Source organism: Rhodobacter capsulatus (genome assembly GCF_052363175.1).
Lineage (GTDB): Bacteria > Pseudomonadota > Alphaproteobacteria > Rhodobacterales > Rhodobacteraceae > Rhodobacter > Rhodobacter capsulatus_D.
This window is the reverse complement of sequence record NZ_CP198945.1, coordinates 57,672-111,482: the sequence shown is the minus strand read 5'-3', so window position 1 is coordinate 111,482 and position 53,811 is coordinate 57,672. Positions and strand designations below refer to the sequence as shown.

Annotated in this window: 62 protein-coding genes and 9 pseudogenes; 33 read left to right on the top strand and 38 right to left on the bottom strand. The window is 61.6% G+C overall.

The features are described 5' to 3' along the window. Positions 1–75: 75 nt before the first annotated feature. A pseudogene (locus ACTTAI_RS00665) lies at positions 76–3,076 on the top strand (TrlF family AAA-like ATPase). Between the two features lie 13 nt (positions 3,077–3,089). Further along, positions 3,090–3,320 carry a hypothetical protein gene (locus ACTTAI_RS00660; protein ID WP_444451283.1) on the top strand — a complete coding sequence of 77 codons (231 nt, stop codon included), beginning with the start codon at positions 3,090–3,092 and terminating at the stop codon, positions 3,318–3,320. 44 nt (positions 3,321–3,364) lie between these two features. Here the strand turns inward: ACTTAI_RS00660 and ACTTAI_RS00655 are convergent. Beyond that, positions 3,365–4,499 (bottom strand): annotated as a pseudogene (locus ACTTAI_RS00655) (IS3 family transposase). Between the two features lie 436 nt (positions 4,500–4,935). Here ACTTAI_RS00655 and ACTTAI_RS00650 point away from each other — a divergent pair. From ACTTAI_RS00650 to qatD, 6 genes and pseudogenes are all read left to right on the top strand, one after another. Beyond that, positions 4,936–5,205: a KAP family P-loop NTPase fold protein gene (locus tag ACTTAI_RS00650; RefSeq protein WP_444451281.1), complete on the top strand. Its 270-nt coding sequence runs from the start codon at positions 4,936–4,938 to the stop codon at positions 5,203–5,205. Next, positions 5,202–5,468, top strand: a pseudogene (locus ACTTAI_RS00645) (hypothetical protein); the annotation flags it as partial. The gene ACTTAI_RS00650 and the pseudogene ACTTAI_RS00645, both read left to right, overlap by 4 nt. A gap of 116 nt (positions 5,469–5,584) precedes the next feature. Continuing rightward, positions 5,585–6,307 (top strand): hypothetical protein, encoded by a 723-nt coding sequence (locus ACTTAI_RS00640; RefSeq protein ID WP_444451429.1) that lies wholly within the window; start codon positions 5,585–5,587, stop codon positions 6,305–6,307. A gap of 59 nt (positions 6,308–6,366) precedes the next feature. Continuing rightward, positions 6,367–7,143 carry a Qat anti-phage system associated protein QatB gene (gene qatB, locus ACTTAI_RS00635; protein ID WP_444451279.1) on the top strand — a complete coding sequence of 259 codons (777 nt, stop codon included), beginning with the start codon at positions 6,367–6,369 and terminating at the stop codon, positions 7,141–7,143. A 129-nt stretch (positions 7,144–7,272) separates the two neighbouring features. Next, on the top strand, positions 7,273–8,496 hold the full coding sequence (gene qatC / locus ACTTAI_RS00630) for a Qat anti-phage system QueC-like protein QatC (protein ID WP_444451277.1): 1,224 nt from the start codon (positions 7,273–7,275) through the stop codon (positions 8,494–8,496). Next, positions 8,493–9,248 carry a Qat anti-phage system TatD family nuclease QatD gene (gene qatD / locus ACTTAI_RS00625; RefSeq protein ID WP_444451275.1) on the top strand — a complete coding sequence of 252 codons (756 nt, stop codon included), beginning with the start codon at positions 8,493–8,495 and terminating at the stop codon, positions 9,246–9,248. Before qatC ends, qatD begins: the two co-directional genes overlap by 4 nt. Before the next feature lie 128 nt (positions 9,249–9,376). Here the strand turns inward: qatD and ACTTAI_RS00620 are convergent, their stop codons facing one another. The 25 genes and pseudogenes from ACTTAI_RS00620 to ACTTAI_RS00500 form a co-directional block, all read right to left on the bottom strand. Then, complete coding sequence (locus ACTTAI_RS00620) at positions 9,377–9,934, bottom strand: hypothetical protein (RefSeq protein WP_444451273.1); 558 nt, start codon at positions 9,932–9,934, stop codon at positions 9,377–9,379. Positions 9,935–10,587: 653 nt separating this feature from the next. Further along, positions 10,588–11,718 (bottom strand): Fic family protein, encoded by a 1,131-nt coding sequence (locus tag ACTTAI_RS00615; RefSeq protein WP_444451271.1) that lies wholly within the window; start codon positions 11,716–11,718, stop codon positions 10,588–10,590. A gap of 315 nt (positions 11,719–12,033) precedes the next feature. Next, positions 12,034–13,651, bottom strand: a pseudogene (locus tag ACTTAI_RS00610) (type IV secretory system conjugative DNA transfer family protein). Between the two features lie 701 nt (positions 13,652–14,352). Continuing rightward, entirely contained in the window at positions 14,353–15,009 is a 657-nt protein-coding gene (locus ACTTAI_RS00605) for a hypothetical protein (protein WP_444451269.1), read from the bottom strand. A gap of 52 nt (positions 15,010–15,061) precedes the next feature. Further along, the gene (locus tag ACTTAI_RS00600) at positions 15,062–15,865 is read right to left on the bottom strand and encodes a hypothetical protein (RefSeq protein ID WP_444451267.1); all 804 of its coding nucleotides are present in this window, start codon (positions 15,863–15,865) and stop codon (positions 15,062–15,064) included. A 49-nt stretch (positions 15,866–15,914) separates the two neighbouring features. After that, a complete protein-coding gene (locus tag ACTTAI_RS00595) occupies positions 15,915–16,568 on the bottom strand; it encodes an ATPase, T2SS/T4P/T4SS family (protein WP_444451265.1) in 654 nt (217 codons plus the stop codon). Further along, positions 16,480–16,899 (bottom strand): hypothetical protein, encoded by a 420-nt coding sequence (locus ACTTAI_RS00590; RefSeq protein WP_444451264.1) that lies wholly within the window; start codon positions 16,897–16,899, stop codon positions 16,480–16,482. The genes ACTTAI_RS00595 and ACTTAI_RS00590 overlap by 89 nt, the downstream gene beginning before the upstream one ends. 34 nt (positions 16,900–16,933) lie before the next feature. Next, complete coding sequence (locus ACTTAI_RS00585) at positions 16,934–17,185, bottom strand: hypothetical protein (RefSeq protein WP_444451262.1); 252 nt, start codon at positions 17,183–17,185, stop codon at positions 16,934–16,936. 54 nt (positions 17,186–17,239) lie between these two features. Beyond that, on the bottom strand, positions 17,240–17,965 hold the full coding sequence (locus ACTTAI_RS00580) for a TrbI/VirB10 family protein (RefSeq protein WP_444451260.1): 726 nt from the start codon (positions 17,963–17,965) through the stop codon (positions 17,240–17,242). Between the two features lie 12 nt (positions 17,966–17,977). After that, positions 17,978–18,181: a hypothetical protein gene (locus tag ACTTAI_RS00575; protein ID WP_444451258.1), complete on the bottom strand. Its 204-nt coding sequence runs from the start codon at positions 18,179–18,181 to the stop codon at positions 17,978–17,980. Further along, positions 18,178–18,731, bottom strand: a pseudogene (locus ACTTAI_RS00570) (TrbG/VirB9 family P-type conjugative transfer protein). Before ACTTAI_RS00570 ends, ACTTAI_RS00575 begins: the two are co-directional and overlap by 4 nt. Positions 18,732–18,890: 159 nt before the next feature. Beyond that, complete coding sequence (locus ACTTAI_RS00565) at positions 18,891–19,229, bottom strand: VirB8/TrbF family protein (protein ID WP_444451257.1); 339 nt, start codon at positions 19,227–19,229, stop codon at positions 18,891–18,893. Further along, a pseudogene (locus ACTTAI_RS00560) lies at positions 19,121–19,483 on the bottom strand (VirB8/TrbF family protein); the annotation flags it as partial. The pseudogene ACTTAI_RS00560 and the gene ACTTAI_RS00565, both read right to left, overlap by 109 nt. Before the next feature lie 202 nt (positions 19,484–19,685). Then, on the bottom strand, positions 19,686–20,609 hold the full coding sequence (locus tag ACTTAI_RS00555) for a type IV secretion system protein (protein ID WP_444451255.1): 924 nt from the start codon (positions 20,607–20,609) through the stop codon (positions 19,686–19,688). A 129-nt stretch (positions 20,610–20,738) separates the two neighbouring features. Further along, positions 20,739–21,098 (bottom strand): hypothetical protein, encoded by a 360-nt coding sequence (locus ACTTAI_RS00550; RefSeq protein WP_444451253.1) that lies wholly within the window; start codon positions 21,096–21,098, stop codon positions 20,739–20,741. Between the two features lie 2 nt (positions 21,099–21,100). Then, positions 21,101–21,814: a type IV secretion system protein gene (locus ACTTAI_RS00545; RefSeq protein ID WP_444451252.1), complete on the bottom strand. Its 714-nt coding sequence runs from the start codon at positions 21,812–21,814 to the stop codon at positions 21,101–21,103. A gap of 59 nt (positions 21,815–21,873) precedes the next feature. Further along, complete coding sequence (locus tag ACTTAI_RS00540) at positions 21,874–22,716, bottom strand: lytic transglycosylase domain-containing protein (RefSeq protein WP_444451250.1); 843 nt, start codon at positions 22,714–22,716, stop codon at positions 21,874–21,876. After that, positions 22,650–23,036, bottom strand: coding sequence for a hypothetical protein (locus ACTTAI_RS00535; RefSeq protein ID WP_444451248.1), 387 nt, complete (start codon positions 23,034–23,036; stop codon positions 22,650–22,652). The genes ACTTAI_RS00540 and ACTTAI_RS00535 overlap by 67 nt, the downstream gene beginning before the upstream one ends. Before the next feature lie 170 nt (positions 23,037–23,206). Further along, a complete protein-coding gene (locus tag ACTTAI_RS00530) occupies positions 23,207–25,090 on the bottom strand; it encodes a VirB4 family type IV secretion system protein (RefSeq protein ID WP_444451246.1) in 1,884 nt (627 codons plus the stop codon). Then, positions 25,041–25,553, bottom strand: a complete 513-nt coding sequence (locus ACTTAI_RS00525) for a hypothetical protein (RefSeq protein ID WP_444451244.1) — start codon at positions 25,551–25,553, stop codon at positions 25,041–25,043. The genes ACTTAI_RS00530 and ACTTAI_RS00525 overlap by 50 nt, the downstream gene beginning before the upstream one ends. After that, positions 25,543–25,809, bottom strand: a complete 267-nt coding sequence (locus tag ACTTAI_RS00520) for a VirB3 family type IV secretion system protein (protein WP_071167408.1) — start codon at positions 25,807–25,809, stop codon at positions 25,543–25,545. The genes ACTTAI_RS00525 and ACTTAI_RS00520 overlap by 11 nt, the downstream gene beginning before the upstream one ends. 11 nt (positions 25,810–25,820) lie before the next feature. Continuing rightward, complete coding sequence (locus tag ACTTAI_RS00515) at positions 25,821–26,120, bottom strand: TrbC/VirB2 family protein (RefSeq protein ID WP_444451242.1); 300 nt, start codon at positions 26,118–26,120, stop codon at positions 25,821–25,823. A gap of 14 nt (positions 26,121–26,134) precedes the next feature. Next, the gene (locus ACTTAI_RS00510) at positions 26,135–26,446 is read right to left on the bottom strand and encodes a lytic transglycosylase domain-containing protein (RefSeq protein WP_444451240.1); all 312 of its coding nucleotides are present in this window, start codon (positions 26,444–26,446) and stop codon (positions 26,135–26,137) included. Beyond that, on the bottom strand, positions 26,443–26,757 hold the full coding sequence (locus ACTTAI_RS00505) for a hypothetical protein (protein ID WP_444451238.1): 315 nt from the start codon (positions 26,755–26,757) through the stop codon (positions 26,443–26,445). The genes ACTTAI_RS00510 and ACTTAI_RS00505 overlap by 4 nt, the downstream gene beginning before the upstream one ends. After that, complete coding sequence (locus tag ACTTAI_RS00500; protein ID WP_141516555.1) at positions 26,741–27,073, bottom strand: hypothetical protein; 333 nt, start codon at positions 27,071–27,073, stop codon at positions 26,741–26,743. The genes ACTTAI_RS00505 and ACTTAI_RS00500 overlap by 17 nt, the downstream gene beginning before the upstream one ends. A gap of 379 nt (positions 27,074–27,452) precedes the next feature. Between ACTTAI_RS00500 and ACTTAI_RS00495 the strand changes: the two genes are divergently transcribed. Then, positions 27,453–27,629: a hypothetical protein gene (locus ACTTAI_RS00495; RefSeq protein ID WP_444451236.1), complete on the top strand. Its 177-nt coding sequence runs from the start codon at positions 27,453–27,455 to the stop codon at positions 27,627–27,629. Between the two features lie 75 nt (positions 27,630–27,704). Continuing rightward, positions 27,705–28,348 (top strand): annotated as a pseudogene (locus ACTTAI_RS00490) (hypothetical protein). Between the two features lie 85 nt (positions 28,349–28,433). On the opposite strand, the gene ACTTAI_RS00485 reads toward ACTTAI_RS00490, so the two are convergent. Continuing rightward, a complete protein-coding gene (locus tag ACTTAI_RS00485) occupies positions 28,434–28,667 on the bottom strand; it encodes a hypothetical protein (protein WP_444451235.1) in 234 nt (77 codons plus the stop codon). 88 nt (positions 28,668–28,755) lie between these two features. Between ACTTAI_RS00485 and ACTTAI_RS00480 the strand changes: the two genes are divergently transcribed. The 4 genes and pseudogenes from ACTTAI_RS00480 (at position 28,756) to ACTTAI_RS00465 (ending at position 30,852) form a co-directional block, all read left to right on the top strand. Then, entirely contained in the window at positions 28,756–29,619 is an 864-nt protein-coding gene (locus ACTTAI_RS00480) for a LysR substrate-binding domain-containing protein (RefSeq protein ID WP_444451233.1), read from the top strand. Between the two features lie 83 nt (positions 29,620–29,702). Further along, positions 29,703–30,051, top strand: a pseudogene (locus ACTTAI_RS00475) (thiol-disulfide oxidoreductase DCC family protein). 61 nt (positions 30,052–30,112) lie between these two features. Next, positions 30,113–30,391 carry an SH3 domain-containing protein gene (locus ACTTAI_RS00470; protein ID WP_444451232.1) on the top strand — a complete coding sequence of 93 codons (279 nt, stop codon included), beginning with the start codon at positions 30,113–30,115 and terminating at the stop codon, positions 30,389–30,391. Positions 30,392–30,588: 197 nt separating this feature from the next. Further along, positions 30,589–30,852, top strand: coding sequence for a hypothetical protein (locus ACTTAI_RS00465; protein WP_444451230.1), 264 nt, complete (start codon positions 30,589–30,591; stop codon positions 30,850–30,852). A 4-nt stretch (positions 30,853–30,856) separates the two neighbouring features. On the opposite strand, the gene ACTTAI_RS00460 is transcribed toward ACTTAI_RS00465, so the two are convergent. From ACTTAI_RS00460 to ACTTAI_RS00440, 5 genes are read right to left on the bottom strand one after another with little or no spacing between them, the layout of a single operon-like run. After that, positions 30,857–31,696, bottom strand: a complete 840-nt coding sequence (locus ACTTAI_RS00460) for a hypothetical protein (RefSeq protein ID WP_444451228.1) — start codon at positions 31,694–31,696, stop codon at positions 30,857–30,859. Between the two features lie 47 nt (positions 31,697–31,743). Next, entirely contained in the window at positions 31,744–32,112 is a 369-nt protein-coding gene (locus tag ACTTAI_RS00455) for a DUF6527 family protein (protein WP_444451423.1), read from the bottom strand. Positions 32,113–32,140: 28 nt separating this feature from the next. Continuing rightward, entirely contained in the window at positions 32,141–33,331 is a 1,191-nt protein-coding gene (locus ACTTAI_RS00450) for a ThiF family adenylyltransferase (protein WP_444451226.1), read from the bottom strand. Next, complete coding sequence (locus ACTTAI_RS00445) at positions 33,306–33,566, bottom strand: multiubiquitin domain-containing protein (protein ID WP_444451224.1); 261 nt, start codon at positions 33,564–33,566, stop codon at positions 33,306–33,308. Before ACTTAI_RS00445 ends, ACTTAI_RS00450 begins: the two co-directional genes overlap by 26 nt. Before the next feature lie 9 nt (positions 33,567–33,575). After that, a complete protein-coding gene (locus ACTTAI_RS00440; protein ID WP_009803658.1) occupies positions 33,576–33,797 on the bottom strand; it encodes a DUF2188 domain-containing protein in 222 nt (73 codons plus the stop codon). 161 nt (positions 33,798–33,958) lie between these two features. Between ACTTAI_RS00440 and ACTTAI_RS00435 the strand changes: the two genes are divergently transcribed. Both ACTTAI_RS00435 and ACTTAI_RS00430 read left to right on the top strand, forming a co-directional pair. Further along, on the top strand, positions 33,959–34,276 hold the full coding sequence (locus tag ACTTAI_RS00435; RefSeq protein ID WP_444451222.1) for a helix-turn-helix domain-containing protein: 318 nt from the start codon (positions 33,959–33,961) through the stop codon (positions 34,274–34,276). 102 nt (positions 34,277–34,378) lie between these two features. After that, entirely contained in the window at positions 34,379–34,846 is a 468-nt protein-coding gene (locus ACTTAI_RS00430; protein ID WP_444451220.1) for an ImmA/IrrE family metallo-endopeptidase, read from the top strand. 406 nt (positions 34,847–35,252) lie between these two features. On the opposite strand, the gene ACTTAI_RS00425 is transcribed toward ACTTAI_RS00430, so the two are convergent. Further along, positions 35,253–35,882 carry an SOS response-associated peptidase gene (locus ACTTAI_RS00425; protein WP_444451218.1) on the bottom strand — a complete coding sequence of 210 codons (630 nt, stop codon included), beginning with the start codon at positions 35,880–35,882 and terminating at the stop codon, positions 35,253–35,255. A 403-nt stretch (positions 35,883–36,285) separates the two neighbouring features. On the opposite strand from ACTTAI_RS00425, the gene repA reads away from it, so the two are divergent. The 5 genes and pseudogenes from repA to ACTTAI_RS00400 all read left to right on the top strand — a co-directional run bounded on the left by repA (position 36,286) and on the right by ACTTAI_RS00400 (position 42,625). Next, a complete protein-coding gene (gene repA, locus ACTTAI_RS00420; protein WP_444451216.1) occupies positions 36,286–37,488 on the top strand; it encodes a plasmid partitioning protein RepA in 1,203 nt (400 codons plus the stop codon). Then, a complete protein-coding gene (repB, locus tag ACTTAI_RS00415; RefSeq protein WP_444451214.1) occupies positions 37,488–38,462 on the top strand; it encodes a plasmid partitioning protein RepB in 975 nt (324 codons plus the stop codon). Before repA ends, repB begins: the two co-directional genes overlap by 1 nt. A 222-nt stretch (positions 38,463–38,684) precedes the next feature. Next, positions 38,685–39,776, top strand: a complete 1,092-nt coding sequence (gene repC / locus ACTTAI_RS00410; RefSeq protein ID WP_444451213.1) for a plasmid replication protein RepC — start codon at positions 38,685–38,687, stop codon at positions 39,774–39,776. A 115-nt stretch (positions 39,777–39,891) separates the two neighbouring features. After that, positions 39,892–42,053, top strand: a pseudogene (locus ACTTAI_RS00405) (ParB/RepB/Spo0J family partition protein). Positions 42,054–42,151: 98 nt separating this feature from the next. Further along, positions 42,152–42,625 carry a hypothetical protein gene (locus tag ACTTAI_RS00400; protein WP_444451211.1) on the top strand — a complete coding sequence of 158 codons (474 nt, stop codon included), beginning with the start codon at positions 42,152–42,154 and terminating at the stop codon, positions 42,623–42,625. A gap of 314 nt (positions 42,626–42,939) precedes the next feature. On the opposite strand, the gene ACTTAI_RS00395 is transcribed toward ACTTAI_RS00400, so the two are convergent. The 4 genes from ACTTAI_RS00395 to ACTTAI_RS00380 all read right to left on the bottom strand — a co-directional run bounded on the left by ACTTAI_RS00395 (position 42,940) and on the right by ACTTAI_RS00380 (position 46,203). Then, on the bottom strand, positions 42,940–43,455 hold the full coding sequence (locus ACTTAI_RS00395) for a hypothetical protein (RefSeq protein WP_444451427.1): 516 nt from the start codon (positions 43,453–43,455) through the stop codon (positions 42,940–42,942). A 288-nt stretch (positions 43,456–43,743) separates the two neighbouring features. Next, a complete protein-coding gene (locus ACTTAI_RS00390; RefSeq protein ID WP_444451209.1) occupies positions 43,744–44,832 on the bottom strand; it encodes a hypothetical protein in 1,089 nt (362 codons plus the stop codon). A gap of 291 nt (positions 44,833–45,123) precedes the next feature. Next, positions 45,124–45,600, bottom strand: a complete 477-nt coding sequence (locus ACTTAI_RS00385; RefSeq protein WP_444451207.1) for a thermonuclease family protein — start codon at positions 45,598–45,600, stop codon at positions 45,124–45,126. Between the two features lie 282 nt (positions 45,601–45,882). Further along, positions 45,883–46,203 (bottom strand): H-NS histone family protein, encoded by a 321-nt coding sequence (locus tag ACTTAI_RS00380; protein WP_444451411.1) that lies wholly within the window; start codon positions 46,201–46,203, stop codon positions 45,883–45,885. A gap of 424 nt (positions 46,204–46,627) precedes the next feature. Here ACTTAI_RS00380 and ACTTAI_RS00375 point away from each other — a divergent pair, with 424 nt between their 5' ends. The 12 genes from ACTTAI_RS00375 to ACTTAI_RS00320 all read left to right on the top strand — a co-directional run bounded on the left by ACTTAI_RS00375 (position 46,628) and on the right by ACTTAI_RS00320 (position 53,185). Further along, on the top strand, positions 46,628–47,032 hold the full coding sequence (locus tag ACTTAI_RS00375) for a single-stranded DNA-binding protein (RefSeq protein WP_444451409.1): 405 nt from the start codon (positions 46,628–46,630) through the stop codon (positions 47,030–47,032). A 143-nt stretch (positions 47,033–47,175) separates the two neighbouring features. Next, entirely contained in the window at positions 47,176–47,430 is a 255-nt protein-coding gene (locus ACTTAI_RS00370; protein ID WP_444451407.1) for a type II toxin-antitoxin system ParD family antitoxin, read from the top strand. Beyond that, positions 47,408–47,719: a type II toxin-antitoxin system RelE/ParE family toxin gene (locus ACTTAI_RS00365; protein ID WP_444451405.1), complete on the top strand. Its 312-nt coding sequence runs from the start codon at positions 47,408–47,410 to the stop codon at positions 47,717–47,719. The genes ACTTAI_RS00370 and ACTTAI_RS00365 overlap by 23 nt, the downstream gene beginning before the upstream one ends. Positions 47,720–47,779: 60 nt before the next feature. Continuing rightward, complete coding sequence (locus tag ACTTAI_RS00360; protein ID WP_444451404.1) at positions 47,780–48,166, top strand: hypothetical protein; 387 nt, start codon at positions 47,780–47,782, stop codon at positions 48,164–48,166. 163 nt (positions 48,167–48,329) lie between these two features. Further along, complete coding sequence (locus ACTTAI_RS00355) at positions 48,330–49,529, top strand: DUF932 domain-containing protein (protein ID WP_444451402.1); 1,200 nt, start codon at positions 48,330–48,332, stop codon at positions 49,527–49,529. 126 nt (positions 49,530–49,655) lie between these two features. Beyond that, complete coding sequence (locus ACTTAI_RS00350; RefSeq protein ID WP_444451400.1) at positions 49,656–50,099, top strand: JAB domain-containing protein; 444 nt, start codon at positions 49,656–49,658, stop codon at positions 50,097–50,099. Positions 50,100–50,209: 110 nt separating this feature from the next. Next, on the top strand, positions 50,210–50,725 hold the full coding sequence (locus ACTTAI_RS00345) for a DNA repair protein RadC (protein WP_444451398.1): 516 nt from the start codon (positions 50,210–50,212) through the stop codon (positions 50,723–50,725). A 100-nt stretch (positions 50,726–50,825) separates the two neighbouring features. Continuing rightward, positions 50,826–51,107, top strand: a complete 282-nt coding sequence (locus ACTTAI_RS00340; RefSeq protein WP_444451396.1) for a hypothetical protein — start codon at positions 50,826–50,828, stop codon at positions 51,105–51,107. Between the two features lie 75 nt (positions 51,108–51,182). Beyond that, positions 51,183–51,602 (top strand): hypothetical protein, encoded by a 420-nt coding sequence (locus ACTTAI_RS00335; RefSeq protein WP_444451394.1) that lies wholly within the window; start codon positions 51,183–51,185, stop codon positions 51,600–51,602. After that, a complete protein-coding gene (locus ACTTAI_RS00330; RefSeq protein WP_444451393.1) occupies positions 51,595–52,239 on the top strand; it encodes an antitoxin of toxin-antitoxin stability system in 645 nt (214 codons plus the stop codon). Before ACTTAI_RS00335 ends, ACTTAI_RS00330 begins: the two co-directional genes overlap by 8 nt. An 88-nt stretch (positions 52,240–52,327) precedes the next feature. After that, a complete protein-coding gene (locus tag ACTTAI_RS00325; RefSeq protein ID WP_444451391.1) occupies positions 52,328–52,636 on the top strand; it encodes a type II toxin-antitoxin system TacA family antitoxin in 309 nt (102 codons plus the stop codon). After that, on the top strand, positions 52,637–53,185 hold the full coding sequence (locus ACTTAI_RS00320) for a GNAT family N-acetyltransferase (RefSeq protein ID WP_444451389.1): 549 nt from the start codon (positions 52,637–52,639) through the stop codon (positions 53,183–53,185). A gap of 185 nt (positions 53,186–53,370) precedes the next feature. On the opposite strand, the gene ACTTAI_RS00315 is transcribed toward ACTTAI_RS00320, so the two are convergent. After that, complete coding sequence (locus tag ACTTAI_RS00315) at positions 53,371–53,667, bottom strand: hypothetical protein (protein ID WP_444451387.1); 297 nt, start codon at positions 53,665–53,667, stop codon at positions 53,371–53,373. Between the last annotated feature and the right edge of the window lie 144 nt (positions 53,668–53,811).

The following is a 53,811-nucleotide window of genomic DNA, read 5'->3' as shown; positions in this document are numbered from 1 at the left end:
CGACCGCCGCACACTTCAATGCGCACCTTCAAGGGCCTTGACGGCGTCGCCCAAAGCAACAGTCGGGGAAACGGCGTGACCGGAAGCAAATGGCCGCGGGTGCGGAGTGGCGTAAGTGGGACCTGCATGTCCACAGCCCGGCATCGCACGGGTTCACCGGCGACTATAACCAGTTCATCATCCAGCTCGGCAACGCCGATTGCGACGTGATCGGCATCAATGACTATTTCTCGGTCGCGGGCTACCGCGAAGTAGTCAACCGGTTGGCAGATCCGGCTCGTGACACGGAAGGTAACGCAGCCTACCGCGACGCCTGGAAAAGCTGCGCAGAAAGATTCTGCTGCCGGTCGTCGAGTGCCGCATGACGAATGCTGATGAATAAGCAGGGCAAGGGTGGCCAGCGTCTAAACTTCCACCTGATATTCGACCCGGCGCTCGATCCGGAAGATATCGAGACTTTCCTCAAGAATCAGCAGGCAGGCGGCAGCTCGATCGGCGGGCGCTACGCCAGCAGCGAGTTCCTGCTCAGCGTGCAGGTAGATTTCAACGAAATCCTGAAGAAGCTGCGCACGGACGGCAGTTTCCGCGGCCGGTATCTCGTCTGGCTGCCCTATGACGAATATGGCGGCATCGACAACATCGACCCAAATACCGATGTGATGCTCAAGCAGCACCTGATCCGCGACGCGACATCCTGGGGTCGGCCAACAAGGCGCAGGCCGACTTTTTCTATGGAAGAACCCAAATATAGCGAAGCTTCCTACCGCGAGTGGTTCGGGAACCGGAAGCCATGCGTTAAGGGCAGCGACCCACAACGTCAACGACGAGCTCGGCAAGCCAAGGACCAAGACCCGGCCGACCGACAAATATTGCTGGATCAGGCCGACCCGACCTTCGCCGGACTGCGACAGATCATCAACGAGCCGGAGGACCGTGTCTATATCGGCCGCATCCCGCCCAAGCTCGAAGAGGTGCGCGGCAACGCCACGCGGTTCATAGACCGGCTTCACATTCGAAAAAACGCCGACGCCGACACGGCGGAAACTTGGTTCGACAGCGAACTGCCGCTCAACTCCGACATGGTCGCTATCATCGGTAACAAGGGTAGCGGCAAAAGCGCGCTTGCTGACATCCTCGCGCTCGCTGCAGCAACACGCACTGCGATCCGATGCATTTCGTTCCTCGTCAAGGACCGATTCTGCGAGCGTAGCGGGAAGCTCGCCAAGCAGTTCACGGTCCGCCCGGTCTGGGCCGACGGCACAGAAACAGCGCTGCCGCTGAACGCGAAGCCCGACACCACCGGCGTCGAGCGCGTGCGCTACATTCCGCAAACCTATCTGGAGAAGGTCTGCACTGAGACGGAGCCCGGCCAGCAGAGCGAATTCCAGGCCGAGCTGCGCAAGGTCATCTTCTCCCATATCAGCGAAGCCGACCGGCTCGGCCAGCAGTCGCTCGACGAGTTGATCGAATACAAGACCGAGGAACTGAAGGGACAGATCGACAACGCGCGGCGCGAGATCGAGCGGGTGAACGGCGAGCTTGTGCGCCTCGAAGAAAAGGCGGCGCCCGCCTACGCCGCTCGGATCGAGGCGCTGCTGCGCCAGAAGCAGCAAGAACTGAAGGCGCACAAGGAGATCGAGCCGGCGAAGGTCGAGCAGCCGGGCGAAGTCAGCCCCGAACAAAAGGCCGCTTACGACGTCATTTCGGAAAACTCGTTTACGAGCGTACCACGCTCAACCGGATCGACGCGGAGACGGCAGAGAAAACGCAACGGCAGAAGACGCTGACGGAAAAGGTCGCTCTCGCCCGGAAGGTCGAGGGCAAGATCGACAATTTCGAAAGTGAGTATGCCCGTCTCAACCGCGAGACCGCCCCCGACCTCGAAAAGCTCGGATTGTCACTTTCTACCCTCGTCTCCCTTACGGTCGACAAGACGGTCCTTACGACCGCGCGTGACAAGCTCATTGCCGAAAAGACGCTCGTCGATACCGCGCTGGATGATGTCGGCGCCGGCAGCCTTCCTGCACAGAAGGCGGCGTGCCTGCAACGTATAGCCGGGCTTCAGGGGCAACTCGATGCGCCAAACAAGCGCTTTCAGGAGTACAACGAGGCGCTCCGGGCCTGGCAGGAGAAAGGACTTCTGATCGAGGCGCCGCTGACAAGCCTGACACGCTGAAGGGCTATGAAGCGCAGCTGTCCTACCTGAAGAACGGCCTTCCCGACGATATAGAGAAGCGCATGCAGCGCCGGGAGATCGCTCGCGGCATCCACAAATGCGTCGCCGCGATCCGCGACGCGTAGGAGCTGTTCTCCGCGGTGCAGGAGCTGATCGGCTCCAGCGTCGTCATCAAAGAAGGATCTAAGCTCACGTTCGAGAGCACCATCATCGAGCGCAACCTCGAAGGCGACCTCTTCGACAAATTCGTTTCAACGGGCGTCGCTTACCGTTCTACCGCAAGGAAAAGGGCACGGCGCTCGAAGAGATCCGCGCGGATTTTGACGTCAACGACGAAGACGATGCGCTTGCCTATGTCGAGAAGATCATCGCCCATCTCGAACGCGACATGCGTACGGCGCAGCAGACGCCCACAGGCATCGCTTACCAGCTACGCAAGAATGTCGAAGTGAAGGCGCTCTACGATTTCCTGTGGAGTCTCGGTTACCTTGAGCCGGAGTATTCGCTGAAGCTAGACGGCAAGGACCTCAGCCACCTCTCGCCCGGCGAACGCGGTACGCTCTTGCTGGTCTTCTACCTGCTGGTCGACAAAAGCAACAAGCCGATCATCGTCGATCAACCGGAAGAGAATCTCGACAGTCAGACAGTGTATCGGCTGCTGATTCCGGTCATCAAGGATGTGAAAAAGCGCCGCCAGATCATCATGGTGACGCACAGCCCTAATATTGCTGTGGTCTGTGATGCGGAGCAGATCATTCACGCCCATATCGACCGCGCGGCGGGCAATGCGGTCATCTACACGATGGGCGCTATCGAGTCGCCCGCCATCAACCGCCTTGTCGATGTCCTGAAGGCACACGGCCCGCTTTCGACAATCGCGACGCCAAGTATTTCGTGTGATAGGGTGACGGAAATGGCAAAGAGGAAAATTCCGGAGAGGCTCTACAAATACCGTACTTTCAGCAACCGCACACTCGATGCGCTGGTCGCGGATCAGGTATTCTTTGCTGACCCGAGCACATTCAACGATCCGCTCGACACGAAGCCCACTCTCGACACGGATATTGACGCCGACGCGCTGGCAGCAATTCTTTCCCGCCTTGTCGAACAGCGTGTCAGTGCCGAAAAGAGATGGCTCGGTTGAACTGAACAGGTTCCGGGCGTTTTCTAAGTGGTTTTCCGCCTTGGTTACGCCGCCGCCGCTGCGGGCATCGGCTGGTTGAAGTAGGCCTGATCGGGGGTTTTCCCGTCAAGCGATGAATGCGGGCGGCGCGTGTTGTAGAAGCTCAGGTATCGACCGATCCCGGCCCGGGCTTCGGACACGCTGGTATAGGCCCGCAGGTAGACTTCCTCGTATTTGATGGTCCGCCACAGGCGCTCGACGAAGACATTGTCGCGCCACGCGCCCTTGCCATCCATGCTGATCTTGATCTCGCGGGCGGCCAGCACCTTGATGAACTCGGTCGAGGTGAACTGGCTGCCCTGATCGGTGTTGAATATCTCGGGCGTGCCGTAACGTGCCAGCGCTTCTCCACAGCTTCTATGCAAAAATCAGCCTCGAGCGTGATCGACACCCGCCATGCCAGGACGCGCCGGGTGAACCAGTCCAGCACGGCCGCCAGATAGATGAACCCGCGCGCCATGGGGATGTAGGTGATGTCCATCGCCCAGACCTGATTGGGCCGGGTGATCGGCAGCTTTTCAGCAGATAGGGTAAATCTTGTGCCCTGGTGCCGGTTTCGAGGTGTTTGGCTTGCGATAAAGCGCTTCGATCCCCATGCGTTTCATCAGCGTTGCAACGTGCAATCGACCGACCTTGAACCTTTCCTGGACCAGCAGACCCTGCAGCATCCGGCTGCCCGCGAACGGGAACTCCATGTGCAATTTGTCGATCCGGTGCATCAGCTTCAGATCTGCGTCTGACACCGGGCGGGGCTTATAGTAGACGCTGCCCCGGCTGATCCCCAAGACGATGGCCTGGCGGCTGACGCGCAGCTTCGCGGTGGGATCGATCATCTTCTTGCGCTCGGCAGCAGACCCGCCTTGCCGAGCGCGCCGGACAAAAAATCGTTCTCCAGCGTCAGCTCTCCGATCTTCGCATGCAAGGTCTTCACATCGATGGTCGGTTCAGTCTCAGCCTTCGGGCTTCCCCGAACACCCCTGTCGCGCCCTCAAGCAACTGATCTCGCCACTGCTTGATTTGGTTCGGGTGAACGTCGAAATCCTGCGCCAGCTCGATCATGGTCTTCTCGCCCTTGATCGCCGCCACCGCCACTTTCGCCTTGAATGCCGGGCTGTGGTTCCGGCGTGGTCGTTTTGCCATGGTCTTCTCCTCGCTTGCAGCATCATGCCGCTGTTGCGCGGAAAATCCACTTATCCCGGCTGTTCAGATTATTGGAACCACCTCTCTGCGTCTGGTTCAATGGCTGGGCTTTCGAGGGCTTTGACGACGCGAAAACGGTGGTCATTGAAACCGTTGTGGAAGAACTCACCCGGGCGCGGCCGAAGATGGCAGGCGTCAAGGAAGCGCACTAAGCTGCGAAAACGCATCGACTGGCTGAAGCTCGCCCGCAAAACGGGCGGGCTTGCATTGACCGCCTTCTCCGGTCCCGAGGACCTTGCTCGGATGCGGTAGGCCTGATCAAGGGCCTTGTGGACAATCCCGGCGAGGCTATCTCGATCGAGAAGCTCTGACTGGGCGAGCACAGCAGCGAATTTGTAAAGGATGCTCCCGAAGAGGCGGACGGGGCCCCGCACATATGCATGCCTTCAGGGAAGAATTCGCAGCATTGCTCGATGCAGCTAAAATCAAACGGCTGGTCGTCATGGTGGATGACCTGGATCGCTGCCTGCCGAGCACCGCCATCTCCACCCTGGAGGCGATCAGGCTCTTCCTGTTCGTCGAGCGCACCGCCTTCATCATCGGTGCCGACGAGGCGATGATCGAGTATGCCGTGAGGGACCACTTCCCGGACCTCCCGCCATCCTCGGGTCCGGTGACCTACCCAGAAACTACCTCGAGAAGTTGATCCAGGTCCCGTTCCGCATTCCCGCACTGGGTGCGGCGGAGACGCGCATCTACGTGTCGCTGCTTCTAGCCGAGAACGCCCTCGGAAGCGACGATCCGACATTTGCCCGGCTGATCTCCGCGGCGCGGGACCAGTTGAAGAAGCCGTGGCTCATCCAGGGGCTCGACCGCTCGGCAATTGAAGAGAAGCTCGGCAAGTTACCGGCTCCCATTGATAATGCCCTGGCCATAAGCGCCCAAGTCAGTGCGGTGCTGAGCGAGGGCGCGCACGGGAACCCACGGCAGATCAAGCGCTTCCTCAATACGATGATGCTGCGCGAGGCGATCGCAGAAGAACGTGGATCGCTGACGACATCGAGCGGTCTACCCTCGCGAAAATCATGCTCGCAGAGCGTTTCGCGCCTTCGTTTTATGGGGAACTGGCGAAGCTCGCGGCCGGTGATATCAACGGATCTCCAAAAGCGATCAAGGCGCTTGAGGGTCATGCGAAAGTCAGTGGTTCGGCACAATCCGTGTCGGCCGCGGACGAAGAGCCAGTCGAGCCTCCATCCGAGGTCGGTGAATGGTTGACTAGCGAGTGGATCGTTCGCTGGGCGAAGACTGAGCCGAAGCTGGCAGGCAAGGACTTGCGGCCGTATGTCTTCGTTACCCGGGACAAACGCAGCGCATTGTCCGCCGTTGCCGCCCATCAGCACCTGGAGGCTATCATCGAAAAGTTGATGGCCGGTCGCATTGCGGTCGCCCAAAGCGCCGAAGACGTAAGCAAGCTGACGGGGATGGAGCCCGAGACGGTATTCAATGCGCTGCGTGACAACATCCTCGCCTCAGACAAACCCTCCAAGAAACCGGACGGCGTCGATGGGTTGGCACTGCTAGTGGAAATTCACCCCGCATTGCAGGGGCGCCTCGTAGAGCTTCTCGAGGCACTGCCGACCGGGCGCATCGGAACTTGGGCTGTATCCAGCTGGTCTAAGGCGCTGCAGTCGGAAAACTGGATTGATCGCTTTGACCTCGTGAAAGAACAGGCGAAGCAATCCGAGAACAAGACCCTGCAATCTGCCGCGAAAGCTTCAAAGTCGTTGCCACGCGTGAGGCGCGTCTGACATGGGGACCTCGACACGTTTCGGCGGACCCAGTGTTGGACTGGTGCCAAGCTGGGCGGATGACCTCTCACCGGCAACAGCTCCAGCACCGGGGCAGCCGCCGTCGGAGGCTCCCTCTGCTCCTGATGGATCGGCACAGCCGAGCGCGCCCCAGGTCGTGCCGGCAGATTCAGGCAACTTCCGAAGTGCGAGGAGAAGCTTCAACAAATTCGCCCAGACCGGAGATCGCGGCGACTTGGGCAAATCTTTGTCCAGCTATGTGCGTTCTGGGACGGGCGCACGCGGCGCCGCTCGGCGCATGGGCGCTTCGCGGTCGGCGGGCGCTCGCCTCTTGGGCTTCGTGCGAAATGTGGAGAGCTTCGAGCGGCTACCGCTCTTCAGCAATTCAACTCGGGTCTCTGGCATCCCGGCCGGCTTCGGAAGTCTTCACAGCGCTCCTGGATTTCATCTGTCCGCCCGGCGGAGCTTTGGATGAGGCCATCGCGCGGCAGGCGATGCTGGACGCGATCTCCGATTTTGCCGATGCAGGGATGAACGACTTCGGAGCCATGTCGGACGCCGAACGTCGGGAGTTCTTCTTGGATTTCATCATCCGTTCCATCGAAGGTCGGATCATCACCGACATGGCAACGCGCGGGATGGCACGCTCTGCCAGCGTCGAAGCTATGGAGGACATGCAGGAACAGCTCCACGATTTCGTCGCGGGTCACACCAGAGGGGCTTTGGCACCCCTTTTAGATGGGCCGGTCCACTCGGACGCGGAGATGATGAACACGATCGACAACATTTACGAAGCTGGGTTCGAGCTGATTAGCCTCATGGGAGAAGCTGAATGAAGGGCGCCAAGTTATCACCCTCAAGCTCGGCCCAGAAGACAAACCGTCTTCCACTTCGGCCGACGATACGTCCTATCCGTTCGATATGCTCGACGCAGATGCTCGACTTGATTTTGACTAGGCCAGGCGATGGACGACTTGGCCGATCTTGGCATCGTCCCATCGGAGACGGCGATAGATTTGTCACTCATCTCTGTAGCATTGACCGCTGCGGACACTCGGATTTCACGAGACGCCCATGCGCAGGATGGATGGAGCCGTGAACTAGGTCTTGATGTCCCGGTGTCCGATCCCGTTCTCTGGAGAAGAGTCGAGCCATTGCTGGCGAAAATGCTGAATTTTCTCACCGGTGATCGATGGACGCTGCAATTCCGCGCCAGACCGAGTGCTTACTCGAAGTTATCCGCCCCGACGTCGAAGCTCCGCCTAGGTTCCGCGCTGGAGGTTTGCTTGTTCTCCGGTGGACTGGACAGCTTTATCGGCGCCATAGATCTTTGTTCGGTTGGCAAAGCGCCGTTGCTAATCAGCCATTACTGGGACGGCGAAACGAGCAAATCGCAGACACATTGCAGGGAAGCCCTCGAGGGGCAGTACAGCACTCTCGGCATAAGGCATGTCCGCGCTCGAATTGGTTTCGGCCATGACGTTTTGGGCACTGGCAGCTCCGAAAACACGCTGCGGGGCAGATCCTTCCTCTTTTTCTCCCTCGCTGTCTTGGCGGCTGACGCATTGGGCGGCGACCAGATCGTGCATGTCCCGGAGAACGGTCTCATTTCTCTGAACGTGCCCTTGGATCCATTGCGTCTCGGTGCTCTCAGCACTCGGACGACACACCCCTACTATATGGCGCGTTTCAATGAGCTGCTGGTCGCGCTCGGTCTCAAAGTGAAGCTGGTTAATCCTTACGCATTCAAGACAAAGGGTGAGATGATCCGCGAATGTCGCGCCCAATCTTTCATCGCCAAGGAGGCGGCGAACACCATGTCCTGCTCTTCGCCTGCGAAGGCACGCTGGCAGGGCGAAGCGCCCAGGCATTGCGGATACTGTGTGCCGTGTCTCATTCGCCGGGCTTCCATGCTTGCGGGCCTCGGGAATGACTCAACCGACTACTCAATCCCGGATCTGAAGGCGCGCGACCTAGATAGCAGCAAGGCGGAAGGAATGCATATTCGATCCTTCCAGCGTGCCATTGCTCGACTCCGTAAGCGCCCCGCGAAGGCGAGGCTCGACATCTACCTCCCAGGCCCACTGATCGATCACCCCGATCGGTTGGCTGATTACGAGAAGGTCTATCGCACGGGCATTGCTGAAGTGGAGGCGCTGCTCTGCGGGGTTCGAGCGCGACCTCTATGACAAAGGAGACGGGGCCGCGTTGGGTCGATTTCCACTGCCATCTCGATCTCTACCCGGATCATGCTGCCCTCATTCAGCAGTGTGACCAAGCTGAAGTCGCGACATTGGCAGTGACGACCACTCCGAAGGCATGGCCACGGAACAAAGAGATGGCAGCGCAGTCTCGGCTGGTACGGGTTGCCCTTGGTCTTCATCCACAGCTCGTTGCGGAACGGGCTGACGAGGTAGCACTTTTCGAGCGATACTTGCCGGAGGCTCGTTACATCGGAGAGATCGGCCTCGACGCGGGGCCGCGGTTCTATCGGAATCTGAAAGAGCAAGAGCAGGTCCTTGACCGGATGCTGCGGGCCAGCGCCGAGCAGGGGCGCAAGGTGGCGTCACTTCACAGTGTCCGCAGCGTCGCCAAGGTGCTCACGGCGCTCGAGGCCACCAAGTTTATCGATACTTCGAAGGCAGTCTTGCACTGGTTTACAGGAACCAAGGCGGAGGCGCGGCGGGCCGTCGAAATGGGGTGCTATTTCTCGATTAATGCCGCGATGCTGCGAACCGAGCGGCATCGGATATTGGTCGCCTCATTGCCACGTGACAGATTGCTGACGGAAACGGACGGCCCTTTCGTGGAAACTCCGCGAGGAACGGTGCGTCCGCGCGATGTCGAAGAGACCGTCTTTCAACTTGCCGAGGTCTTCGGATTCACCGCAGAGAATATGCGATCGGTGCTGCTATCGAACCTGAGAGAACTGTTGAGCTAGTTTACATCGACTTCGCCGCGGGTGGGGGCGCTCCCATATGGACCGCCCATCCTTTAGCTTTACCACCCTGTCACGGGACTCGGATTGGGTGATCGCTGCGCCGCGCACGGATGACCGCTTTTCCAGGCTTATTGCGGTCGCCATGCCGCAACGTCGTGAGACCCTCCCGGCCCATTAGCTGACGTCCGCCCTATCACCATCCGCTGCGGTGCAGCTCGCCAAGACCGGCCAATCGCCCGCGGTTGCGAAGCCAAGACAAGGACGAGCTCACACTTTTCGGATGGAACAGTCATTCGCTGCTCTTGAGGTGTAGGCTTGAATGAGCCTCCGCAATTTGCCGAGGGAGGCGGTGCAGGAAAAAACCGGTGCCTCAAGTCTTCTAAAGCGGAATTTAATCGGATTCGAGCCCCATGGGCCTCACCCACCTTGTCGAGCATGTCCAGTAAATCTACTGCGCTTAATCCTTCTATTTCCATTTTCTTCCGAACGGCCTCAAGCATTGGGAATGCTTCCACGAAAGCCTGATACATCTTCGATTTCTCAGCAAGCATTTCCGTTTCAGGCAAATTTCTTAGTCTCTCCCGGCGAGCAGCATGCGCTTTGATGCGCTCTATGTTCGTGTCAACTTCCTCAACACCAATCGCCTCGTATGCCTGCTCTTCAAGGATATAGTCGAATGCCTTCATCTTGAGTGTAAGGTCTCCTGAAATTCTTCTGTAGAGAATGGTAGCGACACACAGCACAGCTTCAATCTGAACGTAGTTTATCTCAGGCAGGCAAGCTTCATGGTCCCGATCAGCGTGCTCAAAAAGTTTGCTGGATTTGCCAAAGAATTACGGAAGTCGGCAGGCAATTTCTGCGACATAAGCTCCAAGAAACCATCATCTTGGTGGTGTTTGTAAATGTCTGTCAGAACTTGGTGCGCGGCGAATGAGATAGAATAGATGGAGAGGAAATCTCCATTCGAGAAATACAATTCGATTGCCGTATCTATCTGTCGTCTCGCAGCCTCAATCTTCGAAACTTGCCCCATCATTCTGGCCGCAACTCCCCGTTTAAATTAAGAATGTATGATATTCCTCTAATAGCGAGGGGGCAAGTAGGTGTCGAGGGCTGTGACGTTGAAAAGGCCGCTCCGATGGATTGCGATCTGCGGATTGACCCCCATCATCTTGATTCAGGGCGACTGTCCGCAAAAGATTCGGTGCGCCTCGCGGCAGTGCAGCGGATTACCCCTATGCAAGGATCGGATGAATGTCAGTATGCTCTGAATTGCCAGGGACAGTGCGCACCAGCAGCGAACCACCGGTTTCCGCCCTCACCGTCGGTCGGCTCTGGATCAAACTTTCAAGAGATCTAGCAAAGGATCGAAGGCATAGAGCGCTGCCCGGCGTCCCGACGCGGGTTCGATGGTCCGCAGCAAGCCAGCCTCGACGAGGCGGCGAGAGAGGGCGCGGGCCGAGGAGGCGGGGATCCCGGATCGCTCGACGAACCGGTCGTTGCGGAAAATCGGACTGGCGAAGACGAAATCGAGCGCCTGATCATGGAACTGCGAATTCAGGACCTCCCGGAAACGTTCGCGCATGGCGCCGTGCAGCCCGAAGATCGCATCCGCCGTTCGGATGTTGACGTAGGCCTGCTCATGCATCGCCTGAAGAAAGAAGATGACCCAGCCCGTCCAATCGCGCTTGGCAGAGACGGCCCGCATCCGCTCGATGTATTCGTCCTTATGCGCCTCGAAGTAGCCGGACACGAAGAAGTTTGGCTGTCCCAGAATGCCAAGCTTCCAGAGCATCAGGGTAATCAGCATCCGACCGATCCGGCCATTGCCGTCTTCGAACGGGTGCAGCGCCTCGAATTCGACATGGGCCACGGCGATCCGGATCAGAGGCCGCAGCTTGCTTTCCGTCATGAAACGCACGAGTTCCGTCATCGCCGGTGCGAGGTGCTCGGGCGCGATCGGGACATAGTAGATTTTGCCGCGCCTTTCGTCGCCGATGTAGTTTTGTTCGGTCTTGTAACTGCCCGGGTGTTTCGGAGCCCCCCGACCGAAGGATAGAAGTTGCTGATGTGCGGTGCGGATGAGGTGCTCGCTGAGCGGTTCCCCCTCGGCAAGGGCCTGGCTCGCATTGCGGAGCGCGCGCGAGAGAAACGTCTCGACATCGTCGTTGCGCGCGTCTCGGTAGGGATCGGTGCTGCCCGCGTCCTCCTCTGCCTCGAGCCGGTAGAGTTCTTCGATGGTCGAGATCGTTCCCTCCATCCGCGAGGAGGTCACGGCGTCCTGGCGACGCAGGGGGGCGAGGAAGAGTTCGCTGTTGACCATGCCCGACATCTTGGCGTCGTATCGCGCGAGGGAAGCCGCGGTATCCTCGGCAGGCCCAAGCAAGGCTTCATAGTCGAGGGCGGTCGGGGGAAACTCGCCTGAGTGGTAGGTCACGGCATCGGAGAGATCATAGGTTTTGGCGATCATTTTTGCCCCGATTCTGTTGCCTAACTTGCTTGATGCTAGGGTAGACACGCCAAGATGCTTAGGCAACAGAATTTGGCGCGATCCTGACATCAAGCGCATTGGCCGATAGAGGGTTGTCAGCAATCCATTTTGACGACAGCTCACTGACGAATTCTGCTGCCAAATGGATGCGACCGATTTCGGCTTGGAAACCGAAGCTGCGGATTCCATCGTTGAACCTGCGGTGCACAGCCACGTACATCCTACGTGAGATAAGGTAGACTCGACACGGTGGGCCAATGCTTCTCGCACTCAAGCGCTGCCAGCCTCACCCGGTCATTTCGAGACCCGCTTCGAGAACTTCGCCATCCGCGCTAATGCGTTTTCCTGCGATGGGGTCAAAGCTTCGAGCCCGATCTCAGCAGCAGTTTCCTTGGTTGCGCCCGTTCCGCCGGAGGCAATCGTTTCTGCAACCTTCGGAACCGCGGCGGGCGGCGCAAGTTCGGGAGCCGTGGGGTAGTCGATCTTGCCGAGACCTGCGAGCCGACGTTCGAGCGCCTCCATGCGCTCGACAAGCCCGAGCACCTTGGCGCTGTCGCGCGAGGGATAGGGCAGAGGCCCGGTTTGCGCATTGAAGAGCGACAGAAACGTCGGATCCTCGAAATAGACGATACGGCTGACCAAAAGCGGGTTCTGCCGTTCGGGGATCAGGATCGCCTGATCGGGGCTGAGGCGGCGCACCTCGTCCGGGGTCAGAAGCGGCCGCTCCTCCATGCGGCGGCTGACCGACCGTCGCTGCACGAAATCCCGATCCCGCGACAGGCTGTCGGAAACCGCAAGCTTGGTGGTCTTGCCGAGCGCATCGGAAATCTCTCCGGCGGTCTTCTTGTCGTTGGCGGCGAGATAAAGCTTCATGCCAGCGGCGGCTTCAAGCGACAGGCGGACGTTCTCGCCGTAGATATTGTCGAGGCCGGGGATCGATTGGGTGATGATCGAGACCCGCGCCCCATGCCCCGCAAGTTGCTTGAGGGCCTGTTCGACGATCGGCATCGGGCCAAGCTGGTCGAATTCGTCCAGCAGCACCATCACGGGCCAGGGCTCGGTCTTGGGCGAAGGCATCGTGGCGCGCATCGTGGCGATGAGTTCGCCAAAGAAGAGCCGCACAAGCGGTGCCAGTGTGCGGATGTCATCGGCATTGACCACGACATAGATCGACATCGGCCGCTTGCGCAGATCGGCGAAAGAGAAGTCGTTGCCGCCCGTAGCGCGATCGACAGCCGGGTTGTTCCAGAGCGTCATGCCCGCGCCGCCGAGAACGGAGGCATGCGAGGAAAGCGTGCGGTCGGAGTAGCCCGCGAACTTGCGGAAGGTCTGCGCGGCATTCGGGTGTTTCACCTCAAGCGCGTGCTCGGCATAGACCTCGGAGGTTGCGCCTTGACCAAAGAGGATGCGGCTGATTTCGCCGATGGTTGGACGATTGCGCTCGATCGCCAGAAGCCCTGCCGCGACGAAAGCTCTCGGCCCTCGGTCAGGAAATCGCCCGCCGTACCCTTGTCGGAGACGGTCAGAAATAGTCCGAGATCTTTGAAAGCTCGGTATAGCGTTGTTCGGGTTTTCGATGCGGGCGACGCGCTCGAGCGGGTTGTAGCGATGCGTCGGGTGTTCGAAGTCGAAAGGCGAAGCGATAGACCTCGTCGCCCTGGGCCTTGCGGTGGCGCGAGGTCGCCTCGAAGATCTCGCCCTTGACGTCGAGGATCACGCAGGATCCGTTGAAAAGAAGCGTGTTCGGGATCACATACCCCACGCCCTTGCCCGCGCGGGTCGGCGCCACCACGAGACAATGCGGAAACTTCTCGAAGGTCGCGCTGACATAGGGGGCGGATTTCCGCGGCGCCCCCAGTTTGCCGAAAACGAGCCCGGTGCCAAGCGCCTGCAAAAGACCGTTCTTGCGCATCTCCCGGCGGTTCTGGAATTTCGCCTGCCCATATTCCGTGAGCTGCTGGCGCAGCGACATCGCTGCGGCAGCAAGACCGAAGACAACGGTGGCGCTCCCGACGATTTGCCATGGGACAAGCAAGGCGGGGTCAGCAGTCGCCCAAAGCCCGGAAATTCGTTCACAAGCACGAAGATGCCGGTCGCATTCGGGTCGCGGCCGAGGATCAAGTTCAGCACCACGCCCCCGGCGATGAGACCGACGATCAACCCCGCGAAAAGTCCGAGCGGCAGAAAAAGGAGAATACGCGGCACGATCAGAACTCCAGTTCGCGTTCGAGCTTGCGGATCGGGGCGGGTTGGGTGTGTTCCGCTCGGTCGGTTTCCAGACGGCGCTCGGCGCGTTCGGGCTCCTGCACAGTGACGCCGAGTGCGGATGTTCCTTCGCTGCGAAGAGGATCGCCTGGCAGCGGCCTCGCGCGCAGAGGGTTCCGCGAAATCCTTCGCCAAGGCGTCGGTCCGGCCCTGCGCAATATCCTCGAGCACCTTCTCGCTGTAGCGAGCGCGCAGATCGGCACCAAAGGCACCTGCCTGCTCTTCCGTCCGAAATGAAACCGGCTCCTGTTGGTTCTGAAACGCCGCCATTTTATGAAGGGTGGAAAGAAGCGGATCCGGCTCGGGACACCGCATCGAGCGGGCGGTCTCGATCCCCGAGCAGCCCGCTCAAATCTGGTCCGTAATGTCTGACGCGCGCTCGCGGCCCTCTTCTTCACCGAGGTCGCGTTTGTGGCGCGCTGCAATCTCGCGGACGTCGGATTGATCCGGTGCCGCCTTTTCCAAAACGGCGGACTCGCTCCGGTCGCGTTCTGCCCCGAAAGCGGCAGAGGCTTCGGCGGCGATTTCCTTCATCTCGGCCCGCAAGTCGGTTTGCACCGCTTTGGGCAGTTGGTCGATCTGTGTGCCGACCTCCTTCACCCAGGCCGAAATCGCCTTTTCCGGGCTTTGCCCGTTCTCAGCCTGTGCGTCGCGGTCCGCGACTTGGCGCAGGAGGACCGGATTTTCGGCAAGATGCTTGGCCAAGGTCTGGCTGAGGGGGCTGTCATCGGGGAACCTTGCGATGACCTCGGGCTCTCCGGCGCGATCGAAGGTCATGAGGGCGAGAGACTCGCTTGGCAGGAAGCCCCGCGATCCTTCCCCGTCCACAAACCGCCCTGTTCCGATCGTGGCTGTCACATCGGAGATATGCGCCCCAACGGCTTTTCGGAACGCGGGATCCTCGACGAGTTGCTCGGCAAGTGCCCGGGTGGCGGTGTCGCGGTCGAAACTCACAACCAACTGGGCGTCTTCGCTTAAGATAGATCGCCGCCTCGGGGCGGGCAAATTCGGGGCGAGCCTCGTGCGTGATCAAGACCCCTTCGGGATCGGCGCCGGGTCATCCGCGGCCTCGCGACACGGCTGCGTCCCGAGCAACCGCAGCTTCCACCCGCCCGCCGCCTTCGTAGAATTCATAGGCGTATTTCAACGCCTCGGTTGCGGTCTCGAAGGTGCGGGCGGAATGCGAACGCTCCTTTTCCCCGGTTGGCAGGAGCGCCTCATAGCCGGTGTGAATCCCCGCCTCCGTCCCGATGGCAGCCGGGCGGAGATCGACGGACTGATCCGTGCGCGCCCATTCTCCCGCCGCAAGGGTCACCGGCGCGCGGGTGGGTGCCGCGTCTTCCTGCTCGGTCATCCGCCCCGCCTCGGCCAGTTGCACCGCGTTCTTCAGGGTAGGGCCGGGAGGGTCAAGGTCGGTCGCAGTGGACCAGAGATCTGCCGCCTTTTCTGGCTCAGCTCGCGCCAAGGATTCAAGATCGGAAACAAGACGCCTGTCGCCGCGCACGGCGTTTTCTACATCGGGCCCATCCCAGGAGATCTTGGAAAGCCGTTCAGAGAGCGAAGCTTCCATCGCGTTGAAATATCCCGTCCGGAATGCACCGTCCGATGCATGCGAGTCGGGAAGGGATTTTCCGAACGTCTCCTCAGACCCCGGTTCTCGGATCACATGCGTGGCTGCCATCCGCCGCGCCTTGCCGTCTTCCAAATGCAAAACGTAGGGGCGCTCGGCCGGGTCAGCGCGGAAAAAGGCCGCGCCAGCCTCAACCGGGTCGGTGAATTTCTGCTCAGCCCCGCTCATTGTCAGGTGCAGCGCATAGGTTTCTTTCGGCCGAGAACCGGCGGGGTCAAGATCGTCGTCCATGATCACCTTCGGAGGAAGTTTCGGGGGCCGCGCAGGAGAGGGTGCCCCCTCAGTCGTCGAGCCCGGGGAAGTACATTTCCATGATGCCGCGCCGCTCGCCGTCGCGGCCCATCTGCAAGATCACGTCGATCGAGCTTTGCAGATAGCGGATCACCTCGGCAAACCCGAGCCGCGTGCCTTGCGCCATCACCAGAAGCGCGAGCCGGTCCATCGCCTTGCGGGCGGAATGCGCATGCAGCGTCGTGAACGAGCCCGAATGGCCGGTGTTGATCGCATCGAGGAATGTGGCAGCCTCCGATCCGCGCAACTCGCCAAGGATGATCCGATCGGGCCGCAACCGCAGCGTCGCCTGCAAGAGCTTGTCGGCCGAGCGTGCCGAGCCGTCATCACGCTGCGCGATCAGGCTCACCGCATTTGGCTGTGCGGGCAACAACTCGAGCGAGTCCTCGATGGTCACGATGCGCTCGTTCTCGGGGACGAGTGACAGCAGACGACGACCGAGTTCAGTCTTGCCCGTGGACGTGCCGCCCGAGACGATGATGTTGAGCCGTTCCGTGACCAGCCGCTGAGAAACGCATCCACATCGGTGGCCGTGGCATCCCGCCGGATCGCGGTCACCATCTCGCGGCGTTCTCCTCGAGCGAGGTGACTTGCGCGCGCAGGAATTCGAACCAGCGGGGCGGACGTCTGCCCTCGGCGTCACGCGCCCGAAACACCCGGATGCCGATCACCGTACCCCCGGAGACCGCAGGGGAACCGACAATCTGGCAGCGCAGCATCAAGTGGCGATAGCGCACCGCGGCAGAAACCAGCGGCAGGGCCTCGGTGAAGGTGTTTGAAGTGGAGTTCGAGATCTGCGCCGCAAGATCGCGCACTTGGCGCGGCGGCAGGGGAGGCAGGCCCGCCTTGACCATATGCATGGTGCCCGAGCGCTCGACCCAGATTTCGCCATCGGCGTTGATCGCGATTTCCATCACGCCCGGGTCAGAGAGGGCCGGATCAAGCTGCCCCAGATAGGTATCAAGATAGCTCATCAGAAAAACTCGAGATCAGTATCGACACGCACCATCACGACCGCGCCTTGATCGACGCTGATCGTCGAGGGATGTTGAGGTAGTCGGTCATCGCGTCGCCAACGGCATTGCCAAGATCGGTGCCGACATCCTTGGCCGTGTCTGAGGTGACCTCGTTCGAGGCGTATTTCGCAGCCGCAATCGCCGGAACCGCGCCTATGACCGAAATCAGCGCGGCGGAGCCAAACCGCTGCAGGAAATGGGTGCGGACCTGCCAAGCCGGACCGGCCAACCCGGTCGGTGCCATAGGCGGCGAGGGAAACGGTCTGCCCGTCGGTGGTCACCAACCGATCCCAAGCGATCAGCACACGTCTTTGTCCTGGCGAGACGTCGGGTCGTATCGGCCAAAGAGCTTCGATCCGCGCGGCACCAAGACCCGCGACATGTCGAAAGACCACACGTCCTGACTGACGACAGCCGAGACATTGCCCGCAAGATCGGTGTTGATCGCTGTCTCAAGCGCCGCCTCGATCAGCGTGCCCTGCATGATCGTATGCGCGGGATTTGCGATCACTTCAGATTGGGTGACGGCTGAGGCCTTGGCCCCTGCGCTCCGGAATGCATCTGCGCCCGTTGCTGCCGCAGCCGCAGCCGTTGCGGCATCGCTGCCAGCTCCACTAGCGGAATCGTTGCGCAAGGCGACCATATCGGAGTTGACCTGCGCATCGCTGAGGGCCCCTGCCGCCGCCGCGCGAGCCTCGCGGGCGCGAGCCGCTTCGGCCTGCCCGTCACCCTGAACCAGTTTCGCGGTGTCCAGTTCGGTCTGGAGCCGGATGTTTTCCCGCTCGAGGTCCGCGCGTGCTGCCTCTTCCTTTCGGGCCTCTTCTTCCAGTTGCGCAATCTTCGCGGTCAGCTCCTGCAACGCCGCCGGGTCGGTGACCGTGACCGGATTGGCTTTCAGGGCGGCGATCTGGGCTTGCAGACCCGCGAGTTCCGATTTGAGGCGGTCTTCCTCACTGTGATCGGGCTTGATCGTCAGATCGGGTTTGGGCGCGCGATGGTGAAGCCATCCGTCCGTCCCCGTCATCCTGAAAATCGCTCACCGATGCGGTTGCGATTGGCGGAGCGGGCGCGGAGCTTCTGGCGCGGACAGTGCCAACCAAACCCCGGCACCAAGCCCCGTCACGGCGGTGATCGCCGACAGCGCATAGGGGTTCACCCCGCGCCGCTTCGGCTTTGGGTCTTGCGGCTGCATCCTGGCAAGGCGCTCGGCGAGCTTTTCGGTCTCGGGAAGATCGGTCATCGACGTGCCCCCGTGTCGCCGGTGACGCAGACATAGTCAGCACCGTAACGCAGAACCCAGCGCTCGGACCGGGTGCTGACGGTGATCACCGTGCCCGCAACTGCAGAATTGACCGCGTATTCCTGACCGCGCTCATCGGCGCGGAAGATCGTCGGCATGGGCGCGCCGACGGGGATCTTGAAGGAGGTCTTCCGGCCATCATCGGACACCGCGATCGGCGCAAAGGTCGGCAATCGCCCCGCGTGTTTCATCACCCGATATCGCATGGGCGGCTCGGCGGGATTTCGGCCGTGGTCCGCGCCCCAGCCCCCGTTCCCGGCACGGTGAACTTCACCGAGTATTGGGCCGTTCCGCGCGAACTCTCGGTCACGCGCAGGAAGTAGATGTTGCGTTGCGTCTCGATCGTGAGGTTGGTCGATGCCCCGGCGATGACGGGCTTGATGATGAAGAGGTTCGGCCGCTCGAGCTTGTCGATCTTGAAGCTTTCGAGATCGCCGATGGCAATCGACTGGATCCGCTCGCCATCGGCCAGTTCGACCAGCGTCACCATCCGCAACCGCGTGGTGACAGCATAAACCTGCCCTTCCTGATAAGTGGCATAGGTCACGCGGTGATCGCGGTTGCCGCGCGCGGGCGGTTTCGGCACGGACGGGCAGGGCGGTCACCCCGGCGAGGACGGCGGCAAGTGCAAACGGCGCAAACTTCATCTTCAGCCCTCCTGAGGCTGCAGGGATTCCGCGGTCAGGCGGTAATCGGTCACAAGAAACCCGGTCGGGTTTTGCCAGACGAGATCGAGCGCGCTTTCCTTGCTCGGCTCGAAGCGGAAGGTGACGGTGGCGGTGAATTTGCTCTCTCGGTCAGCACGCCTTCGCCGTCGCTCACCCAGGTCTTTGTGAAACGAACCTGCGAGGTGGTTTCGGTGACCGGCGTGATCGAGAGGATCCGCACCATGACCCGTGAATTTTCCCCATAAATCTTGGGCGGGTAATTCGGGTGCCCTTCGGTCCAGAGGCTCTTGAGCGATGTTTTCGCGTCGCCCTCGCTCCAAGTGTAGGCGCGCAGGATCCGGGTTTCGTTGTCGTGCTGGTCGTAGGTCTCGCGGTCCGTCACATAGGCGTAAAGCAGGCTCTGCCGGATCGCTTCGGCCTGCTCCATCCCGGCCTTCTCGACCGAGACGACGCGCTCTGCCACGCCGGTGTCCTTGTCGACAATGGCGAGATAGGCTTCGGTCTCCTTGAGCGGCAAAAGCACCGTGACCGCGATCATGCCCATGAGGCCGATGGCCAAGCCGCCGCCCGCGATGCCATAAGCGATGCGCTCGCGCTTGCACGCCGAAGAACATCTCGCCTTCGAGAAAACTTCAATTCAGGTGGTGAACCTGTCATCGTCTACCCAATGATTTCGGGGATCGCGGGCGGCGGTGTGGTGGCGTCAGCCGCCGCGGATGAATTGGCTGAGCCTGAGCCGAACCGCGTGGCCGCGTTCGGCATCCGACCGGGCCTGATCACGCAAATGGTGATGTTCCGTCTTTCCGGTCAGGAAGCCCGATTGAACTGTCCCATCCGGCGCGCGGCATAATCTGAGGTTTCTCAAGCGGTTTACCCGCAACGCGCAGGGCTTGTGGTGCGATCGACGCGAGATTGATCTGCCCGGTGACGTGCGAAACCGCCATCGGGATGGCGAGTAAGGCGAAGATCCCGACAAAGACGATCACGAAGAAACCGAGGATCGAACCGAGGTCAGTGACATCCTTTGCCTTCGTGAACACGTCATGCGCCACCGTGACAACGGCCACGATGATCCCTGCGGAGGCCACGGGATACATCAGATAGCCGATCATCGCCGAAAGCCAGGCCTCGAACATGCCCTTGGTCTTCTCGAATATCGTCGCCGCGATCGAGAGAGGCGCAATACCCAGCAGGAAGGCGATCATCAGCTTTGCAAAACCGACGATGAAGACGTAGACCGCCATCAGCAGGCCAAGGACGAGATAAAGAAAAGCCGCCACGAAACCGCGCATGATCGAGGACATCGCCGAAGAAACGCTGTCGACGTTGCCGGCCATCATGTTGGCCATGTCGTCCATCGCGGCAGTTGCCGAGGCCCCGACACCGGTCCCGCCTTCCTTGAAAAAGGCGAGCGCCAGATCGCCAAGCCCATTGCTGGCCGCGTCATAGATCTGGCTGAAGTTCAGCCACGAAAGCCCGAACATCATCACCAGCACGATCCGAAAGGCGAGCTGCATCGCGTCGCGCATCGCGATCCGATATACGTTCAGTGCCATATTGATGCCGATGAGAACCAGAAGCAGCGTCAAAAGGGTCGTGAAGACAGGAGCAACGGCCACTGCGGTCAGCTCGAAATACTGCTTCCCGGCGGCGCTGATTGCACCATCAAGCGTAGAAAGGATGCTCGAGACGCTGTCCATCAGAATGGCCCGGCACACATGACTTCGGCCACCGCGATCAGCTTATCCGCCTCATCCGATATCTCTTGAGTTTGCACCCACTTCAGAACTTCGGTCCCGGTCGACTGTCGCAGGCCGCTCGCGATCCTTTCAACCTGTGCCCAGTCCGCCGCTTTGTCGCGCAGCTGCAATTCCGAGCTTCAACGACCTCTTCGCCTGCACGAACCCATAGATATCGCGGTAGGCGCGTGCCTCCGGCCCTGCTTGCGTTTGCCGGTATTCTTGTGGCCAGAGCGACTGACAGCTGCGCCAAGGCTCGTTCACCGCACCCGGGATCGGCTGCACATCTGCGTGCACGGCGACCTTAGGCAGGACATCGAGGAAAGCCTCTTCCCCCTCCATCCCGGGTCCGACCGGCGTTTCCGCCGCGGCCACACCGATGATCGCCCATATCAGCGCCGCTGCCGTCGCGCCTTTCACCACACCACCCTTCATGTCTGCGCCCCACATTCTCATTTCTCCCCCAAAACCTTGATGAATTTCTGCTCTTCGGCGGCGGTGGCGGCATCCATCACCCCGGCCTCGCCCATGCCCATGAGCTGGGCAGACTCCATGTTCCAGATATTGGCGAGCGCGATCGAAAGCTCAGCCGTCACCCGCGTGTTGAGATCGACCGCCTCCTTGAGGCCTTTCGTGTCCGGGATCGCTTGGACGAGTTCATTCACCCGGCCCAGACTTTCCGAGGCTTTCACCGAGGAGGATTCCGCCGCCGCAGAGAGGAACGCCGCCGTGTTCGCCTGCGAGCCGATCCGCGCGGCGCTCGGGTTCTCGCTGCTTGAGAGGGTGTCGACAGTCTTCACGTCGAGCCCGACGGAGGTGAAAAACTCCGACACATATTCCGCCGCAGGCTTGTCGCCCACTTTGCCCGAGGTGGTGATCAGGGAATAGCTGCCGCTCTTGGCCGACTGCAGCCCACCGGTCAGATCGTTCACATCGGGCAGGATATTGTCGAAGAAGGTGTTCGGATCCGGGATTCCAAGCGCCTGAAGGGTAAGCCCGTGACGCAGCGCCTCGATCTGATCCTTGAGGAGCAGGATTTGCTCCGCCTGCTTGAGGATCTGATCATCCAGCTTCAGGTTCGAGGCGATCAATTCCTTGACCTGCAATTTTGCCTCGGTCAGCACCTCGCCGACCTTGGCAATCGCGGAAAGGTCGATCGTCGGCACGCCTTGCGCCGAAACGGCGAGCGGAGCGAAGGACAGACCGGAGACCGCGCATGCGGTGATCAGAAACGCAGATACCGGGCTTTCATTCGATCCCTCCTTGACCTTGATGATGTGGCGTCCTCGGCATAGGCCTGCAGGAAGAGCGCATAGCGCGCCTGATCCACGCGAACGCGCGCGGCTTTCACCCGGGCCACCATGACCGCAATGCGCATCGCCTCAGCCCGGGCATAGGTGTTGAGGCCCATCGCCTCTTCCGCGCTCTTCGTTTTCGGAATTTGCTCGATGATCGCGCGCAGACGGGTGAGCGAGGCGGCGATCTCGTTTGTCGCTTCCATGCCGTAATGCATCCCGGCATCGGCAACATTGCTGCTTTCCGCGATCGCCATGTCGCGCGGATCGAGCGTTCCGATCTGATCGATCCCGCCGATCTTCGCCGCATAGCCGTTGAAGAAGCTGGTGATGCGCAGCACGTAATTCTGCGTTTCCTTGAAGGGCGGCACCCCTCCGTATTTGATGACGTTGCCGGGGCCCGCGTTATAGGCCGCAAGCGCCATCGGCACCGAGCCGAAGCGGTTGAGCTGGGCGAGAAAGTACCGCGCCCCGCCATCGAGTTGCAGCCGCGGGTCATCATAGTAGCCCGGATAGATGCCGAGCCCCTTCGCCGTATCGGGCATGACCTGAGTAAGCCCGAACGCACCGACCGGGCTGCGCGCACCGATCGAAAACCCGGACTCCTGCTTGACCAAAGACTGAAACCAGATCCGGAACTCGGTCGGGTTCAGACCGGCCTTCGAAAGCCCGGGATGGCCCGCATATTTGCGCGCCGTCTCCACGATCATCTCCTCGATGCTCGATTTCGCATCGCCGAAAAGCCGGGCCGCATAGGGGTTGCTGTCATCCACCGAATAGACAGCGGTCGCCTCGGCCCGGGCAGGGACTCAAGATCCGCGACAGGCATCGCGGAGCCCGAGAGCAGGGCAAGCGTCTGATCGAGTGCTGCGAGCTGTTCCTTGTGCAAGTCATCGATCTTGCTTTTCTTCGCCGTCTCCAGCTGACGCGCCTCGCTCAGCGCCGTCATCTGCGAGACCTCTAGGCCATGCTGGATCGCGGCTTTGCCGTCGACCGTCGGCACACCATTCGCAGCCGCCGTGCCAGCCAGCACGATCACCGCAAGGGCAAGGCCCGAGAAGGAGGGATGCAGATCAGCGGCAGGAAGGGGCATGGCTGGCGCGGCCCAGAACCGGGCTCGATCCTTTCGATGAGACGCTTGCACTCGGGCTCGCACTTGCCCAACAATTCGTGCGGGCGACGGGCACCTCGGCGCAGGCCGCGAGCATCAGTACAGCGAGTCCTGTAATCAATCTTATGTAAAATCCTGATCGCATCCGATCCTCACTCTTTCCAGAACTGTGGCCGCGTGGCGTAATCCGCGCCGAAGGCATTGATCCCGGCCTGACCGCCGCCCAAAGCTGTCAACAGCGGCCCCAGCGCCTTCAGATCGACATCGAGCACCGTCGATCCGCGCGGATTGCGCGAGAGCACGAGCCGTTGGCCCGGGATCGGGGTCAGTACGAAATCCAGCTCGCCATCAGTGAGGCGGAAGCCGTCATAGTCGGACGCCTCGGCTTCGCCGTTCGGAAAGAGAAGCTGGTTAGGCAAGGCCTCAAGGATCGAGCGCGCTTTCGAGCCGCGGATCTGGCTCGGAAACTGCGTCATCATCACCACGACGACATTCTTCTTGCGCGCGGTGACGAGCCATTCGGCGAGCTTGCGCGAGAAGTAATCGTCGTCGAGCACCTTCCAGGCCTCGTCGATCAAGATCAGCGTCGGGCGCTTTTCTTCGATCAGCATCTCGATGCGCCGGAAAAGATAGCCCAGAATTGCGCTGCGCTCTGTGCCAAGGTCGAGGATCTCGGTCAGATCGACCGCGGTCACGTCATGGCTTTCGAAATCCACGACCGGCTCATTCGCTTCGCCAAAGACCCAGCCGTAACGTCCCCCCGGCCCCCATTCGGCAAGCCGCTGCGCCAGATCGAGCCCATCGCCCACATCGCCGAACAGCTCCTGAAAGGCGCGAAAGTTGCGAAGCCCCGCACGCGCTTTCCCGTTTTGGGCGATGGCCGATTTGATCGCCTCCGACTGCAGCGGCGTCATGGCACCGCTTCGGGATTCCAGCAGGCTCACCAGCCAATCGAGCAACCAGGCTTCGCCGCGTTCGCCTGCCTCGGTGGCCAAAGGGTTGAGGCCCGTCGGCCGACCCGCCCGGATCTCCGCATAGCGCCCGCCCAAGGCATGGACGGCCATTTTAAGACCGGCCTCCTTGTCGAAGATGATCGTGCGGCCCCCGGCGCGCTGAGCCTGCGCTGCCAGAAATGCGACCGTCGTTGTCTTGCCGCCCCCGGATTTGCCCAGAACGAGTGTGTGACCATTGGTGGGTTCCGCCTGCGGGTCGCCCGGTTCGTGAAAGCTGAACCGGTGCAGACTGCCCTGCAGGGTCGGAAACACGGTGATCGGGGTGCGCCAGGGCAGAGCCTCCGCGCCAGTTCCCGTGTCGGCCGCATGCAGCGCCGCGAGATCGGCGAAATTGATCGAGGAAACCGTCATGTCGCGGGCGCGGTAGTCCATGTTACCCGGATGCATCGCGAACACACCGGCCTCGAGCGCGGTCACCTCGCGCACCAGGCGCATGCCGTTCTGGTGCGCAATGCCGCGAATGCGCGCCACTTCGGTCTCGAGGGCAGCCGCGTCATCGGCAAAAACGGTGATGGTCATCTGGTGCAGACCAAAGCCCAACGTGCCGCTTTCGGCCTTGTCGGCAGCCTCGAAAAGCTGCGCCTCGATCGTGGCCGCGATGTCCTCGGCCGCACGCATTTGCGCGACACGCCGCTTGACCCGCTCTGCGATGCCGGTGCGTTCGATGGGCGAATAGCTGTGGGTGATGATCACATCCCGACTGGCGCCGAGCGCATCGAGCATCCCGGGCCAGGTGGAAGTCGGGTAGGATTTGACAAAGAGGAGTGCGCCGACGCGCGGCCGCAGACCTCCCTCCTCCACGGTAAACTGCCCCTTCCCGAAGTGCAGCGATGCTGCGGCCGCATCTTCGGCGAGAAGGCAGAAAGGCGCCCGGCGCAGAGGTTTCATCTCGCCCGTCAGGAGCGAGGCATAAAACCCGAGCAGGTTGCCATCGCTGATCCTGAGCCGTTTCGTGCGCACCCCGAGTCCGCTCTCAAGGATCGCCGCGACCTCGCGCAGTTCTTCGCCTGCGCGCCGTGTCATCGCCCCAGACCTTCGAGGCCGCGCGCCGAAAGAGCGGGACCGGCAGTACCGACGTTTGCCGGCGCACCACGGTCAAAACGAGCACGCTTTCTTGCAGGTTGCGCAGCGCCAGCTCGTCGGTCCAGACGCGATCGACATCCGCGGCGAAGCCTGGCCTGCGGATCGGTGTGATGCCCGTTGCCGTCGGGCGCATGAGGCGATGCAGATAGAAACAGAACCGCTCATCGAGCGTGTCGAAGAGATGCGCGAGCCCCGCCCGCAGCGCGAGAATGGTCGACTGGCCGGAGGTGACGCCATCGATCCCGATGATCTCGAACGACACCATCAGCGCGTTCTCGCGGGTGCGCACAGTCTCGTCGTCGATCTCGATGAGATAGGGCAGATGCGCATAGACCTTCGGGTCGCGCGTGTGCAGCCCGCGCGCCCTCGGCGTCCGTTTCGTTTCGGCAAGCTCAGGAAACATGGCGTCGCTCCCGCCGCAGGAGCGCCATCGGCGTCACCTGCATCATCACCGAAAGCACATGATGACCGTTCGGATTGATCCGCGTCGCGGCGCGCGCGAGCCCATACCAGAGCGGCACTGTCAGGAACCACGTCATCACCTTGAAAAGGATGAACGGGAGCACGGCCATCCCGCCCACCGCCATGGCATAGGGCATCGGCAGCCCGAGAAACTTCGCCTGCCGTGAGAGCCCAAGGATGACCGCACTCTTTTCCATGGTCCCGATCCTCAGCTGAACGACGAACGCAGGTTCGCGACGATTGCCGGACCGGCGAAAACGAGGAACGCGCCGACAACCACCAGCGAGACCCAGGCCCAGCTGATCCGGTTGAACGCGGCAAGAAAGCCCGTCACCACGAAGGCGATGCCAAAGAAGGCCGTCGCCAGCGTGCCGCGGAACGAGGCAAGCACACCGGTGGCCACGTTCTCGGCCTTGGTGAAGACGATATTTGCGAGCGCCGGCTCAGCTTGCGAGAGAGTGACGAGGCCAGCCACGAGGGCCAGCCGGATCGCTGGGGTCATGTGCATGGGATTTTCCTGAATCAAAGCTCCGCAAGAATGCGGTCGTAAGCCGCCATCACCTTGACGATGTGATTGCGGGTCTCGGTGTAAGGCGGCACACCGCCATATTTGCGCACGGCGTCCGGCCCGGCGTTATAGGCCGCAAGCGCAAGCGTCAGGCTCTCGAACGAGCCGATCTGTTCAAGGTAGCGCGCGCCGCCATCCAAGTTTTGCATCGGATCGGCAGGGTCAACCCGCAGATACCGCGCGGTGTCGGGCATGAGCTGCGCAAGACCCTGGGCCCCTGCCCCGCTCACTGCGCGTTGGGAATAATTGCTCTCGATCTTGATCATGGCCTGAAAGAAGGCCAACCACTGCCGGGGAGTAAGCTGAAGACGCCGAAGCGCCGGATGATCTTGATAGCGCGCCGCCACCAGCCGAATTGCGGCAGCACCTGCCTGCGGCGCCGCAACGCTTTCGTGCTCATCACGGGCGCGCGGGAGGTCGGCTTCTCGTCCCTCTGATCCGCTTTGGCTGCGGCCGGACGGATCAGGTACCCCTTGGCGTCGTAACGCAAAACCGACGAGTCAGCGGAGAGCGCGGCGAAAGTCGCGGGGGCGAGGTCCGCCTCGCCCCCCTGCCCTGCCTCATTCCAGCGGATCACTTCCGCCCGGACGGCTGTGCATCCCGCCACGGACATCGCCAGCGACAAAAGGCACGTCGAGATGATCGAGGTTGAGTTTGCCGCTGGCCATTCCGAAGAGACCGATCGGCGAGTTGATGATCCGCTCTCGCGCGGTTGCGGTGACCAGCATGAACCGATCGCCCTCGCGCGAGACCACATAAAACAGCCATTCCCCGGAAAACCGCTCCGCGGGGTCTGGCGCACTGACACACTCGATCTCAACCGTCGCTCCATCGGTGGCGGCCATTTTGCGAAAATCCCGTTCCAGCAGAACAGGCAATGCACGCCGTTTCATCTTGGCTCCCCTCGGGTTGGTCAGTGGGGATCGTTGTAACAAGAGTTTCTTCGTGACTCCATGATTAACGAAGTATAAGTGTATTTCAATCGTTAAAATGACAAACGCGAGTGAAAATGCCTTACAATGCTTGTTCGGGCGCGGCAAATACGCCAACAAAGCGTTTCTTTCCAGCCTGTTGGGGGCAATTTGTCGGCGTAATGTCGCAGTGGCGCGTCCCGGGTCGGAATGCGCGCGACTGTGTCCTTAGGCGCTTCGCACGGTCGACCGACGTGGTGCGCGCTGCCACGCTCTTGATCCTTTGCCCCCCTCGGCCGCTGCAGACCCCCTGCCCTGCCTGCCTCCAGATCCGCCATCGACCGCGCTTCCTACGGCCGTATTGACGGACTATCGCGCCGAGATATCCGCCGAGTTCGAAAGCTATTTCGCGCAGGTCGGCCCTTACATCGCTTGCCTTGATGCGGAGCGAAGCCGCAGCCTCGACGAGGCTCGGCTGGCAACCAAGAGCTACGCAGCCTTTCTCGACACCACCCCCGCACCGGAGCACTTTCAATGAACCCTATTCGCCCGGCCCTTTCAACTCGGCCTTGCTCTCGCGTTCTTCGTCCCCTCCCCCGCAAGCGCCTATCAGATCGACTGCGCGATCCTTCTCTGCCTTGCCGGCGGCTTCCCTCCGAGCGTGCCCTGCGCGCGGGGGCCCGGGCAGAAATGATCCGACGCATCACTCCATGGCCCATCGAGCCCCCGCTGCAGATCTGGCGTTGCCCAATGCATGCGGCCTTCGACCTGCCTGCAATGCAACGTCCGGCGGCGCGCCTTTATCAGATCGCAGCTACCGCAGCACAGGCGCCTCGGCACCCTGCCCTACCGCCGAGCGAGGCAAAGCTCGTCGATCAGCTGGTGCAGGTTGCGACCGGCGAATACTCCGATGGAAACCAAACCGCAGATGCCGATATCAGCGGCCCCGAGTTCGACTTCGTGCGCTCCATCCGGGTGTTCAGCGTAGAAATCGCCCGGCAGCACTGGATCGGAGGGGACAACGACACTTGCAATCAAAGCCAGCGCGTCCGTGTCGGCTCATACGGCATCCAGGGCAATTTCGGCTGGCGCGGCTCCTCCGTCGCTGCACTCCCTGCGGCATTCGAAGGCCTGGAAGGCTGGGCGGACTACAGCACGCCGGACGGCAGCCACTGCCCGGGGATATACAAGCGATCCGTGTTCATCGAGTGGCGCGATCACGAGGGCGGCTACGGGTTCGAGCAGGTTGATTACTAGGACAGCCTGCGTCACGCCCACAACTTTTCTTCGCCTGAGCTGTCTGGGCAAGCGTCCCGATGTGATCGCCCCCCGGTCGCGCCTCTCACCGATCCCTGCCCTGCCAGAACCACCGCCCGCATTCGACGCGGCGGTCGGCCTCGCTCAGCCCGATGTCGTCGAGCGCCTCCGGCCCGCCGGGCCAAGCGCGCGCGCGGGCGCGGCGATGCCAGAGCGCGAGGTGGTGCAACAGACGTAAGGTGCCGAACAGCCCAAGCTGCGCCCGATGGCACGACGGCGGCGTTTCGCAGATAGGCGGGGGCGCGGAGAGATGTGACATGCGCGCACCCTGCCTCCGCATATCCCGCTTGAAAAACGATGTCTTGGCCGAGTTTTGTGAGAAAATCTCACAGCTGTCGGTTCCGCCCGTGCCCCTGCCGCCGCTCACCGCCCTGCGCGCCTTCGAGGCCGCGATCCGACTCGGCCGGATGACCCGCGCCGCCGGGGAGCTGGGCGTGACCCATGGCGCCATCAGCCGACAGGTCCGGCTTCTCGAGGAGACCTTCGGCGCGCAGCTCATCACGCGCACCCGCAGCGGTCTGGTGCCGACCGAGGCGGGGGCCGCGCTGGCCGAGCGCCTCGGTCGCGGCTTTCGCGAGATCGAGGCGGGCGTGGCGGCGCTGCGCGACGATGCGGGGGGCGTGCTCGACGTCTCCTGCCTTGGCACCTTCACCCTGCGCTGGCTGATCCCGCGGCTGAGCCGGTTCACGGCCACCCATCCCGGCCTCGAAGTGCGGCTCTCGCAATCCGATGCGCCCTGCGACTTCAGCCGCGGCCGCTACGATGTGGCGATCCGGGTGACCGACCACGACCTGCCCGAGGGCACCCATGTCACCCCGCTCTTTGCCGAGCGGTTCGGCCCGGTGCTCGCGCCCGCCTTGGCCGAGAGGTTGGCCCTGCGCGCCCCCGCCGACCTCGCCCGCGCGCCGCGCCTTTGGGCCCGCACAAGGCCAAATGCCTGGGCCGATTGGTGCGCCAGCAGCGGCTGTCAGACGCTCGAGGGCGGTGCGCCCTACGAGCATTTCTACTTCCTGCTCGAGGCCGCAAGTGCCGGGCTTGGCGTCGCCCTCGCCCCCGAACCGCATGTGGCCGACGATCTTGCCGCCGGGCGGCTGATCGCGCCCTTCGGCTTCCTGCCCTCGGGGCTTTCCTATGTGGCCCTGCGCCGCGAGGAGGCGTCGAAAAAGGCCCGCACCTTCTGCGACTGGATCGGCCGCGAGGCGGCGGTCTGAGGGCCAAATTCGTGCAAGGCTTTACCGCCGCGAGACCCGGCCCATCTCTCAGTCGATCCCCCTCGAAAACAGCGAGGCCCGGCATGGCACCTTCTCTGACGGTCTGGTTCGACAGCGGCTGTCCGCTCTGTACGCGTGAGATCGCGCTGATGCGCAGACTTGATCGACGCGGGGCGATCCGCTTCGTCGATCTGCACAGCCCTGACGCCCCCTGCCCGATCGACCGCGCAGACCTGCTCGCCCGCTTTCACGCCGAGGAGAACGGCCGCCTGCTTTCGGGCGCGGCGGCTTTTGGCGCAATGTGGCGGGCGGTTCCGATCCTGCGCCCGCTTGGCCTGATGGCCGGGTGGCCGCCCCCTCGCCCCGGCGTTCGAAGCCGCCTATCGCCGCTTCCTGCGCCTGCGCCCCCGGCTGCAAAGATTGTTTTGCTGACGCCCGGCTTTCGGCGCGCACAGGGATGTCCTATGCTGGGGAAAACAGGTCAGGACAGAACATGCGCCTTCCTTTTGCCGCCCTCCTCGCCCTGCTGATCGCGGCCGGTTGTGCGCCCGGCAACGGCGCAGTGGTCAAGGGGGCCGGGCCCGACGATCTTCTGAAACTGCGCGACGGCCCGGGCCTTGATCACAAGATCCTCATCGGCCTGCCCGATGGCACCCGACTGACCCGCGGCGCCTGTCTGACACGGGCGGGCAAGGTCTGGTGCCGGGTCTTCCTCACCGACCGGCCCAATGTCTCGGGCTATGTCGCGGCCGAGTATCTGGCGCATCGCTGACAGGGTCGCACAGCCCTGAACCGCAGATGGCCCATCTTGGCGCAGTTGTCCGAAGCCGCCGTTGGTGCATGTCACGGCGAGAGGCGTGTGCAGGTCATTCCGACCCCTTATGCGGGCGCTGCGCCAAACTTCGCAACGTCAAAACGGGCGGGGAACCGACGGTGAGATCGCGGCATTGCAACCGCAGAAACTCACGATTGCCGCCGCTCACTGTCCCACGGGAACAACGTGCGGCGCAGGAACTGGAGCGTCGAGCTGGCGAGGCGCGCATCGAACGGCTGACGCAACAGATCGCTGAGTGGCCATCCTGGCGCCTGATGACGGTGGTCGAGATTGTGCAGGCTATGCGAGGGGCCGCATTTATCGTCGCGATGACAGTGGTGGCAAAGGTCGGCGACTTCAACCGCGTCGACAGCCCGGGGCAGCTGATAGCCTACAGGATGGGGCGTGATTGCGACTGAGAACTCAGGCTTCGATTCTGAGCTCTTTGAACAGATCTTCCCAAGAGTCCCCATCCTCGGTCATCACGCCCGGCTCCAGGTTTGCTAGGTTCTCGTCGATGACCGCGTTGTGGTAGTTCTTGAGCCAGCTGTATTTGCGCCGGACCGTCGCATTGGGGCTGTCGGCGAAACCATTCTCCACCAGCGTCTTGTGCCGACCCAGAAACTCGACCCAGCCAGCGAGTTCGCCGTCAATCTCGCCAAGGCTGGCTCGAAGGTAGTCTATGTATTGGAGGCCTGACTCGTCCTGGCGCAGGAGGTTGTTCAAGGCGCGTTCCTCATCCGCGTAGGAATGTCCTTCGCGCCAGAGAGTTCGGTCCTGCCTGTGGCGTTCGATCACATCTTCATGGATCGCAATGCGCGGGAAGATGACCTCGCCTTCTTCCATGAAATAAGCCTGAACGAGGCCAGGCCCAAACACCGGACCACTGAAGTCGATGCCGAGATGCATGGGGCCGATCGTCATCGCACCGCGCACCAATATGCCATTTGCCACGCATTCGATCTGGATGTGCAGCAGATCGATGAGCTCCCAGACCAAGGGGCCGGCCTGGTACTGAGTTTCAATGGTTCTGGTTCTTACGATCGCATCAGACACGATCTCGGCATGGACTTCGCTGATCATCCGCATTTCATCGGAACGGGTCGGTGGCGTGGCATCCCCTTCGGATACCCGACGAAACATCGAAAGTAGGTCCCTGATCTCTGCACCGCTTCGCGTGTGCAGGAGGTTCCGGAAGCCGAGGACATCAAAAAAGGTCACAAGGCATTCTTCGTAGTCGGGGTCGTTCTCAAAGTCTGTCATCTCTCGTCCATCATCATCTGAGCAGCTTTCGAGCTCTTCACCTTCTATCAAAGACCTAGCCAGTTGCGCACATAATCTAGCAACAGGCGCCACCAAGAGACTTTTGGCTTGCGCGCGTCATAGTAGGCGGAACGCCTCGCTTGTTCCCTCTGTCGCCCCGCATGGATCTGTTTTTCGGTCCACTGATTTGACCATTGGACGCTGCCATTTGTGATCAAATAATGGGACTTGCAGCGTAGCTGCCAGTTTCCCACAGAAGGTCGAAGGGTCGGCCCATGCGAGTCTGCGCGGACGGTCCACTCAGTTGGGCCAAGGGGTGTTCGGACCTTCTGCCCGCATCCACATGCGCAAAGATGGGCTGCGGTATGGAACTCCTCTGACACATATAGAAATCCCGCTTCTAGGAATTTCGGCATGTAATGCACAGACTGCAGCGTAAAGTGTTCAGTTCTCAAGGGTCGAAACTCCGACGATCTTCAAGTCAGTCGTATCGAACAGAAGATTCTCCCAATCGGACACGTCCTTGTAGAACCCGCGTAGCTGCTTGTAGCGCGTCACGGCAAGAGCAGCATTCAAGGCGTTCAGTTCGCCAATCTGAATTTTCGCACGGTACAGGTCTTCCGGATCGTCTTGCAGCGGCGCGTGGGACTTGCGCATCACGTCTTCGCTGTGCTCTGGCGGAAAATAGGTGACGCGGACCATGCCACCCAAACCTTGATCCTTCCTTTTCAGTCCCATTCCAACGTCTATGAACGGAATTTCCCGTTCCACCAGTGCCCGGAAAATGTCTGCACGTGCCGCGCCCTTGTCGACGCAAACGAATGCGAATGTGACACCTCTGAGTTCGTCTTCCGAAGAACCGTCTATGTAGGTCGCTTTGGCTGAGAGTCCGTGGCGGAAGTTGCTGTATCGGGCGAGATAGACTTCGGCCTTCGTTTTGTCGAACTCCGAAGGGTCGACATGTCCTGGTGATCGAAAGGCATTGTGAACGTGGAATCGATCAGCATCGAACGCACGAACTTCAGCAACGGGTGTCTTCACCATGAAGTCCAAGACGTAGCTACCTGTTCCACCTAGGCCGATCACAGCAACAACTTCACCGTGGAAGCAGGTGACTAGGTCGGTAAGCTCCCCCCGGCTTGTCAAAGTGTCACGAAACTTGAAAATCGGATCCTTGGCAGCTTCGTCCGGCACTCGAAAAGTGTAGGGCGATGCGCCATAGCGCTCCATCGCGGGCCCCGCGATGATATTGGTGTAACTCTCGATCTTTTCAAAGAAATCGGCAAACCGTTGGGCTACCAATGGCTTGTTGGAAAATCGGCGCTCCACGACAACATCGGAAGCCGCAGGACTGAGATGGAGAGAGCAGGGACCACCACCGAGGTTCGGGATCGGTTTGGCGTCAAGGCCGTGAGGAATCCCCCCCGCAAACCAGACCTGGTGGTCATCCTGCTGAACCCTGTGCTCGTCGATGGAGACCAGTGTTGCAACGAATGCACCGGTCGCAAGCTCAAGCTTTGCGTCAAGGTAAGGGATATCGCGAACGACAAGATAGTTGCTGTCCTCGCTGACCGCGAACCCCTTCTCGATCAGACGTCGGATATCGTCATTATGACTGGCCAGTTGACGAGACATTGAAGATCATCCCTTCTTTCACTTTCACCGAGCTGCCAGCGACCAGGACACCCTCCGGCTTGTTCCCCTGCCCCTTGGTATACTTGATCGAATAGGTCGTTTCAGGGTGTTGCTCGAAATCGGGAAACTCCAGCGCGACGAGCTGGTTGTAAGTGATTTCGCTGTTCTTCGGCCACTCATGAGGGGTGCCTTCAACGACGATGGTGACGGTCTTGTTGTCTTTCATGGTATTCATTTTCGGCTCCTAGCCTTTGGGGGGATACGGATCATTCCCGTAGGAGTTGGCATCCCGGATTTGCCCGTTGGGGCGATGGATGACGACCTCGCCTCGCTCACGGATCGCCGTGGTGCGTGCGGCAGCGGTCGCCTCTGCCTGAGTTGCGTGCGTGGATCCGACACGGGTAGCGCCCTCACGGCGTGCAGCCCAACCATCGCCGTGGGGGACCACATGAATACGCTTTGACATCGAATTCTCCTTATTTTCCGAGCTCGCCTCGACTCGAAACTGTTGACCTCGGTCTTTCACCGTGATTCAAGTGTTTCACCGACTGGTATAGGCCAGAAGTCTTGCCAAGTAAACAGCCTTCGAACCACTAATATCAGTCTGCGAAACACTAAGGAGGGCACATGAATATCAACGAGCTCGCCCCACTGGTCCTAAGGCGACGAGGAAACATGGGGGTTAGGGCGGCCGCGAAAGAGATCGGAATCAGCCCGACCACACTCACCAGGATCGAGAAAGGACATGTCCCCGACGTCGGTACGCTCAACAAGCTCAGCGAGTGGTTGGGGGAGGAACCTTCCAAGTTCACTGGCGTCGGAGACCTTCAAATCGCGTTCAAGAACAAGAAAGCGGTCCCACAAGCGACCGCTCTCGCGCTGGCAGAACTCATCACCCTGGCCTCGCGACAGTTCGAAGAAGAAGTCGAAGCACGAGGACACTAAGTGGCATTTAGACGAGGGTTCAAATCTCAATGTGAGCGGCGGTCGGTTGAGTTTCGAAGACAGTTCGGACTGTCGGATCACGACGCGCTGTCTGCGGACCGTTTGGCGGAGGAGCTTCGAGTCACCGTTTGGTCCACCGATGACGTCGATGGGATATCGGAAAGCGCCAGGTCGGTTCTGGGCGACGAGACAGATCAGTCGTGGTCCGCCCTCACGATGAGATTGGGCGCGGCCCATCTTGTCATTCACAAACCCGTCTCCTCAAAAGGTCGCCGCAACAACGTGGTGATGCACGAGCTCGCGCACATCATCTTGGGTCACGAACTTGCGAAAGCCTGCATCCTGGAGGATGGCTCGCTTGCCCCGGGTAACTTCGATCAAGACCAGGAAGATGAAGCCGACTGGTTGGCCGGAGCCTTGCTGCTGCCCCGGCCCGCCCTTCTGTCTATTCGTCGCCGTCGGCTTTCAGATCGTGACGCGTGCGAGGAACATCTCGTCAGTCCGGATATGCTGAAGTGGCGGTTTCGGATGACGGGCGTAGACTACCAACTTTCGCAGCGAAGCGCTTAGGTGCCAGATGCGCCAATTTTCACAGCCAGAGTATCACGACTGCGGTTGGGAGGGAGGTCGATAGGGGGTTTTCAGGACGTTTACCGTTCGGGTGGCAACGGATGTCCAAATGTCAGCGAATGCCGTGTCTGCCCAAAAAATCTTTCGACAAGAGCGAATTCACACTTCCCGCCGTGCACGTTGGTGCAACTGGCCATGCTGCATCGCGCATAGATGGCCGCCAACGGCTACTCGGCCCCGTCGCTGCGGCGTGGCCGAACGGCTGGTTCGGAGCACTACACTTAATGAAGCGACCGGCGGCTCAGGGCAGGGCACGTCGATCACGATGGACACGAGATCCATACTGCGTTTCCGACGCTCGCATTTTGCATCGCGCCCCGTGGCGCAAGCGACCGGCGGCTATTACCTATGCGCTCACGCGCTCGATCAACTCCGGTCCGTCATCGTTCAACCCAAACGGGGCGACCGGGTAATGCGTCAGCATAGCCTCGGAGCCGAGGGCCGCAACCTCGTCGGAACTGCCCAGCCACGCCTCTTGCTCGTCGGCATTCAGGATGACCGGCATCCGGTCATGCAGCCCGCCAATCGCCCCTGTCGCCACCCGCGTCATGATGGTGCAGGTCAGGAGATCGCGCCAACGACTCGCCAGCCCGGCCAGATAAAGGTTCGCCTCATTGCCCGCCGGGTGGAAGAAATGCGGCTGACGGGTACCTTTGGGGCCGCTCCACTCATAGAACCCGCCGACCGGCACGAGGCACCGGCCATGCCGCCAGACCTGACGAAACGTGGGCTTATCGCGCGCATCCTCGACGCGGGCGTTGAACGTTGCCGCCTTCCAGTCCTTCGCACGGGCGCCATCGAACCACGACGGAATGAGGCCCCAACGCGCCTCCATAGCGACCAGCGGGCGCTTGGCGAGGATCACCACCGTTGCGGTCGGCTTGACATTGAACCGGCCGCCGAACGGATCGAGCTTGATCTGCGACATGTCCACTTCGGTGTTGCGCAGATTGGGGTCGATGATCCGGCCGCACATGATCAAGCCCCCCTTGCTGATCGGAACAGCGACAGGATGCCTGAGCGCGGTGCAATTGTCCTCCTCTGATCTGCCGGTTGTTCCAACGAGATCCAGACTCAGCAGAACAACCTTGGCGATTCGACCCGCTGCATTTCACCGACGGGTTGTATGGCTTGTGGTGACGGCCACTACATTTGGTCGATACGACAGCACGCAGAGCGAAAATCACATTAAATCAGCGAGTTGTCAGATTCACCGCCTGAAGCACAGCGGCACGAGAAATCTCTCTTCGGCAGGATTTGCAAAAAACTGTTGTCTCGAAGAAAGTTGCGTGCAATGTCTAGTGTTGTCGCAAAAAAGCGCAAACAACGCGTTTTCGCGACGAAACCACTAGGGCCCACCAAGAGGCCGAGAGGGCAGAATGAGCACACCGTCGAAACCGGCCGCGTCCGGATCTGTTGCCGCATCCATCGCCGCGAACGCCATCAGGCTGTCGGAGGCGCTCGACAATCATATGCGTAACAGCTTTCAGCCCGAAAGCAAAAAGACGCTTCGGAAGTTCCAGCCCGCCGAGGTTTCGGAGCTGACCGGGATCAGCATGTCGAACCTGCGGACCCGTCATCAAGAGGGTGATTTCCCCGAGGTGGAGACGGATTCTCGCGGGCGCAGGCTCTATTCCGCCGCCGAAATCGACCAGATCCGCCACATCATGGCCAAGACCGGGCGCAATGGCGAAGCCTACCTGCCCGGCCGACGCTCTGGCGATGCGTTGCAGGTCATCTCGATCGTCAACTTCAAGGGCGGTTCCAGCAAGACGACATCGGCCATCCACCTTGCCCAGCGGTATGCGCTGCGCGGCTACCGGGTGCTGGCGATCGACATGGATCCGCAGGCCAGCCTTACGACGATGTTTGGCTACAGGCCGGAGATCGAATTCGCCGAGGGTGGGACGATTTATGACGCGCTCAAATATGAAGAGCCGGTCCCTCTCAGCCAGGTCATCCGCAAGACCTATTTCCACAATCTCGATCTGGCCCCGGCCGGGCTGATGCTCTCGGAATACGAGACGGAAACGGCCTATGCGCTGCAACACAAGATCGACCCGCCTTTCACACAGCGTCTCGCAATCGCGCTTGATGAGGTCGAAGCGAACTACGATCTCGTCATCATCGATTGCCCGCCGCAGCTTGGTTTCACCACGATGACTGCGCTTCTGGCCTCGACCGGGTTGCTGATCACCGTCGTGCCGAGCATGCTCGATGTGGCGTCAATGGCGCAATTCCTTGAAATGGCGGGGGAAACTGTTCGTGCGCTGGAAGAAGCTGCGGGGCCGATCCACTGGAATTTCCTCAAGTTCCTGATTGCGCGCTACGAGCCGACCGACGTTCCGCAATCGCAAATGGCGGGCTTCCTGCGCTCGATCCTGCTCGACCAGGTGCTGACGACGCCGATGCTGAAATCGACAGCGATTTCCGATGCCGGGATGACGCAACAGACGATCTACGAGATCGAGCCCTCGCAGGTGCTGAAAAAAACACTCGATCGTATCCTCGAGAGCGTGAACGGTGTCGCGGACGAGTTCGAGAAGGTAATTCAGACCGCTTGGGGACGGGAGACTGACTGATGGCACGCCGCAACCTGTTTCAGCCCCCTGCCCTGCCGACATCCGGCGCCACCGACGCGCCCGCCCCGGACAAGTCTCGGTTCCCGAACACCGGCGCGATGAGCGGCGTCAAGTCGACGTTGAAGGATCTCTCCAGCAACGCGGTGCGCGAGATTGCTCCCGATCTGATCGAAGAAGACGGGCCGAAGGACCGCCTAGCCTTCGCCGACGCCGATGTGGTTCAGTTGGCAGAGAGCATTCGCCAGCACGGCCAGCAGGTGCCCATCATGGTTCGGCCGATGGCCGAAAAACCGGGTTCCTATCGCATCGTCTATGGTCGTCGCCGTCTGCGTGCGCTTCGTCTTCTCGGCCAACCCGCGAAGGCGCTGGTGCGCGCCCTCAGCGACGACGAAGCAATCCTGGCCCAAGGGCAGGAAAACGCGCAGCGGCTCGACCCCAGCTTCATCGAGAAATCGCTCTTTGCCGCCGAACTGGCGGCAAGCGGTTACGAAACGGCGGTGATCCTGGATGCCCTCGCGGTCGACAAGCCGATGCTGTCGCGGATGCAGAAGGTGGCCCGCAGCATTCCCGAAGCCGTCGTGCGGGAGATCGGTCCCGCACATGGTATCGGGCGGCGTCGCTGGGAGGATCTCGCCGATCTGGTCAACAATCACGACCTTGATCTTGTCGCCCTCGCGCAGGCTGCCTTGGCTCCCGCGAACGCAACCTCGGACGGCCGATTCGCGCAGATTGCCGATGCCGCGGCAGCCGCCGTGCGTCAAACGACGAGCACGACCAAAGCCCCTTCCCCTGCCCTGCCGGTTCTCTCCGAAGATGGACGCCGGCTCGCTCAGGTTTCGGACCAGGCCAAATCGGTCACGGTGAAGCTCTCCAAGACCGAGGCTCCCGAGTTTGCGATGTGGTGGCTTGAGAACGCAGAGGCCGAATTGCAGCACCTCTACAAGGAATGGCAGTCGGCCAGAAAAGCCGACTGACGAGGCAGAGCAGCAAAGAAAGGAGCACGACCGCAACCCGAAAAAATGAAAGAGCCCCCCAAGGTCATCCTCGGAGAGCCCCATCTGTCTTTTGCACCTTCAGATGTATCAGCTTCTCCGTAGCAGTCAACAACAACCGATTCGGTTGGCGAATTCATTTTGTCTTCGCGCAAGAGCTGATGGCCAAAGGGCCCTTCCCGCCCGGTTTGCCGTGAAAAACGCATGACTTTCATCCACGCCACCGCAGCCTTTGGTTCGCGGGCTTCAGAAGTGTTGTCCGCGGACAACGCTCCGCCCGAACGTCACATCATCATTGAAACCCTGCGAAAAGCGGCGCCTCTTCTCGGGTTGAAGCCGACGGTGATCGCAACGCTCGACGCGATGCTTTCGTGCCTTGCCCCGAAGCGAAACCACAACATGGTCTTCGCCTCGAACATGACCCTGAGCGCTCGCCGCAACGGGCTTTCGGAGCGCACGCTGCGCCGCCACGCGGCGACACTGATGGAAGCTGGCCTTCTTGAACGCAAGGACAGTGCGAACGGCAAGCGTTTCACCCGTTACGATCCTGCGCACAAACAATCGATGCACTTCGGCTTCGATCTGAGCCCGCTGTTTTGCAAGCTTGGCGAAATCGCGGCGATGGCCGTGGCGGCGCAGGAACAAAGTGAGCAGATTGCCTATCTCAAATCGAAGATCCGCGCCCAGCTTCGTCTGTTGCTTCATGCCGACCCGAATGACAGCCAGGCGCTGGAAACACTGCGCAAGCTTCGAAACAAACAGACAGCAGATGAACTCGCAGCGATCTCGAAAACCCTGCCCGAAGCTGTGCATGAAACTGCAAGCGACGGTGCAAAAGCCTGTGTGTCAGCACCTGCCATGTCCGCCAACGACGGTCAAAATGTCCGGCACCATCAGAGATCAAAAAAAGAAAATACTGAAGAAGAAAGCGTGCCGGACGTGGCACCACAGGCTGGCGAAACACTGACGCTTGGAGAACTGGTAACGGCTTGCCCGGAGGCAGCGTCCTTTTCGCTTAGAAACATCGAGCACTTTGGAGATGTGATCACTCACGCTCAAACCTTGGCACCGATGATCGGGATCGACCAGACAACCTACACGCAGGGCGTACGCTCCATCGGCGTCTTGCCAAGCGCAATAACGGTTTGGGCCATTGTCCAGTGTCACGACCGGATCAGAAATGCCGGCGCCTATTTCAGAGCGTTGACAAGCGGCGCCAAGAGCCGGGATTTCGATGCCGTCCGCTTCATCAAGAGACTTGCTTCTGCATCGCACATGCAGATGGCGCCGACATGAAGTTGTCCGCGGACAACGCCAAGCGAACACTGAGAGGGAGAGGGCTGCGCTGGAGATTTTGACGGGTTGGAAGATCGGGAGAGAGGCTCCCGGCGCCCGTCGCGGAGAAGATCTGATGGCGAAAGCTGCCCAGAAAATCACCCTGTCCCCCTCGCGGGACATCCCCCCTTCGACAAGCTCGTGTTGAGCCAGTCCAATGTCCGGCGCATCAAGGCCGGTGTTTCGGTCGAGGAACTGGCCGAGGATATCGCCCGCCGCGGGCTCCTGCAAAGCTTGAACGTCCGGCCCGTGATCGATGCCGAAGGTGTCGAAACCGGCATGTTCGAAATCCCGGCCGGTGGGCGCCGGTTCCAGGCGCTGTCGCTGCTGGTCAAGCAAAAGCGGCTGGCGAAGACCACGCCGATCCCCTGCATCCTGCGCAACGCCGCGTCCGATATCCTTGCCGAGGATGACTCGCTCGCGGAAAACATGCAGCGTGTGGCGCTGCACCCGCTCGACCAGTTTCGCGCTTTCGCGGAATTGCGGGCGAAAGGTCAGGGCGAGGAAGAAATCGCCGCCGCCTTCTTCGTCACCCCTCAGATCGTCAAGCAACGTCTGCGGCTTGCCTCCGTGGCCCCTGCCCTGCTCGAGGCCTATGCCGAAGACGGCATGACGCTTGAGCAGCTCATGGCTTTCACCGTCAACGAAGATCACGATCGCCAGATTCAGGTCTGGGATGCGGTGCGGAACTCCTGGAACCGCGAGCCGCACACGATCCGGCGGATGCTGACCGAAACCGCAGTACGCGCTGACGATCGCCGCGCGATTTTCGTCGGTATCGAGGCCTATGAAGCGGTCGGCGGCATCCTCATGCGCGATCTCTTTCAGGAAGCGCATGAAGGGTGGCTCGAGTCCCCTGCCCTTCTCGATCAGCTCGTCAGCGCGAAACTCCAGACGGAGGCCGAAGCGCTTGCCGCCGAAGGCTGGAAGTGGATCGAAGTTGCGACCGACCTGCCCTATGGCTACAGCCACGGCCTGCGGCGTCTGGCGGGCGATCCGGCGCCGATGAGTGAGGAGGAAAGCGCCACGCATGCCGCGCTGCTCTCCGAGTATCGTGCGCTGGAAGACGAATGCTCCGGGCAGGACGAATACCCCGAGGAGATCGACGCCCGCCTTGGGGAGCTCGAACTGGCGATGGAACGCCTTGAGCATCGCCCGCTGATCTTCGATCCGGCCGAGGTCAGCCGCGCTGGGGCCTTCGTGACCGTCGATCGGGATGGCCGCCTCGCGGTCTATCGCGGCTATGTCCGGCCCGAGGACGAGCCGAGCGAGGAGGCCGCGCCTCAGGATGCAGAAGGTGCTGAGGCGATGGGGCAGGGGGGCGACACGAATGGCGCGGGCTGGCAGCCTGGCGAAACTGTCATTACCTCGAGCGGTCAGCCCCTCGGGGGGGAACTTCCCGACGAAGAGGAGGACGGGGCGCTGAAGCCGCTGCCCGAGCGGTTGGTCATGGAAATGACCGCCCACCGGACGCTCGCCCTGCGTGAGTCCATCGGGCGCTCGCCCGACGTTGCGCTGACGCTCCTGCTGCTGAAACTCGTAACGGACACGTTCCGCACCTCCAATGCCTCGGGCAGTTGTCTCGAGGCCTCGGTGCGCCACGTTTTCATGTCGTCGCAGGCTCCCGATCTGAAGGACAGCGTGGTGGCGAAGCTGGTCCATGAGCGCCACGCCGCGTGGGAGGCCGAGCTGCCCCTCGGTGGTGACGATGCCGCGCTCTGGGATTACCTGACGGTGCTCGACCAGGGCAGCCGTCTGGCCCTCCTCGCGCATTGCCTCAGCTTCGGGATCAACGCGCTGCATGAGAAGGTGAACCCCTATGGCGCGGGCATCTCCGCCAGCGGTCTGAGCCGCCGCATGGCGCATGCCGATCTCGTGGCCCGTGCGGTGGACCTCGACATGGTCGAAGCGGGGTGGGAGCCCACGGTGGACGGTTATCTCAACCGCGTGCCCAAGGCCCGCATCCTCGAAGCCGTGCGCGAGGCGAAAGGGGAGGGGACCGCTCAGCTTCTCGACCACCTGAAGAAGGGCGAAATGGCCATCGAGGCCGAGCGGCTGCTCAAGGGCAGCGGCTGGCTTCCAGAGGTCTTGCGCCGCGCCGATCTGATCGCTCTGGGCGACGCGGAAGGCGCAGAAGGGCAGGGGGAGGACACGGCTGTGCCCGCGGAGGTCGATCTTCCGGCCTTCCTGACCGCCGATCTGCCCGACAGCGTTGCGCCGATGATCGCTGCGGAGTGACCGATGCCGTTCGAGGCCGGGGAAACCCGCCCTCAATCTGAAAACATTATTAATATCAATATGATGAATGCGAATGCTCGCATTCGGGATGAGGAACCATGTCTGCAACGACCATCATCGACACAGCCCCGCTCGGGGCGCTGATCCGCTACACCGACGGCAGTCCGAGACCGCCCGCACGCTTCACCAAAAAGCTCGCGGCCTGGGAGCGATCGAACGGCGTCGGCCGTCTCGTGAAGAAGGAACCGCCCCGTGCCTATCCGACCTGGACGGCACCGGCCTCCTTCACGCTGCATGAGGGGAACTTCTCCTCGGACGGGGTCATTCTCGTTACCATCATGCGCAGCCATTCGGCGGACAGCCGACTGGTCTTCGAGGTGGCCGAGGAACCCAAAGCCGGACAGGTGCGTGTTCTTCTGGACTTCGGCGGCAACACCGAACTGTTGCATCTGGCTGAATCCATCACCGCGGCCGAGCTCTGGATTGCGCGGGAGGGCTATCGCAACGCCCGTCTCGAAATCGTCGGCACTGCGGACAGCGATAGGGCAGGGGGCGCAGACCTGGCCGCCTGAGCCCTGTCAAGGCGTGAGGGGCAGGCCCGCGGGCCGACCCCTCACCGACCACAACCTCGCCCCGCGATACCGCGGAGCGCCATAGGTTCCATCCACCAAAGACGGAGCTCTTCAACCAAGAGCGTGGCCGGGAGGCTGGCGGCGCAAGCATCAGCGGGACAACCGGCTCCTGTCGTTGGGGGACCATCCCCCGCTCGCCATTCCCTTCCTTGCCCCGATTCCCGTCTTCGAGATCAACCCGCAAGGGGTCGGACTACGGGCGAGCCCGTGCCGCCGGGCGGATTCGGCCAGGGGTCCGAACGCACCCGGTGATGTCAGCCAGTCTTCGGGCCTGCGGGGTCCTGTCGCGCGGGGGACGGTCCCCCGCCTCCCAAACAGGAGCCAAACAGATGTCCCGCAAAGATGCTCACGCCTTCGCAGCCTCCCTCGCCGCCACGCTCATGGTCTCGATCGTCGTCTTTCAGGCAGGGGATGGAACTTTTGGCGCCGTCCCCGCCGATGAAATCGACGGCGACGAGGTCGTGATCATCTCGGAGTATGATCCCTTCGGGTGAGGCTTCAGCCTCACTTCCCGAGGGCCAAAACGGTGCGCTGGTGCGCCCATCGCCGATTGGCCAACCGGCGATGCCGTCGGTCGCGGCCGCCGCGTCGCCGTCAACCGCTGGCTTCACCGACAGCGGCACGAAAGCGGCGGCGAAGTCCGACACCGCCTCCTCCGGCAAGGCCAGACGCCCCGCCCGCGCCTTCACCTCGTCCGGCCAACGACGGTAACCCCGTGTCCGCGAAATCACATCGATCCGGCCACCAAAACCTTCGCCTCCATCCGCCATCACGGCCTCCTTCTGAAACTTCAGAAGGAAGATCGCTGTTCAGGCGACCGGCTGGAACCGACGATCTCAATGGGGCAGAGACGGCGCATACGTCTGATTGTCCGTTCTGGAGAAGCCGCACTGTGGCATCGCTGCGCACTCGACCGACCGCTCGGGGCCGGGCACGTCGATGGCTTAGGTGTAATGCTTGGCCGTTTGGCCCAGATGACCAGATGCTGTTCTGGTTCGAGGTGCAACGTATCTTTCGTGCTCTTTCCGCTTGAGCCGCTCAAATTGCGGGGCGGCAGTCTACGGGAGGCAGCCTTTGAAGCTTGCCCTAATCGCCTCATCCCCGCCCTGCCCACCGTCAATCTCAGCGGAAAGAAATACGCCAGAAGAGGTGTAGCTGTTAACCGAAAACCTGGCGGGACCGGTCGCGAGCGCTAACGCGGTCTCTGGGTCAAGGATTAGTGTCGCCAAGAGCCGTTGGTCTGCATAATAGCGGGCGCTCTCGTTTCCGAACGACTTGTTACCGAGGCGTGTCTTAACCCAGAAACCTTTGAAGTGAGTCGTATCTGGGTTCGCCATTTGAGGCGGTAGCCCCTCTGCCGCGCTTTCCGCGTAGAGGTTGATCATCGGGTGACCTTTCCAGCAGAAAGTCTCGACCTCGTACACACGCTCAAGAGCAGTTGCGTTCCCGGGATTAGTAGCAGTCGCGACAATCTCTCCATCCTTAGGCATGAGCCGAAATCCCTGAAACGCAAGGGTGGTCGTGATACCGAGCGCGCTTAGCTCTTCCGGGGTCGGAATAAACAGCTGATCTGGAGGGGTGATCGACATCCGTTCAAAAAGCTCCGGCGAAGCCCCCATCTCCCGAAGGTATAGTGCCACTATTGCCGACGTGGTCTGGGTGCTCGCCATCGTGTCGGCGTATGACAGTTGTGGGTCGCCGCCGTAAAACTGGTGAAGCCCCACGGCCCCACCTGGTAGCACGATCCGTTCAATCCCCCACATGAACGCTAGGGCGCAGGCTGAAGCGCATTGCGCGCCCGGTATCGCTTGAACAGCAGAGTAGTCGAACTGCCCCATATTCGCCGGTCGCCTGGGATACTTGATCACGTACGTGTCGATTCCAAGCTCCCGGAAAAGTCGGCCCAGCCGGATCCCCTCCGCCATGTTTCCGCCCGGGCTGTTGAGCGCGACCGCGAACGAAAATCCATCCGCCTTCTCTTCATAATAAGCTTTGAACCGGTCTGCATCGCCGGGCTCAATGACACCATCCAGCACGAAGGTGGCACCTGTGTTCGAAAGTCTTGCGTCGAGCTCTAATGCTATCGCTGTGGAAATCGTCCCAGTATGAATTGCGATGCACGCGACGAACCATCTCAGGTATCTCAATGAGTCTTCCCTCCGGTCAGATTGCCCTAGGTTATTTGCTCAAGAAGATCTGAACAAGCTAGTGATCCGGGGGATTACGATGCTACCATCGTCAATGGATTAGCGCTTTGTCCCGCACTGCTGGTACTCCGCAGTTAATTAAAGTGGCACGCCCGCCCGAGTGCCCGGTTCTGGGAGGCTACGCTGCGAAATTCGAGCGGCCTCGACTGGCCGCTCAGCCTCGACTCGAGAATGCCGCGGTGGAGGCCGCCGACACAGTCAGCTTACGACCCGATCATGACGGAGCAAGTTTCAGCGCACTCCTTGTCGCCAATCCCACGGCATGACGAAGTTGCTCGCCCATATACCACGGCCCGCTGCGCGGGCACGATCTTCTGCGGGAACATAGTCGGTGCCATATCGACGGTAAGCAACGGCCCAACCGTTCTCGACCAGCCAGCCATTGAGGTCTTCACCGCGCAGCGAGCAGACGGCGACCGAGCGGCGATACCGATCGGTCCCGCTCACTTCGCATGAGACGGGTGCCCGACCGATCTTGTTCGCGAGGGCAAAAGCCGCATCCTTGCCGCAGTTCCATTTGCGTCCGTCCGAGTGGGTGCAGAGCTGGCGGCTCTCGATCGCGTCGATCGCGCTCAAGCGAATGCGGGTGCCGTGGATCTCAAGAGTGTCGCCGTCGATCACCGAGGCGGTGCCAGCGATGGTCTCCGACCAGGCAAGTTGGGCGGTGACCGCGGCGGCGAGAAATACGGATGCGAAAATGTGCTTCATTGGGTCAGGTTACCCCGGTCGCGCCAAAATGCAATTACAGCAGGAAGTCTCCGGTACATCTGGAAGGGCCGTGGGGCCGTCGCTGCCGCCTCCAATCAGCTCAGACAGACTTGCGCTGGGATCTTTGCGATCCACCTCGATGGTCTCGCGAATACGATCCGCGCTCTTCTTCGTTGCCTTTGCAAAGGATGCGTTCCGTCGACGGCAGTGTCACGGCATACTAAAGCGCGACGTGGATTTAGCCCCAAGTCCGCAGAGGGCGGAGCGCGTTGCCGCTTTCCTTCAACCGATAGCGAGGTCGCTTGCGGTATTCCCCGCAGCCAGCGCATCCACGAACCACTGCGGTTTGCGCCCACGGCCGGACCAGGTGACCGCCGCATTCTCAGGGTGGCGATATTTCGCAGCGGCAGGCGCGCGGGTGATTTTCGTCGCCGTGCCGACGAGTTCGGCGAGGGAGTAGCCCAAATCTCGGGCGAGAGATTCCAGCTTGGCGCGGGCTTCCGCCTTCTGCCGGTCTTGATAGGTGGAGATCGCCTTGGCGACGTCCTTCTGCATTTTCTTCAGTTCGCTGAGCGACAGTGCCTCGAGATCGAAATCAGCCATGTATGCGGTCCGTGTCTTGAATATTCCGGTATTGATAGCCTGTCGCGGCGGGGTGCCGCAACTCCCGGCAGGCAAGGGCTGGGGTGGCAAAGGCTGATGATCGATGTTTTCGCCAATGGGGGCTGAACGGGGGGCAGACAGTTCCGATTTGCAAGGTGACAAGTTCTGGCAGGGGCTCCCCGCGCCTCTCTGTCTTCTGGGCCATCCCTTCGACTGACAATCCCCTAATCCCGTTCGGCCTCCTGCGCGCAACCCCGCGTCAGCCCGGGCCGTGTTGGCCGCCTTTGGCGTCCTGCCCGCTCCACCCCGGTCCTCTGGGGGTTTCCGGCGTCCGTTCCGTCCCCCGTGCACGCGTCAACCGACGGGCTTTTTCCGGGTCTTGTCGAAGGGACGGTCCCGAAGACAGGACACACAGGAGCTTACCATGCAGAACATCGTCATCCTCGCCGGCAACATCGGTCAGGCCCCCGAAATCCGCACCACCCAGGGCGGCACCAAGATCACCAACTTCAGCCTCGCCACCTCGCGCCCCCGCCTCTCGGAAGGTCGCGTCCTGCGCGACGAGAACGGCTACCGGATCATGGACACGGAATGGCACCGCATCACCTGCTTCAACGGTCTGGGCAAGACGGTCGCTGAGCACTGCGAAAAGGGCATGAAGGTCCTCGTCCACGGCCGTATCCACTACACCAAGTGGACCGACAGCGCGGGGACCGACCGCTACGGCTGCGAGATCATCGCCGAGAAGGTCGACTTCCTGAGCCGCCCGAAGGCGGCCGAGTTTGAGTCCCCCGAGCTGGTCGACCGCGACGACGACATCCCGTTCTGAGGAACGGGGTCTCCCCCTCGGGCCCGGCGGGGAAACCCGCCAGGCTCGCTGCGCGCTCATGGCAAGTCGCGCAGGACGGCGTCGGTACGGTTTGACAAACTTTGCCAAATCGTGTCACCATTTTTGCGAAGGAGATCGCGACCATGGCAACGATGAACGTCTCTCTGCCGGACCCGATGAAGGCCTGGGTCGAGGCTCAGACCCAAGATGGGCGCTACAGCAATGCCAGTGATTATGTGCGCGATCTGATCCGCCGTGATCAGGACCGTCAGCAGGCCATTGCCGAGTTGCAGCAGATTGTCGATGAGGGTCTGGCCAGCGGCCGAGGTGCGCGTCTGGATGTGGAGGCTTTTCTTGCCCGCAAGCGGGAACAAGATGCCAGAGCCGAAGATCGTTGAATATCGGCTCTCACCTGCAGCGCTGAGCGATCTCGACGCGATCTGGGATTATGGCGCAGGCATGTGGTCCGTCACGCAGGCTGAAACCTATATCCGCGGGCTCGCCTCTGACATGGACCTGCTGGTCCAGCACCCGGGTATAGCGCGCGAGCGGACCGAAATCCGCCCTCCCGTCCGCCTCTACCGCTCGGGATCGCATCTGATCATCTACCGTATCGAGGCGGAATGGCTTGATGTGCTGCGCATCGTGCATGCGCGGCAGAACTGGGCCGCATATCTGACTGAGTGACCCGACGCTTGCGCCGCCACAGGCGCCGTAGCGGGTGATGATCACCAAGAGGGCTTGAACATGAAGGTCGAGGACGAAGAACGCATCGCGGCCAATCTCTCGAAGATCATGGCCATGATCTGCATCCGCAACACGCGGCTGGAGGATTTGCATGCCGGACTGCAGCCCGTGACTCTGACAGGCGATTATTCGGACGTGAACGTGGTCGACGGGACGGGTCGGACGATTCCGTGGCGTGAGGTGTCGCATCTCGATGATCAGCAGATGGCGGACTTGATGCGGGAGATTGTCGACCGCCTCTTCACCTTCCACATGCGGCGGGACGATCCAAGTTTTCGGGACCATCTCGACCGCTGGATGGCTGCGTCGAACAAATGGGACAACCCTGTGCTCGACAAGGCATTTCTTGATGCCGTGGCAAGACTGGGGGCTCCCCGGAAAGCCTGATCTATGTGCAGGAATGGACGCGGTCGACGCTTGAGCCAAGGGCTTCTCCTGCGATCCGCGTCTCGCGCGCCAGCGTCCTTGAGAGTGAGAGGAGTGCCGGTTTTCCGGTGACGGGTTGAGGGCTGGGAGAGAGGCTCCCGGCGCCTGTCGCGGAGGAATGCCTATGGGCGTTGTGGAAGTTCTGGATCCGGTTGCACCGGCGCGGGCTGGTGGCTGGAAGGTGGATGTGAGCCGGGGGGAGCGGAACGGGCGGGTGTCGTCCGAATGGTTCAACCGGCCCGATGACGAGCGGTATCTGTCGCTCGACGATCTCTGGGCATCGGTGAAGGGGCGCTCCGAGCGCAGCCGCAGCCAGGTGGTGCAGACGGCCGATATTCGCGTCGAGGCAGCACGCGATAGCGCCGAACGGCTGCACTTGGTCCTGCCGAAAGCGCATGAGCCGGTTGCGCCGACGCATTGGGCCTTCGGCCAGCTCGCCAGCATCGTCGGCGCCCCGGCCTCCTACCTGCGGCAGCTGCCCGCGCCGCTGGCGGGGATCAACCTGCAATACGGCCTTTCCAACCACCGCGCCGAGCAGGTCAAGACCTTCGAGACCGAGGATGGCCGCACCGAACTGCGCGCCGTGACGGGCCCCGATTACGGCCGGATCCACGATTACGAACTGGTCGAGGCGGTGCAGCGCCTCGCGGGCAATGGCACGGGCGACACGCGCTGGAAGGTGCCGGGCGTGCTCGACTGGTCGACGGGGGTCTACAACCCCGATGTCGAGATCAGCCGCGACACGACCACGCTCTATGCCTCTGATCGCGACGTCTTCCTGTTCCTCGTCGATGATCACAACCCGATCGAGGCAGGTTGCCTGCCCGACGGCTCCCCCGATCTCTACTTCCGGGGCTTCTACTGCTGGAACTCCGAAGTGGGCGCGAAGACGCTTGGCATGGCGAGCTTCTACCTCAGGGCGGTGTGCCAGAACCGCAACCTCTGGGGCGTCGAGGAGTTTCAGGAGATCAAGATCCGCCACTCGAAATACGCGGCCTCGCGCTTCGCATATGAGGCGGCCCCGGCGCTGACGCGCTTTGCCAATTCCTCGCCGCAGGGATTCGTGAACGGCATCAAGGCCGCACGGCAGCAGATCGTGGCGCGGACCGACGAGGACCGTGATGATTTCCTGAGGAAACGTGGCTTCTCGAAAGCCGAATCCGGCAAGATCATCGAGAAGGTGCTGATGGAAGAGGGCCGCCCCCCCGAAAGCATCTTCGACTTCGTGCAGGGGATCACCCGGCTCGCGCGCGACAAGACCCAGCAAGATGTCCGCCTCGATATGGAAGGGCGCGCCAAGAAGCTGCTCGACCGGGTCGGCTGAGGCGACACCCTGCGGAGCGGTCACTCAGTTGCGTGGTGGCCGCTCCTCTTCCCGTTCATCCGCACGCCGCTGACCCCGCGCCCGAACGGGCAGGGGCTTCGGCGCTTGCAATTCAGCGAGACCCCCATGACCCCCCAGGAAGAAACCGTGATCCTCGACGCCCGGGACATCCTCGGCCGATACCTCAGCCAGAACCCGGTCATCGGCAGCTGGCAGGCGCTGCTCGATTATTGTGCCTTCGCCGTGCGCGGACCGATCGAGCAGTTCCATGTGCTCTATCTCGACCGCAAGAACCGCATCATCTCCGACGAGCTGCTCTCGACCGGAACGGTCGATCACGTCCCCGTCTATCCGCGCGAGGTGATCAAGCGGGCGCTGATGCTGAACGCGAGCGCGCTGATCCTGATCCACAACCACCCTTCGGGGGATGCGACCCCATCGGAAGCCGATCTCAGCATGACCAAGGAGATCCAGAAGGGCTGCCGCTATCTCGGCCTGACGCTGCATGACCACATCATCGTCGGGGCTGGCTATGAGCTGAGCTTGAGGGCCCTCGGCAAGCTTTTTTGACGATCAAACCAGCCCCTGAACCGTCGCCCTTCGAGGAAGAGGGCGGCGGTTTTGGGGTGACGGTGATGGCGGGGAGAGAGGCTTCCCGCCCCGTCGCAGGAGAATCTGAGATGTTCGATCAAGAGTTCCACGCGCGAAAGGCGACACCGACGACGTGCTTTGACGCCGATGCGTTCCCCTCTCCCAACCCCGATCTGCCCTTCGTTCTGAAACTTGTCGCCCCGGATAGGGGCGCAGCAATGGCTGGGCAGGACCGTCCGGTCGAGCTTGACCGCTATGCGTCGCTCGCTGACGCGATGTTCGCCGCGGTCGTGCTGGCGCAGGAAGTCGGCCCCGATGTTGCCCCGCATATGATGGTGATCCTCGATCGCGAAGAGCGGCTCGTTCTGGCCGGCGAGTTGGCGGACGGCGCGATTGCCTGGTGCAACCCTGTCCTCTCCGCGCCCGAGGCCCGCTCGGTGTTGCGCGAGGCGAGCGGGTTGCGTGCGCGGGCGAGCCAGGCGGCCGGATGGCGCGAGCATGGGTTCGTGGCGCATCTGCGCCGTCGCGCCGATCAACTCGAGGGGCGTCTTGTCGATCCGCTCTGGCGTGCCATCGCCGCCCGCGCGCTGCAGGTTGCGGCGTGAGAGCCGAGAGATCGAGAAGGGCAGGGGGGATTTGGAGCGCCGCCAGGCAGAGAGATCGCCGGTCCGGCGTTCCCCCTTTTCCCGAACCGGAGTTGACCCGATGACCATGACCGAAGACACCCTGCGCACCGCAGATGGCGCCCTCGGCCGTCGATCTGGCCCGGATCTTTGCCGCGCCGCTGACGTGACCGATCCCGCCTATCTGCGCCTCGGTCTGCCGGTGACGGCATCGACGCTGGCCGTCCTTCGCTCGGCGGCCCGGGCGCTTCATTCCGATACCCGCGCCGTTCGCGGGTTTCGGGCGGCGCGCAAGCGGTTCTACCGGCAGATGCTTTGCGCACATGCGGCGCGTCAGGCCGCAGGCGACCAGCGCACCGGCTAAGCGCGCCCGCCTATCGTTTCGTTCCAATCCAGCGCCCGGCCCCTTGGCCGGGCTTTTCACTCTCAGGAGGTTCCCATGGCGGACTACTTCACCCATTTTTCGTGCCTGATCGATGTCGGGACGACCGAAAAGGCCGCCCGCGCGCTCGCGTTGTTTGCCGATTTGCGCGCGGCCGATCAGGACGCCGACGACCCGGAGGTCGCGGGCTTCGATCTCGCGCTTCAGGATGCACCCGAGGGCAGCATCCTCTGGATCCATGACGACGAACACGGCGATGTCGAGGCCGTGATCCGCTTCGTGCTGCGCCTCGCCGAGGACCTCGACCTCACCGGCCTCTGGGGCTTCCAATATGCCCTGACCTGTTCCCGCCCGCGCCTCGATGCCTTCGGCGGCGGCGCGCATGTCATCGACCTTGGTGCGCGCAAATCCATCGGTTGGAGCAGCACGAACGAATGGCTGGCCGCGGCGCTGAACGGGGAGGACATCGATGGCTGAGGTGATCTGCACCACCGTCTACCAGTTCGCCGAACTCTCGGATGCCGCCAAGGAGAAAGCGCGCAGCTGGTATCGCGACCTCGCGCCCTATGATGATTGGTGGGAGGCGGTCTATCAGGATTTCGAACGGATCTGCGAGATCCTCGGCATCCGCTTGAAGACCACGCCCATCCGCCTGATGGGCGGTGGGACGCGGGCCAAGCCCTGCATCTGGTTCTCCGGGTTCTGGAGCCAAGGGGATGGTGCCTGCTTCGAGGGCTATTGGTCCCACTCCAAGGGCGCGGTCGCGCGCATTCGGGTCTACGCTCCGATCGACACGACGCTGCACAGCATCGCCGACCGGCTGCAGACCATCCAGCGCCGGAACTTCTATCAGCTCTCCGCCGAGGCGACCCATCGCGGACGCTACTACCACGAATATACCATGTCCGTTGACGTCACCCGCGACAGCCCGACCTGCCAGCCGCCCACCGAGGATGCCGAGGAAATCGTGGCCGAGGTGCTGCGCGATTTGGCCCGCTGGCTCTACCGCCAGCTTCAGGCCGAATACGATCACCTCACCTCGGATGAGGTGATCGAAGAGGGGATCATCGTCAACGCGTATACCTTCACCGAAGAGGGGCGGCGTTTCGGGTGAGTGCGCTGCTTTCGAAGTACTTTCCCGACCGAGCCCTTGATTTGTACGTCAATGTGGCGTACATGTTGGATGCAAACAGGAGGCGGCCATGCTTGGTTTCCACGACACCACGCGCGCGATCGATGAGCGTAACGAGGCCCGGATGAATTTCCGGACGAAGCCGCGCATCAAAACAGCGATTCAGCAGGCGGCGGCGCTTTCTGGCGTCGACGATTCCGTTTTCACCATGAATGCCGCCTACCAGGCAGCGCTGGCAACGATTGCAGCGCATGAGCGGACGGTGCTGCAGCCGGTCGATCATGACGCCTTTTTCTCGGCACTCGATGCTCCGGCAGCGGCGACAGACGCCTTGCGCTCGGCCTTCCGTCGGCATGGCAAAACGGTTGTGTCGCAGTAGATGGCTGCATCGCAACCGGCCTCTTACATCATCGAGCCGTTCGATCCAGAGAGACATGATCGAGCGGCTTTTTCTTGCGGCGTCGAACAGGTCGACAACTACTTCCAGAAGACGGCCAACAAACTCGCCAAGGCGGACAATGTTCGTCTTTATGTGATGGTCGATCCTGGCGGCACGGTTGTCGGTTTCTATGCTCTCAATGCGCACGCCGTTCACTTTGCGGATTTACCTGCAAAGTTCGCGCGGACACGTCCGTCCCACGGTAACATCCCGGCGGCATATATCTCGATGATCGGGCGTGATCAGAAGTTCAGCGGGGGCGGGTATGGCGGCGATTTGCTTGTCGATGCGCTCCGCCGGATTGCGATTGCCTCAGATGCCATTGGCGTTGCTGTCGTCATGCTCGATGTCCTCGACTGTGGCGATCCCGACCGCGTGGCCCGCCGCAAGACGCTATACGAAAGCTACGGCTTTCTACCGCTCGCATCGAACCCGCTGAGGATGTTCTTGCCAGTCAGCGTCGTTCGAAAACTCATTGCAGAAGAGTAAGCCGTGCAGATGAAGGACGCGGCGCCTGCCGATCTGGCCGGGCTCGAACAGGCGGTCGGCCGCGGTTGAACCGCTGAAGAGCCAAGCTGCCAGCCTGTAGGTTGGCAACAACGCTCAGTTTGCCAACCTAGGGTGTGGCAAGAGTTCCGGACGGCCGCACAGGGCGTCGCCAGCCGGTGCCGTCTTCACCTGTTTCCGTCGATCCACTTCGACATCAGCCCCTTGTCGCGAAAGCACTCCTCCGGCACGGCCCGCCGTTTGATCCGGGCGAGTTTTTCCGCGAAGGCCACCTGCTTCGAGGTCGGCCGCTGGTCCACCTCAGACATCGGCTTCATCCGGGCTTGCGCGTCGATCCAGCCGCTCAAGGTCCGGCGGTCCTGCTGCACGTCCCACGGCAGAAGGGTGCCGTTGCGCAGGGCGAGCGATCGCGCATAGGCGATCTGCTTGGGTGTTGCGGGCAGCGCGTTCGCGGTGCTTTCCATGGTCGATCTCCCCTGCTGGCGTGGTTCTCAAGATAGAACAAAGCGGGAACAAAATCAAGCCGGGCGCCGGGAGACCAGAGGGTCGAGAGGGAGAGATGGGTCGGGAAAGGGCAGGCCTGAGGGTGCCCGAGAGAGGGTGTCCGG

Coding starts and splice junctions, on each gene's coding strand:
- ACTTAI_RS00660 (WP_444451283.1), top strand. CDS start 3,090: ATGGCAAAGAGGAAAATTCCGGAGAGGCTCTACAAATACCGTACTTTC.
- ACTTAI_RS00650 (WP_444451281.1), top strand. CDS start 4,936: ATGCATGCCTTCAGGGAAGAATTCGCAGCATTGCTCGATGCAGCTAAA.
- ACTTAI_RS00640 (WP_444451429.1), top strand. CDS start 5,585: ATGCTCGCAGAGCGTTTCGCGCCTTCGTTTTATGGGGAACTGGCGAAG.
- qatB (WP_444451279.1), top strand. CDS start 6,367: ATGACCTCTCACCGGCAACAGCTCCAGCACCGGGGCAGCCGCCGTCGG.
- qatC (WP_444451277.1), top strand. CDS start 7,273: ATGGACGACTTGGCCGATCTTGGCATCGTCCCATCGGAGACGGCGATA.
- qatD (WP_444451275.1), top strand. CDS start 8,493: ATGACAAAGGAGACGGGGCCGCGTTGGGTCGATTTCCACTGCCATCTC.
- ACTTAI_RS00620 (WP_444451273.1), bottom strand. CDS start 9,934: ATGAAGGCATTCGACTATATCCTTGAAGAGCAGGCATACGAGGCGATT.
- ACTTAI_RS00615 (WP_444451271.1), bottom strand. CDS start 11,718: ATGATCGCCAAAACCTATGATCTCTCCGATGCCGTGACCTACCACTCA.
- ACTTAI_RS00600 (WP_444451267.1), bottom strand. CDS start 15,865: ATGGACGACGATCTTGACCCCGCCGGTTCTCGGCCGAAAGAAACCTAT.
- ACTTAI_RS00590 (WP_444451264.1), bottom strand. CDS start 16,899: ATGAGCTATCTTGATACCTATCTGGGGCAGCTTGATCCGGCCCTCTCT.
- ACTTAI_RS00585 (WP_444451262.1), bottom strand. CDS start 17,185: ATGGCACCGACCGGGTTGGCCGGTCCGGCTTGGCAGGTCCGCACCCAT.
- ACTTAI_RS00580 (WP_444451260.1), bottom strand. CDS start 17,965: ATGACGGGGACGGACGGATGGCTTCACCATCGCGCGCCCAAACCCGAT.
- ACTTAI_RS00575 (WP_444451258.1), bottom strand. CDS start 18,181: ATGACCGATCTTCCCGAGACCGAAAAGCTCGCCGAGCGCCTTGCCAGG.
- ACTTAI_RS00555 (WP_444451255.1), bottom strand. CDS start 20,609: ATGGACAGCGTCTCGAGCATCCTTTCTACGCTTGATGGTGCAATCAGC.
- ACTTAI_RS00550 (WP_444451253.1), bottom strand. CDS start 21,098: ATGTGGGGCGCAGACATGAAGGGTGGTGTGGTGAAAGGCGCGACGGCA.
- ACTTAI_RS00535 (WP_444451248.1), bottom strand. CDS start 23,036: ATGCCCCTTCCTGCCGCTGATCTGCATCCCTCCTTCTCGGGCCTTGCC.
- ACTTAI_RS00530 (WP_444451246.1), bottom strand. CDS start 25,090: ATGACACGGCGCGCAGGCGAAGAACTGCGCGAGGTCGCGGCGATCCTT.
- ACTTAI_RS00525 (WP_444451244.1), bottom strand. CDS start 25,553: ATGTTTCCTGAGCTTGCCGAAACGAAACGGACGCCGAGGGCGCGCGGG.
- ACTTAI_RS00520 (WP_071167408.1), bottom strand. CDS start 25,809: ATGGAAAAGAGTGCGGTCATCCTTGGGCTCTCACGGCAGGCGAAGTTT.
- ACTTAI_RS00515 (WP_444451242.1), bottom strand. CDS start 26,120: ATGCACATGACCCCAGCGATCCGGCTGGCCCTCGTGGCTGGCCTCGTC.
- ACTTAI_RS00510 (WP_444451240.1), bottom strand. CDS start 26,446: ATGATCAAGATCGAGAGCAATTATTCCCAACGCGCAGTGAGCGGGGCA.
- ACTTAI_RS00500 (WP_141516555.1), bottom strand. CDS start 27,073: ATGAAACGGCGTGCATTGCCTGTTCTGCTGGAACGGGATTTTCGCAAA.
- ACTTAI_RS00485 (WP_444451235.1), bottom strand. CDS start 28,667: ATGTCACATCTCTCCGCGCCCCCGCCTATCTGCGAAACGCCGCCGTCG.
- ACTTAI_RS00470 (WP_444451232.1), top strand. CDS start 30,113: ATGCGCCTTCCTTTTGCCGCCCTCCTCGCCCTGCTGATCGCGGCCGGT.
- ACTTAI_RS00460 (WP_444451228.1), bottom strand. CDS start 31,696: ATGACAGACTTTGAGAACGACCCCGACTACGAAGAATGCCTTGTGACC.
- ACTTAI_RS00455 (WP_444451423.1), bottom strand. CDS start 32,112: ATGCCGAAATTCCTAGAAGCGGGATTTCTATATGTGTCAGAGGAGTTC.
- ACTTAI_RS00450 (WP_444451226.1), bottom strand. CDS start 33,331: ATGTCTCGTCAACTGGCCAGTCATAATGACGATATCCGACGTCTGATC.
- ACTTAI_RS00445 (WP_444451224.1), bottom strand. CDS start 33,566: ATGAATACCATGAAAGACAACAAGACCGTCACCATCGTCGTTGAAGGC.
- ACTTAI_RS00440 (WP_009803658.1), bottom strand. CDS start 33,797: ATGTCAAAGCGTATTCATGTGGTCCCCCACGGCGATGGTTGGGCTGCA.
- ACTTAI_RS00435 (WP_444451222.1), top strand. CDS start 33,959: ATGAATATCAACGAGCTCGCCCCACTGGTCCTAAGGCGACGAGGAAAC.
- ACTTAI_RS00425 (WP_444451218.1), bottom strand. CDS start 35,882: ATGTGCGGCCGGATCATCGACCCCAATCTGCGCAACACCGAAGTGGAC.
- repA (WP_444451216.1), top strand. CDS start 36,286: ATGAGCACACCGTCGAAACCGGCCGCGTCCGGATCTGTTGCCGCATCC.
- repB (WP_444451214.1), top strand. CDS start 37,488: ATGGCACGCCGCAACCTGTTTCAGCCCCCTGCCCTGCCGACATCCGGC.
- repC (WP_444451213.1), top strand. CDS start 38,685: ATGACTTTCATCCACGCCACCGCAGCCTTTGGTTCGCGGGCTTCAGAA.
- ACTTAI_RS00400 (WP_444451211.1), top strand. CDS start 42,152: ATGTCTGCAACGACCATCATCGACACAGCCCCGCTCGGGGCGCTGATC.
- ACTTAI_RS00395 (WP_444451427.1), bottom strand. CDS start 43,455: ATGGCGGATGGAGGCGAAGGTTTTGGTGGCCGGATCGATGTGATTTCG.
- ACTTAI_RS00385 (WP_444451207.1), bottom strand. CDS start 45,600: ATGAAGCACATTTTCGCATCCGTATTTCTCGCCGCCGCGGTCACCGCC.
- ACTTAI_RS00380 (WP_444451411.1), bottom strand. CDS start 46,203: ATGGCTGATTTCGATCTCGAGGCACTGTCGCTCAGCGAACTGAAGAAA.
- ACTTAI_RS00375 (WP_444451409.1), top strand. CDS start 46,628: ATGCAGAACATCGTCATCCTCGCCGGCAACATCGGTCAGGCCCCCGAA.
- ACTTAI_RS00370 (WP_444451407.1), top strand. CDS start 47,176: ATGGCAACGATGAACGTCTCTCTGCCGGACCCGATGAAGGCCTGGGTC.
- ACTTAI_RS00365 (WP_444451405.1), top strand. CDS start 47,408: ATGCCAGAGCCGAAGATCGTTGAATATCGGCTCTCACCTGCAGCGCTG.
- ACTTAI_RS00360 (WP_444451404.1), top strand. CDS start 47,780: ATGAAGGTCGAGGACGAAGAACGCATCGCGGCCAATCTCTCGAAGATC.
- ACTTAI_RS00355 (WP_444451402.1), top strand. CDS start 48,330: ATGGGCGTTGTGGAAGTTCTGGATCCGGTTGCACCGGCGCGGGCTGGT.
- ACTTAI_RS00350 (WP_444451400.1), top strand. CDS start 49,656: ATGACCCCCCAGGAAGAAACCGTGATCCTCGACGCCCGGGACATCCTC.
- ACTTAI_RS00345 (WP_444451398.1), top strand. CDS start 50,210: ATGTTCGATCAAGAGTTCCACGCGCGAAAGGCGACACCGACGACGTGC.
- ACTTAI_RS00340 (WP_444451396.1), top strand. CDS start 50,826: ATGACCATGACCGAAGACACCCTGCGCACCGCAGATGGCGCCCTCGGC.
- ACTTAI_RS00335 (WP_444451394.1), top strand. CDS start 51,183: ATGGCGGACTACTTCACCCATTTTTCGTGCCTGATCGATGTCGGGACG.
- ACTTAI_RS00330 (WP_444451393.1), top strand. CDS start 51,595: ATGGCTGAGGTGATCTGCACCACCGTCTACCAGTTCGCCGAACTCTCG.
- ACTTAI_RS00325 (WP_444451391.1), top strand. CDS start 52,328: ATGCTTGGTTTCCACGACACCACGCGCGCGATCGATGAGCGTAACGAG.
- ACTTAI_RS00320 (WP_444451389.1), top strand. CDS start 52,637: ATGGCTGCATCGCAACCGGCCTCTTACATCATCGAGCCGTTCGATCCA.
- ACTTAI_RS00315 (WP_444451387.1), bottom strand. CDS start 53,667: ATGGAAAGCACCGCGAACGCGCTGCCCGCAACACCCAAGCAGATCGCC.